General features: G+C 70.7%; 54 protein-coding genes and 1 pseudogene (2 of these 55 cut by a window edge). 27 read left to right on the top strand and 28 right to left on the bottom strand.

The window, feature by feature from the left end; all coding sequences use genetic code 11:
• A protein-coding gene (locus ACWD2L_RS07205; RefSeq protein WP_351331791.1) for an FAD-dependent monooxygenase crosses the window boundary here: on the top strand, positions 1–1,316 show its 3' portion. It extends 118 nt beyond the left edge of the window; only the last 1,316 of its 1,434 coding nucleotides appear in the window; its start codon lies beyond the left edge, outside the window; the stop codon is at positions 1,314–1,316.
• A 497-nt stretch (positions 1,317–1,813) separates the two neighbouring features.
• Here ACWD2L_RS07205 and ACWD2L_RS07200 read toward each other — a convergent pair whose 3' ends face one another.
• From ACWD2L_RS07200 to ACWD2L_RS07180, 5 genes are all read right to left on the bottom strand, one after another.
• Positions 1,814–2,026, bottom strand: a complete 213-nt coding sequence (locus ACWD2L_RS07200) for a hypothetical protein (RefSeq protein WP_351331793.1) — start codon at positions 2,024–2,026, stop codon at positions 1,814–1,816.
• 210 nt (positions 2,027–2,236) lie between these two features.
• Positions 2,237–4,558 carry a protein translocase subunit SecD gene (gene secD, locus ACWD2L_RS07195; protein ID WP_351331795.1) on the bottom strand — a complete coding sequence of 774 codons (2,322 nt, stop codon included), beginning with the start codon at positions 4,556–4,558 and terminating at the stop codon, positions 2,237–2,239.
• Positions 4,559–4,757: 199 nt separating this feature from the next.
• Positions 4,758–5,240 (bottom strand): hypothetical protein, encoded by a 483-nt coding sequence (locus ACWD2L_RS07190; protein WP_351331797.1) that lies wholly within the window; start codon positions 5,238–5,240, stop codon positions 4,758–4,760.
• 110 nt (positions 5,241–5,350) lie between these two features.
• Entirely contained in the window at positions 5,351–6,136 is a 786-nt protein-coding gene (locus ACWD2L_RS07185) for a response regulator (protein WP_451187750.1), read from the bottom strand.
• A 56-nt stretch (positions 6,137–6,192) separates the two neighbouring features.
• Positions 6,193–7,146 carry a HAMP domain-containing sensor histidine kinase gene (locus ACWD2L_RS07180; protein ID WP_351331801.1) on the bottom strand — a complete coding sequence of 318 codons (954 nt, stop codon included), beginning with the start codon at positions 7,144–7,146 and terminating at the stop codon, positions 6,193–6,195.
• Between the two features lie 481 nt (positions 7,147–7,627).
• Here ACWD2L_RS07180 and ACWD2L_RS07175 point away from each other — a divergent pair, with 481 nt between their 5' ends.
• The 4 genes from ACWD2L_RS07175 to ACWD2L_RS07160 all read left to right on the top strand — a co-directional run bounded on the left by ACWD2L_RS07175 (position 7,628) and on the right by ACWD2L_RS07160 (position 9,912).
• Positions 7,628–7,954 carry a TraR/DksA family transcriptional regulator gene (locus ACWD2L_RS07175; protein ID WP_351331803.1) on the top strand — a complete coding sequence of 109 codons (327 nt, stop codon included), beginning with the start codon at positions 7,628–7,630 and terminating at the stop codon, positions 7,952–7,954.
• Positions 7,955–8,042: 88 nt separating this feature from the next.
• On the top strand, positions 8,043–8,414 hold the full coding sequence (locus ACWD2L_RS07170) for a TraR/DksA family transcriptional regulator (RefSeq protein ID WP_351331805.1): 372 nt from the start codon (positions 8,043–8,045) through the stop codon (positions 8,412–8,414).
• A complete protein-coding gene (locus tag ACWD2L_RS07165; protein WP_351331807.1) occupies positions 8,411–9,196 on the top strand; it encodes a rod shape-determining protein in 786 nt (261 codons plus the stop codon). Before ACWD2L_RS07170 ends, ACWD2L_RS07165 begins: the two co-directional genes overlap by 4 nt.
• Before the next feature lie 83 nt (positions 9,197–9,279).
• Positions 9,280–9,912 (top strand): Rv1733c family protein, encoded by a 633-nt coding sequence (locus tag ACWD2L_RS07160; protein ID WP_351331809.1) that lies wholly within the window; start codon positions 9,280–9,282, stop codon positions 9,910–9,912.
• Between the two features lie 86 nt (positions 9,913–9,998).
• Here the strand turns inward: ACWD2L_RS07160 and ACWD2L_RS07155 are convergent, their stop codons facing one another.
• A complete protein-coding gene (locus ACWD2L_RS07155) occupies positions 9,999–10,892 on the bottom strand; it encodes an LmeA family phospholipid-binding protein (protein ID WP_351331811.1) in 894 nt (297 codons plus the stop codon).
• A 355-nt stretch (positions 10,893–11,247) separates the two neighbouring features.
• Between ACWD2L_RS07155 and ACWD2L_RS07150 the strand changes: the two genes are divergently transcribed.
• Positions 11,248–11,562 (top strand): hypothetical protein, encoded by a 315-nt coding sequence (locus tag ACWD2L_RS07150; RefSeq protein ID WP_351331813.1) that lies wholly within the window; start codon positions 11,248–11,250, stop codon positions 11,560–11,562.
• A 56-nt stretch (positions 11,563–11,618) separates the two neighbouring features.
• Here the strand turns inward: ACWD2L_RS07150 and ACWD2L_RS07145 are convergent, their stop codons facing one another.
• The 6 genes from ACWD2L_RS07145 to ACWD2L_RS07120 form a co-directional block, all read right to left on the bottom strand.
• Positions 11,619–12,122, bottom strand: a complete 504-nt coding sequence (locus ACWD2L_RS07145) for a hypothetical protein (protein WP_351331815.1) — start codon at positions 12,120–12,122, stop codon at positions 11,619–11,621.
• Between the two features lie 126 nt (positions 12,123–12,248).
• Positions 12,249–12,638 carry a hypothetical protein gene (locus ACWD2L_RS07140; RefSeq protein ID WP_351331816.1) on the bottom strand — a complete coding sequence of 130 codons (390 nt, stop codon included), beginning with the start codon at positions 12,636–12,638 and terminating at the stop codon, positions 12,249–12,251.
• Positions 12,639–12,939: 301 nt separating this feature from the next.
• Entirely contained in the window at positions 12,940–14,142 is a 1,203-nt protein-coding gene (locus ACWD2L_RS07135) for a Gfo/Idh/MocA family protein (protein ID WP_351331818.1), read from the bottom strand.
• Between the two features lie 67 nt (positions 14,143–14,209).
• A complete protein-coding gene (locus ACWD2L_RS07130; RefSeq protein ID WP_351331820.1) occupies positions 14,210–15,550 on the bottom strand; it encodes an ABC transporter substrate-binding protein in 1,341 nt (446 codons plus the stop codon).
• 10 nt (positions 15,551–15,560) lie between these two features.
• Positions 15,561–16,481, bottom strand: coding sequence for a carbohydrate ABC transporter permease (locus ACWD2L_RS07125; protein WP_351331822.1), 921 nt, complete (start codon positions 16,479–16,481; stop codon positions 15,561–15,563).
• Between the two features lie 24 nt (positions 16,482–16,505).
• A complete protein-coding gene (locus ACWD2L_RS07120; protein ID WP_351331824.1) occupies positions 16,506–17,450 on the bottom strand; it encodes a carbohydrate ABC transporter permease in 945 nt (314 codons plus the stop codon).
• A gap of 166 nt (positions 17,451–17,616) precedes the next feature.
• On the opposite strand from ACWD2L_RS07120, the gene ACWD2L_RS07115 reads away from it, so the two are divergent.
• The 3 genes and pseudogenes from ACWD2L_RS07115 to ACWD2L_RS07105 all read left to right on the top strand — a co-directional run bounded on the left by ACWD2L_RS07115 (position 17,617) and on the right by ACWD2L_RS07105 (position 21,213).
• Complete coding sequence (locus ACWD2L_RS07115; protein ID WP_351331996.1) at positions 17,617–18,825, top strand: ROK family transcriptional regulator; 1,209 nt, start codon at positions 17,617–17,619, stop codon at positions 18,823–18,825.
• A 29-nt stretch (positions 18,826–18,854) separates the two neighbouring features.
• Positions 18,855–20,397 (top strand): annotated as a pseudogene (locus ACWD2L_RS07110) (purine-cytosine permease family protein).
• A gap of 30 nt (positions 20,398–20,427) precedes the next feature.
• Positions 20,428–21,213 carry an SAM-dependent methyltransferase gene (locus tag ACWD2L_RS07105; protein ID WP_351331826.1) on the top strand — a complete coding sequence of 262 codons (786 nt, stop codon included), beginning with the start codon at positions 20,428–20,430 and terminating at the stop codon, positions 21,211–21,213.
• A 31-nt stretch (positions 21,214–21,244) separates the two neighbouring features.
• On the opposite strand, the gene ACWD2L_RS07100 is transcribed toward ACWD2L_RS07105, so the two are convergent.
• A complete protein-coding gene (locus tag ACWD2L_RS07100; RefSeq protein ID WP_451187674.1) occupies positions 21,245–22,291 on the bottom strand; it encodes an enoyl-CoA hydratase/isomerase family protein in 1,047 nt (348 codons plus the stop codon).
• Between the two features lie 203 nt (positions 22,292–22,494).
• Here ACWD2L_RS07100 and ACWD2L_RS07095 point away from each other — a divergent pair, with 203 nt between their 5' ends.
• The 5 genes from ACWD2L_RS07095 (at position 22,495) to ACWD2L_RS07075 (ending at position 28,460) form a co-directional block, all read left to right on the top strand.
• Positions 22,495–23,367, top strand: a complete 873-nt coding sequence (locus ACWD2L_RS07095) for a MurR/RpiR family transcriptional regulator (protein ID WP_351331829.1) — start codon at positions 22,495–22,497, stop codon at positions 23,365–23,367.
• A 74-nt stretch (positions 23,368–23,441) separates the two neighbouring features.
• Positions 23,442–24,311 carry an NAD(P)-dependent oxidoreductase gene (locus tag ACWD2L_RS07090; RefSeq protein WP_351331831.1) on the top strand — a complete coding sequence of 290 codons (870 nt, stop codon included), beginning with the start codon at positions 23,442–23,444 and terminating at the stop codon, positions 24,309–24,311.
• A 13-nt stretch (positions 24,312–24,324) separates the two neighbouring features.
• Complete coding sequence (locus ACWD2L_RS07085; RefSeq protein ID WP_351331833.1) at positions 24,325–25,881, top strand: aldehyde dehydrogenase family protein; 1,557 nt, start codon at positions 24,325–24,327, stop codon at positions 25,879–25,881.
• 10 nt (positions 25,882–25,891) lie between these two features.
• Positions 25,892–27,109 carry a M20 family metallopeptidase gene (locus tag ACWD2L_RS07080; RefSeq protein WP_351331834.1) on the top strand — a complete coding sequence of 406 codons (1,218 nt, stop codon included), beginning with the start codon at positions 25,892–25,894 and terminating at the stop codon, positions 27,107–27,109.
• Positions 27,110–27,113: 4 nt separating this feature from the next.
• The gene (locus ACWD2L_RS07075; RefSeq protein ID WP_351331836.1) at positions 27,114–28,460 is read left to right on the top strand and encodes a DUF3100 domain-containing protein; all 1,347 of its coding nucleotides are present in this window, start codon (positions 27,114–27,116) and stop codon (positions 28,458–28,460) included.
• A 40-nt stretch (positions 28,461–28,500) separates the two neighbouring features.
• Here the strand turns inward: ACWD2L_RS07075 and ACWD2L_RS07070 are convergent, their stop codons facing one another.
• The 3 genes from ACWD2L_RS07070 to ACWD2L_RS07060 all read right to left on the bottom strand — a co-directional run bounded on the left by ACWD2L_RS07070 (position 28,501) and on the right by ACWD2L_RS07060 (position 32,084).
• On the bottom strand, positions 28,501–28,812 hold the full coding sequence (locus tag ACWD2L_RS07070; protein ID WP_351331837.1) for a WhiB family transcriptional regulator: 312 nt from the start codon (positions 28,810–28,812) through the stop codon (positions 28,501–28,503).
• Between the two features lie 141 nt (positions 28,813–28,953).
• On the bottom strand, positions 28,954–30,672 hold the full coding sequence (locus ACWD2L_RS07065) for an adenine deaminase C-terminal domain-containing protein (protein WP_351331839.1): 1,719 nt from the start codon (positions 30,670–30,672) through the stop codon (positions 28,954–28,956).
• A 50-nt stretch (positions 30,673–30,722) separates the two neighbouring features.
• Entirely contained in the window at positions 30,723–32,084 is a 1,362-nt protein-coding gene (locus ACWD2L_RS07060) for an NCS2 family permease (RefSeq protein WP_351331841.1), read from the bottom strand.
• A 268-nt stretch (positions 32,085–32,352) separates the two neighbouring features.
• Between ACWD2L_RS07060 and ACWD2L_RS07055 the strand changes: the two genes are divergently transcribed.
• A complete protein-coding gene (locus ACWD2L_RS07055) occupies positions 32,353–33,330 on the top strand; it encodes a LacI family DNA-binding transcriptional regulator (RefSeq protein ID WP_351331843.1) in 978 nt (325 codons plus the stop codon).
• A gap of 24 nt (positions 33,331–33,354) precedes the next feature.
• On the opposite strand, the gene ACWD2L_RS07050 is transcribed toward ACWD2L_RS07055, so the two are convergent.
• From ACWD2L_RS07050 to ACWD2L_RS07030, 5 genes are read right to left on the bottom strand one after another with little or no spacing between them, the layout of a single operon-like run.
• Entirely contained in the window at positions 33,355–34,167 is an 813-nt protein-coding gene (locus tag ACWD2L_RS07050; protein ID WP_351331845.1) for an MOSC domain-containing protein, read from the bottom strand.
• A 16-nt stretch (positions 34,168–34,183) separates the two neighbouring features.
• Positions 34,184–35,170, bottom strand: coding sequence for an aliphatic sulfonate ABC transporter substrate-binding protein (locus tag ACWD2L_RS07045; protein ID WP_351331847.1), 987 nt, complete (start codon positions 35,168–35,170; stop codon positions 34,184–34,186).
• Positions 35,171–35,218: 48 nt separating this feature from the next.
• Positions 35,219–36,028: an ABC transporter ATP-binding protein gene (locus tag ACWD2L_RS07040; protein ID WP_351331849.1), complete on the bottom strand. Its 810-nt coding sequence runs from the start codon at positions 36,026–36,028 to the stop codon at positions 35,219–35,221.
• On the bottom strand, positions 36,025–36,837 hold the full coding sequence (locus tag ACWD2L_RS07035; protein WP_351331851.1) for an ABC transporter permease: 813 nt from the start codon (positions 36,835–36,837) through the stop codon (positions 36,025–36,027). The genes ACWD2L_RS07040 and ACWD2L_RS07035 overlap by 4 nt, the downstream gene beginning before the upstream one ends.
• A 19-nt stretch (positions 36,838–36,856) precedes the next feature.
• Positions 36,857–38,104, bottom strand: a complete 1,248-nt coding sequence (locus ACWD2L_RS07030) for an ROK family transcriptional regulator (protein ID WP_351331998.1) — start codon at positions 38,102–38,104, stop codon at positions 36,857–36,859.
• Between the two features lie 302 nt (positions 38,105–38,406).
• Here ACWD2L_RS07030 and ACWD2L_RS07025 point away from each other — a divergent pair, with 302 nt between their 5' ends.
• The 3 genes from ACWD2L_RS07025 to ACWD2L_RS07015 all read left to right on the top strand — a co-directional run bounded on the left by ACWD2L_RS07025 (position 38,407) and on the right by ACWD2L_RS07015 (position 40,493).
• Positions 38,407–39,729, top strand: coding sequence for a family 43 glycosylhydrolase (locus tag ACWD2L_RS07025; protein WP_351331853.1), 1,323 nt, complete (start codon positions 38,407–38,409; stop codon positions 39,727–39,729).
• Positions 39,730–39,837: 108 nt separating this feature from the next.
• Positions 39,838–40,044 carry a DUF2180 family protein gene (locus tag ACWD2L_RS07020; RefSeq protein ID WP_351331855.1) on the top strand — a complete coding sequence of 69 codons (207 nt, stop codon included), beginning with the start codon at positions 39,838–39,840 and terminating at the stop codon, positions 40,042–40,044.
• On the top strand, positions 40,044–40,493 hold the full coding sequence (locus ACWD2L_RS07015) for a Fur family transcriptional regulator (protein WP_351331856.1): 450 nt from the start codon (positions 40,044–40,046) through the stop codon (positions 40,491–40,493). The genes ACWD2L_RS07020 and ACWD2L_RS07015 overlap by 1 nt, the downstream gene beginning before the upstream one ends.
• Before the next feature lie 47 nt (positions 40,494–40,540).
• Here ACWD2L_RS07015 and ACWD2L_RS07010 read toward each other — a convergent pair whose 3' ends face one another.
• Both ACWD2L_RS07010 and ACWD2L_RS07005 read right to left on the bottom strand, forming a co-directional pair.
• Entirely contained in the window at positions 40,541–41,521 is a 981-nt protein-coding gene (locus ACWD2L_RS07010) for an MASE1 domain-containing protein (RefSeq protein WP_351331858.1), read from the bottom strand.
• Between the two features lie 112 nt (positions 41,522–41,633).
• A complete protein-coding gene (locus ACWD2L_RS07005) occupies positions 41,634–42,479 on the bottom strand; it encodes a PP2C family protein-serine/threonine phosphatase (protein ID WP_351331860.1) in 846 nt (281 codons plus the stop codon).
• A gap of 205 nt (positions 42,480–42,684) precedes the next feature.
• Between ACWD2L_RS07005 and ACWD2L_RS07000 the strand changes: the two genes are divergently transcribed.
• Entirely contained in the window at positions 42,685–42,762 is a 78-nt protein-coding gene (locus ACWD2L_RS07000; protein ID WP_370443954.1) for a 50S ribosomal protein bL37, read from the top strand.
• Between the two features lie 181 nt (positions 42,763–42,943).
• Positions 42,944–43,267: a hypothetical protein gene (locus ACWD2L_RS06995; protein WP_351331862.1), complete on the top strand. Its 324-nt coding sequence runs from the start codon at positions 42,944–42,946 to the stop codon at positions 43,265–43,267.
• A gap of 5 nt (positions 43,268–43,272) precedes the next feature.
• Here ACWD2L_RS06995 and ACWD2L_RS06990 read toward each other — a convergent pair whose 3' ends face one another.
• Positions 43,273–44,091, bottom strand: a complete 819-nt coding sequence (locus ACWD2L_RS06990; RefSeq protein ID WP_451187661.1) for a phytanoyl-CoA dioxygenase family protein — start codon at positions 44,089–44,091, stop codon at positions 43,273–43,275.
• Between the two features lie 157 nt (positions 44,092–44,248).
• On the opposite strand from ACWD2L_RS06990, the gene ACWD2L_RS06985 reads away from it, so the two are divergent.
• Positions 44,249–45,148, top strand: a complete 900-nt coding sequence (locus ACWD2L_RS06985) for a helix-turn-helix domain-containing protein (protein WP_351331864.1) — start codon at positions 44,249–44,251, stop codon at positions 45,146–45,148.
• On the opposite strand, the gene ACWD2L_RS06980 is transcribed toward ACWD2L_RS06985, so the two are convergent.
• A complete protein-coding gene (locus ACWD2L_RS06980) occupies positions 45,069–45,533 on the bottom strand; it encodes a TetR/AcrR family transcriptional regulator (RefSeq protein ID WP_351331866.1) in 465 nt (154 codons plus the stop codon). The two genes, ACWD2L_RS06985 and ACWD2L_RS06980, sit on opposite strands and share 80 nt — an antisense overlap.
• A gap of 72 nt (positions 45,534–45,605) precedes the next feature.
• Here ACWD2L_RS06980 and ACWD2L_RS06975 point away from each other — a divergent pair, with 72 nt between their 5' ends.
• From ACWD2L_RS06975 to ACWD2L_RS06950, 6 genes are all read left to right on the top strand, one after another.
• A complete protein-coding gene (locus ACWD2L_RS06975) occupies positions 45,606–47,141 on the top strand; it encodes a glycoside hydrolase family 18 protein (RefSeq protein ID WP_351331868.1) in 1,536 nt (511 codons plus the stop codon).
• 153 nt (positions 47,142–47,294) lie between these two features.
• Positions 47,295–48,023 (top strand): IclR family transcriptional regulator, encoded by a 729-nt coding sequence (locus ACWD2L_RS06970; protein WP_351331870.1) that lies wholly within the window; start codon positions 47,295–47,297, stop codon positions 48,021–48,023.
• Between the two features lie 83 nt (positions 48,024–48,106).
• Positions 48,107–49,801, top strand: coding sequence for a hypothetical protein (locus ACWD2L_RS06965; RefSeq protein ID WP_351331872.1), 1,695 nt, complete (start codon positions 48,107–48,109; stop codon positions 49,799–49,801).
• A gap of 2 nt (positions 49,802–49,803) precedes the next feature.
• Positions 49,804–50,541 carry a hypothetical protein gene (locus ACWD2L_RS06960; protein ID WP_351331874.1) on the top strand — a complete coding sequence of 246 codons (738 nt, stop codon included), beginning with the start codon at positions 49,804–49,806 and terminating at the stop codon, positions 50,539–50,541.
• A 4-nt stretch (positions 50,542–50,545) separates the two neighbouring features.
• The gene (locus tag ACWD2L_RS06955; protein WP_351331876.1) at positions 50,546–51,520 is read left to right on the top strand and encodes a dipeptidase; all 975 of its coding nucleotides are present in this window, start codon (positions 50,546–50,548) and stop codon (positions 51,518–51,520) included.
• A 152-nt stretch (positions 51,521–51,672) separates the two neighbouring features.
• The gene (locus ACWD2L_RS06950; protein WP_351331877.1) at positions 51,673–53,082 is read left to right on the top strand and encodes an MFS transporter; all 1,410 of its coding nucleotides are present in this window, start codon (positions 51,673–51,675) and stop codon (positions 53,080–53,082) included.
• Between the two features lie 8 nt (positions 53,083–53,090).
• On the opposite strand, the gene ACWD2L_RS06945 is transcribed toward ACWD2L_RS06950, so the two are convergent.
• The 3 genes in view from ACWD2L_RS06945 to ACWD2L_RS06935 are tightly spaced (at most 8 nt apart) and all read right to left on the bottom strand, a layout consistent with a single transcriptional unit that may run on beyond the window.
• The gene (locus ACWD2L_RS06945; RefSeq protein WP_351331879.1) at positions 53,091–54,470 is read right to left on the bottom strand and encodes a GH1 family beta-glucosidase; all 1,380 of its coding nucleotides are present in this window, start codon (positions 54,468–54,470) and stop codon (positions 53,091–53,093) included.
• An 8-nt stretch (positions 54,471–54,478) separates the two neighbouring features.
• A complete protein-coding gene (locus ACWD2L_RS06940; RefSeq protein WP_351331881.1) occupies positions 54,479–55,303 on the bottom strand; it encodes a carbohydrate ABC transporter permease in 825 nt (274 codons plus the stop codon).
• 5 nt (positions 55,304–55,308) lie between these two features.
• On the bottom strand, positions 55,309–56,048 hold the 3' portion of the coding sequence (locus ACWD2L_RS06935) for a carbohydrate ABC transporter permease (protein WP_351331883.1). Its footprint extends 211 nt past the window's final position; only the last 740 of its 951 coding nucleotides appear in the window; the start codon falls outside the window, past its right edge; it ends in the stop codon at positions 55,309–55,311.

Raw genomic sequence — 56,048 nt, 5'->3', positions numbered from 1 at the left:
CCAAGGGCGGCGTGATCCAGCCGCGCGTGCAGGAACTGCTCGCACTGCGCGGCCTGCTGGAACCGATGCAGGCCCAGGCGATGGCACGCGAGCCGGTGGGCGGTCACTTCGGCATGCTGCCCGTGCCGCTCGACTGCACGGCATGGGACACCGCGCACCCCTACCCGCTGTCCATCGCACAGTGGCAGATCGAGGAGGTCCTGGAGCAGCGCGCCGCGGCACTCGGGGTCGAGGTGCTGCGCGGCACCCCGCTGACAGCGGTGCAGCAGTCGGACGCCGGTGTGGTGGTGACGGCCGGCGGCCGGCGCATCGAAGCCCGTTACCTGGTGGCCTGCGACGGCGGGCACAGCACGGTCAGGAAGCTGCTCGACGTCCCGTTCCCCGGCAGGGCGGGCACGTTCACGGCCGTCCTGGCCGACATCCGGCTCTCGTCGGCATCCGCCCTGGTGCCCAAGACCATCGGGCACATCAGCACCCTCACCCGCGAGGCCGCCGACCGCTGGGTGATGCTCGTGCCCCTGGGCGACGACCGCTACCGCTACACCGGCGGAGCCGCCGGCGAGCAGGAGCCGGCCAGGGACAGGCCGGTGGCCTTCGAGGAGATCGCCGAAACGCTGCGCATCGTGTACGGCGAGGACACCGTGCTGGACAGCGTGGACCACGCGTCCCGGTTCGGCGACGCCACCCGCCAGATCGACAGCTACCGGATGGGCAACGTGTTCTTCGCCGGCGACGCCGCACACATCCATCCGCCGTTCGGCGGCCAGGGCCTCAACCTCGGCATCCAGGACGCCTTCAACCTGGGCTGGAAGCTGGCCGCGGCGCTGCACGGCCGGGCCCGCGCGGACCTGCTGGACAGCTACCACACCGAGCGGCACCCGGCCGGGGCCTGGGTCCTGCACATCACCCAGGCCCAGCGCGTGTTCGCCACCCCCCGGCCCGGCCCGGACACCATCGAACTGCGCGAGGTCTTCACCAACCTGATGCGCCTGCCCGACACCAACCGGCACCTGGCAGGCCTGATGTCGGGACTGGCCCACTCCTACGACGTGCCCGGCCCCCACCACCCCCTGGCCGGCCACCGCATCCCCGGCCTCGACCCGTCACTGTTCCTGACCGGCAAACCCGTCCTGCTCGACCTCGCCGGCATCCTCCCGCCCCACCTCGGCGCCACACCCGCCGCACCCGTACCCGGACTCCCCCAGGCGATCCTGGTCCGCCCCGACGGCTACGCAGCCTGGGCCTCGGACACGGAACCCGACCTGGACACCCTCACCACCACCACCTGCTGGCCCCTCCACCAGGACGGTCACTGAACACCAACCCGCCCCCGTCCAGAACGACTTCCAGAACGACTTCCAGAACGACGAGACCCACCGGCCGCTCACCCGCGAGGAGACTCCACCGCGGACCAGCGCCTCCAGAGCACTCCAGGACAACAGCCCCGGGAGACCGGATCACAACTCCGGACAGAACCCAGGGGACCCGGCCGAAGCCCACCACCGCGAAGACACCGCTCGGCCCGAACCGGACTGCCGAAGCCCGACGCCGGCACCGCCGTCCGGCAGTCCGACGGCCCGGCCACCGCACCTCCCGGCGCGTTCCAGGGCCGGGGCGTTCACCATGCGGCCCCCGGGCTGCGCCTCGTCCTCGGTGGCCCGGCCACCGAGGACGTCGGCCGGGGCGCGGCACTGCCGACTGCCCGGCCCCGGGACAAGGCCCCGTTGCGCCACCACCGCACGCGAGACAGGGCCGCTCGTTCGACCGTCCCGCGTGAGACCGCCGCATGCCAAAGACGGGCGACCGGCCCGTATCAGTTCAGCGGGATGTCAAAGTTCTTCGCCGAGACGGCCGTGCCGTCGGAGCCCTTGGCAGCAAGCCGCTTGTAGCGCAACACGAGCTTCTGCGTCTTATTGTCCGGCGTGAACACAACCCAACCGGTACTGCTCATCCCGGCCTTGGCGTCCTCCACCGGTTCGTACCCGACCGCCTCGACCTCCGACGACCGGGACGACGACCGGGTCATTGCCCACGAGAGACAGGCAAGAAGAGGGAGCAGGAGGGGCCGGGCGTGGCCGGCGTGGGCCGGACAGGACCTCCCTGCCGGCCCGGGAACGCTTCGGAGGGCTGACGCTGGGGACCGGCCTCAGGGCTGGGCGGGCCCGCCACGTGCCCCTGTTCCTCCGGGAGGGCACGTGGCCGGCCGCTGGACCAAGGTCCCCTGAGCCAGGGCGGGCTACGGCCGGGACCCCCGCCGCAGCGTGCTCTGCAGTGCCAGCTCACCCGCCTTCCCCGCCTTCTTTGTGGTCGGGGCGCCGCGGCGGCCGCGTGCCTGGAGAGCGATGGCCAGCGGGGAAGCCGTGAACACCGAGGAGTACGTGCCGACGCACACACCGATCAGCAGGGCCAGTGCGAAATCGGTCAGCGGGTCTGACGCCAGGACCGCCAGCGAGGCCAGGATGAACACCGCACCCATGCCCGTGTTCACCGTGCGCGGCAACGTCTGCAGGATCGCCTCGTTGGTGAGGCGGCCGAACGGGGCCGCGCGCGGGCCGCCGGACAGTTCGCGGATGCGGTCGAAGAGGACCACCGAGTCGTTGACCGAGTAGCCGATCACGGTCAGCAGTGCGGCCAGGAACACGCCGTCGAGCGGCTTGTCCAGCCAGGCGAACACGCCCACCAGGATGACCACATCATGGGCCAGGGCCGTGACCGCGGCCGTCGCCAGCAGCGGGCGGAACCGGGCGGCCAGGTAAAGGAGTTGGGCGCCCATGGCCAGACCGAGGGCGATCAACGCGCCCTGGCGCAGTTCCTTGCCGAGGCTGGGCCCGATCCGTTCATCGCGCACCGTGCGGGTCTCGCCGCCCAGGCCCGCGATGGTGTCGGTGACGGCGGCGGCCTCGGTGTCGGTCAGCTGCTGGGTGCGGACCGTCAGGTCGCCCCCGGAGGAGGACTGGACGATGGCGCGGGGAAAGCCCGACTCGGCCAGCGCCGTACGGGCCCGGTCCGGGTCGACCGGGGCGGTGGTGGCGTACTCGATGAGGCGGCCGCCGGTGAACTCGATGCCGAGATCCACCCCGCGTACCAGGATGCCGGAGCCCGCCGCCAGGACGGCCAGCAGTGACACCGCCAGCCAGCGGCGCGGGCGGCGCATCCAGAACGGGTTGCGGCGCAGCAGCGCGGAGCGGACCCGGCCGGCGCCCGCGATGCCGGTGAGGTGCGGGCGGAGGCGGATGGCCGGGCGGTTCGCGGCGAGTTCGGCCAGCGCGCGGGTGATGACCAGAGCGCTGAACATGGAGGCCAGAACGCCGATCCCCAGCGTGATACCGAAACCCTTGACGGGGCCGGAGGCCAGGAAGAACAGCAGGCCCGCGGCGATCAAGGTGGTGACGTTGGAGTCGGCGATCGCGCTGAAGGCGCCCCGGAAACCCGCCTTCAGCGCGGACCGGATACTCGTCCGGGGGCGGGCGGCCCGCTCCTCGCGGGCCCGCTCGAAGACGAGGACATTGGCATCGACGGCCATGCCGATCGCCAGGACGAACCCGGCCAGCCCCGGCAGCGTCAAAGTGGCGCCGAGCGCGGCCAGCGCGGCGTAGGAGACCAGGCCGTAACAGAGCAGGGCGACGGCCGCCAGAGCCCCCATCAGGCGGTAGACGACCATGATGAACAACGCCGTCAACGCCGTACCGATCACCGCGGCCTGCGCGGCCGAGGCGATGGCCTCGTCTCCCAGGGTGGCACCGATCGTGCGCTGTTCGATGGTCTCGACCGGCACGGGCAGAGCGCCGCCCGTGATCAGCAGGGCCAGTTCGCGGGCCTGCGTGTCGTCGAAGGAGCCGGTGATCTGCGTCGAGCCGCCGGTGATGCCCGTCTTGCAGGAGACGGAGGGGTCGACCTGCGGCGACGAAATGATCTTCTTGTCGAGGACGATGGCGACCCGGCGCTGGGCATCGCCGGGCGCGTGGCAGGCGGCCTCACCGGTCACCTGCTGCCAGCGGCTGCTGCCGGAGTCCTTGAAATCGACGGTCACATGCCAGCCGGCCCCGCCCTGCTGGTCGAAGCGGGCATCGGCCCCCTTGACGTCCTGGCCGGTCAGGGTGGCGGGCGCCAGACGCAGTTGCCGACCGGATTCGTCGGGCAGTACCGAGGCGCCCTCAGGGGCCGATTCCTCGGAGGGGCCGGTGTCGGGGGTGGTCCGGGGATTGTGGGGGGATGTATTGGGGGGCTTGGTCTCTGACAGGACCGGGTGGACGGTGAGCTGCGCGGTGCGGCCGAGCAGGGCCGCGGCCTTCTTCGGGTCCTGCACGCCCGGCAGTTCGACGACGATGCGCTTGTCACCGGAGCGGACGATGCTCGGCTCGGCGACGCCGAGGGCGTCGATGCGGCCGCGCAGCACCTCCAGGGTGCGGTCCGTCGCCTCCCGGTCGGCCCGGGTCGTGGCGGTGGACTGGGTCTCCAGCACGATCTGCGTGCCGCCGCGCAGATCGAGTCCGAGACGGATCGGCGTGGTCAGGGCGATGGCCAGCGACGCGGCCAGCACAGCAAGCGCGACGCACACGCGGACGGTCAGGGCACGCGAACGAGCACGCGGACGCGGGCGGTTACCGGTACGGGTACGGGGATGTGGCAGGGGTCGGGAGCGGGACAACACGGGCCTCCGGCAGGCACGCCGCAGCGGCGGCCGACCGCGGCCGCGGCGCAAGAAGATGGCAGAAGAGAAAGGAGGTGGTGCGGGTCGGGTGCGGATCGGGTGTGTCTCAGATGCCGCAGGAGGCGGGAGGCGCCCGGTTGTTGTCGTGGCCCGTGCGGCCCGGCGAGGCCGGCGCCGTGCCGGGGCCGGCCGTGTCCCGGGTGAAGGCACCCGTGGCGGTGCCCGGGCCGCACCCCGTGGGCGCCCCCTGGTGGTCCAGGGCGAAGGGGCGTCCGGCCGGGTGATCGGGCCGGGCCCGCTGTTGGGCCACACAGGGCGTAATGCCGTCGTCCGCGTGCGGGCCGAAGGCCGGATATCGCTCGACGGCCGACGGGCCGTCGACGGTCGGGGTGACATTGGCGGCCGGGGTGGCATCGGGGGCCGCGACCGCATCGACGGACAGGACGGCGGCCGCATCCGGACGCGGGTCGGCGGACGCGGGGGCCGCCAGGAACAGGGGCAGCAGGACCGCCGCCAGCACGGTGAGCAGCCTCGCGAACCGGCCGCGGTGGACGACGGCGGGGGCGGTGCCGGCAGATGCGGAGCGCATGCACCGTCCCCTTTCCGTTCCGTTGCGTGTCGCTCACTGCGTACGTCGTGCTGTGGGTGCCCGGTGGCAGTGGCTCAGGCAGAGCCCGTAGCCCGTTGTCCCGTTGTCCGTCAGGGTTCGATGAGTCCGGCGCGGATGGCGTACCGGGTCAGCTCCAGGCGGTCGTGCAGGCCGAGCTTTTGCAGGAGGTTGGCCCGGTGCCGGTGAACCGTTTTGATACTGATGAAGAGGATCTCGGCGATCGCCTTGGAGGAATGGCCCTCGGCCACCAGCTTGAGGACCTCCTCCTCACGCGGCGTCAGAAGGTCGCCCGCGGCCTCCTCGCCGTGCCGGACCCGGTCCAGGAAGTTGCGGATGAGCGCCGTCACCGCCCCCGGGTACAGGAACGGCTCGTCACGCATCGCGGCCCGGCAGGCCGCGACCAGGTCCCGGTCGGCCACCGACTTCAGGACATACCCGCAGGCCCCGGACTTCAACGCCTGGAACAGGTACTGCTCGTTGTCGTGCATCGTCAGCATCAGGATGCGCAATCCCGGCTTCAGCGCCGCCAGTTCACGCGCCGCCTGCAGACCCGTCAGCCGCGGCATCGTGATGTCCAGGACGGCCAGGTCCACCTCATGAGCGCGCGCCATCTCGATGGCCTCGGCCCCGTCCCCCGCCTCCGCGACCACCTCGAGGTCCGGCTCCTGGTCCAGGATCAGACGCACCCCGCGGCGTACCAGCGCATGGTCGTCGGCGAGCAGGATACGAATCACCGGCGCAGGAGCCGAACCCGCCCCATACGCAGGCGCAGGCGCAGGTGCGGCGGCAGAAGCCGTTGAGGACGCCGCCGACACACCGGACGCGGAAGATGCGGAAGATGCGGTCGACCCGCCGGACACGGACACGGCCGACATCGCCGACCGGGCCGCCGAATACCCGCGCGGAGCGGGCCAGGACAGGACAGACATGATCAGGACTGCTTCCCGGGAAAGGGTGCGGTGAGCCGGACACGGGTACCCGAACCGACAGCGGACGTGATGTCGAGGTCGGCCCCGATCAGCAGCGCCCGCTCACGCATGCCACGGATACCCGCCCCCTCGTGCACCTCCTCGATACCGCGGCCGTCGTCGGTGACGGTGAGCGTCACCGCGCCGTCCGCGCACTGCAGGGACACCTCCACACGCTCGGCATCGGCGTGGCGGGCGGCGTTGGTCAGACTCTCCTGCGCCACCCGGTACAGCGCCAGCTCCCCCTCATGATCCAGCGCGGGGAGGTCGGCGTCGAAACGACGTACCACCCGCAGACCCGTGTGCGTCGCGAAGTCCTGCGTGAGCGAGGACAGCGCGCTGACCAGACCGAGATCGTCCAGGACACCGGGCCGCAGCCGGCGCACCAGTCGGCCGACCTCGCCCAGACTCTCCCGGGTGATCTCCTGGGCCTGGTGAAGTTCCTCGCGCAGCGGCTCGTCGGCGTCGCCCGCGGCCCGGCCCAGCACCAGCAGCACCGCGGTCATGCTCTGCCCGACCTCATCATGCAACTCCTGAGCGATCCGGCGCCGCTCGGACTCCTGCGCCAGCAGCACACGCGCATTGCTTACAGCCCGCTCACTTTCCAGGCGCTCGAGCATGGCGTTGAACGTCCGGATCAGTTCGGGGACCTCACCGCCGCCCGACACCGGCAGCCGCTGGCCGGGGCGCAGCAGATCCACCGTGGTCATCAGCGCGGTGAGCCGGGCCAGCGGCGCCAGCCCCCAGCGCAGCAACGCCCCGTTGGCCACCAGCATCACCCCCATGCCGGCCAGCAGGACGACCGCCTCGGTCAGCAAGATCGGCACCGAAACCGTCACCGGAGCCCACAGCAGCAGAGCCGTGGCCAGCCCCAGCACCACCGCATTGAGCCCGAAGACCCGCCAGAACAGGGACACCGCGAGTACGCCTCCTTCAGCGACGAAACGACCATGAACGACCATGTACGGCTCTACTGTCGGTCATCGCGCGCCCTCGGTGGGAACCGAGGTCCAGGTGAGCGGCCGAGCATCCGGCCAGCCTGCCGCATGCGGGCCCGACCGGGCCATGGGGCCGCGCCCCCACATTGCGGGGTACGCACTACCCATACGCTCCCGCACAGCGCCCGGATCCCGGCGGCCCGCCGGACGACTGCCCGCACCTGTGCGGGCGGCCCGGCATGGAGCCCGTGTCCCCGGGAAATGGGGCCCGCGCCCGATGGGTTTGTTCCCGCCCCCCGACCAGAGTGGACGGTAACCGGGCCCCGACGGCCCGGCACTCGGCATATCCACGTACCCGCACATCCGCATGCCGCGCACCCACCCATCCGCCCACCGACGTATCCGCACACCGGCACACCCGCACACCCGCACACCTGCCAAGACAAAGGGGCCCTCCGCCGTGTCTCTCGACGCCTCCCGCACCGAATCCCGCCCCGAGCGGCCCGCCGCTCACGAAGCGCGCCGGCGCCTCGAGCACGCTCACCGGACCAACCTCGCCCAGCTCCAGGCCCTCACCCAGGACGGCCACACCGAGGACCAGTTGGCGCCCGCGCAGAAGACCGCGGTCGAGCAGACGCTCAAGGAGATCGACGCCGCCCTCGTCCGGCTCGAGGACGGCACGTATGGAGCCTGCGAGGGCTGCGGTACTCCCGTTCCCGAAGAGCGCCTGGAAATCCTCCCGTACACGCGGTACTGCGTCACCTGTCGCCGCCGCGCGACGACCTGACGGGTCGTCCCGCTCCCCGGCCCCGTCGGCCGCCCGGCGTGGCCGCCGGCCAGTCCCTTGTCCCTCCCGCCCTGCCCCAAGGGGTGAAGTGGTGAACCACCAGACCATCCTCGACCGCAACACACATCTGTCACCCAAGGATCTCGCGGCGCTGCGGGACAACCTTCACGAACAGCGGCGCTTCCGCGAGGACCAGCTGCGGCAGATCAACGCCGCCGCCTCCCGCGTCGGACGGCCGTCTCTGCGGCACTCCGCCGCGCGCGCGGAAGTCCAGGAGACACTCGCGGCCTGCGCACGCATGGTGCTCGCCGACGTGGAGGCGGCCCTCGACCGCCTCGCCGAGGGCCGTTACGGCCGCTGCCACCGCTGCCGGCACACCATCGACCGCGATCGCCTGCGGATCGTGCCGCAGGCCCGCTACTGCACCCTGTGCCAACTGGCCCCGGCGGCCGGCCGATGAGCCTGCTCCAGCCCCGGCCCCGCCCCTGGCCACTGCGCCGGACCAGCAGCGGCATCGCCCTCGACGTGGGCAGCGCCCGCACCCGCGCCTGGGTTCCCGGGCGCGGGCTCGTCCTGGACGTGCCGACGGTGACGTTCCCCGGTACGGGAGCCACCCACCCGGTCCAGCGCGGCACCATCGTCGACGGCCCCGGCACCGCACGGATGCTCGAGCGGCTGCTGAGCAACCGGCTGCCCCGCTTCGCCCGCCCGCTGATCGTGGTGACCACCCCCGTCCTCGACGGGTTCACCTATCGCGCCCAGGCCCGCGCCGCCGTGCAGGTCCTGCACCCGCGCAACGTGCTGACCGTCCCCACCGCGCGCGCCATCGCCCACGCGGCGGGCTCGGACCTGTCCCGGCCCCTGCTCGTCATCGACATCGGCGCGCACCTCACCGAGGTGGTTCTCCTGGCCGACGGCGCCGTCCACGACGCACGCCGCACCGCGCTGGGCACCGAGGACACCCGCAACCAGAGCGCCCACCCCGTACAGATCGGCGAGGCCCTCGCCGACATGACGGCCGCGATGCGGCGCCAGGACCGCACCTCGCTCACCCTCGACGCGCTGGCCCGGGGCCCGCTGCTGGCGGGCGGAGGCGCACTGCACCCCGAGATCACCTACGGCCTCGCCGACCGGCTGCACGTACCGCTCCGCCCCGTCCCGGCGCCGCACACCGCCGCTGTCCGCGGCGCCGCGCAACTCCTGACAGCCGCACACACCCACCCATCGAACACGCCGCACTAGCCGCGAGTCCCGGCCCGCACCACACCACCCCACACACCCCGGACGCCCGCCACCACCGCTACCGCCGCCCGGAAGGAGGCACCATGGCCGGCGAGATCCCCTCCGCCCAGCCACCACCCACCAACCCCGACCCGGCACACCACCTCCCCCTGTGGCGGTGGCGGCGCAACCCGCTGCGACGGCCCAGCGACCGGCTGCAGGCGTGGGTCACACTCACTCTCGCCCTCGCCGTACTGACCACCGCACCGGCCGCCATGTTCGCGGCCGGTGACAGCGCCCACCGCCATTACCGCACCACCGCCGAGCACGAAGCACACACCCGTACCCAGCACCCCGCCACCCTCACCCACGACACACCTCGCCACCCCGAACCCGGATCGGACGAAGCGAAGGAAGCCCGCTACACGGTCCCCGTCCGCTACGTCGATCCCTACGGCGACACACGGACCGGGAGAGCCGACGTGGCACCAGGACTGCCGGCCGGCCGCACCGTCCTGGTCTGGACGGACACCGACGGCAAAATCACCCGGCCCCCGTTGACCACCGACCAGGTCCGCAACCACGCCATGGGCTGGGCACTCCTCGCCTTCCTCGCCGTCCCCCTCACCGGCCTCGCGACCCACGCCACCATCAGCCGACTCATCAACCGCCACAACCTCACCCAATGGGACACCGCCTGGGCCCGCACCGCACCCCACTGGAACACACACCCCTGACGCCGATGCGCTGAGGCCTTTGTCCCAGGGGGCACTACTCTCCGCCGCCCGCGGACCGCTCGCGGACCGCTCAGTGCAGGCGTGTGTCAGGTGCCCAAGGGGACGTCCTTGCCGGACAATTGGGCGCGGATGCCGTCGTGCGTGACGGTGATGTCGCGCAGGCGCAGGTCGCCTGGCATGTTCTTGGGCAGCTGGGCCGAGAACTCCATCTTCTGGGCGACCTTGGGCTCTTGGAGCTTCTGAAGACCCTCGATGAGTGACGGGTCGATGCCCGCGGGCTTGAGCAGTGCGGGGTGATCGGCCAGCGCGTCCAGGGCGCCGCCCTTCAGCAGTTGGCCCGGCAAGAGCGGCTGCCCTGTGGCCTGTTCGGTCTCGCGGCGGTCCATCTTGTCGACGGTGGGTGCGGCCAGTTGCAGGCCGCCGCCCCGGCCCGGGGTGTAGGTGAGGAGGCCCGGCACCACGATCCGGGTGTCCTCCACGGACAGCGCCAGGCCCCGGTCCCCGGTGCGCTCCAGGTGTGCGCGGCCCCGGATCTGAGCCTGCTTGCCGGCCACCGGGAGAGCGCCCTTGGCCTGCACCGTGTTGCTCTGCTTGCCGGGGGCCAACGTCACCTGGGATGCGCCGACTTCGCGGTTGAGGTCGTCGAAGGCCAGGAACACGTCGCCGCGGACCTTGCTCAGGACGGCGCCCTTGACGGAGGACGGGAGGCTGCCCACGATGCGGATGTCGTCGACCGAGCCCTTCACCTGCGCGACCGAGACGGGGCCCGCGGGCACGTGGGGCACGTTGACCTCCACGTGGTCGATGGTGCCCGTGGCGACGTGGCCCAGGAAGGGGAAGCTGTCGATGTGCACCTCGGGTTCGGCGTGCAACTTCAGCGATTCCTGCACCTTCTTGGCCGCCATGTTCTCCGCGTAGAGCACCGCCCAGCGATCCCCCAGCGCGAGGAACGCGAGCACCACGACCAGTGTCGCCGTCACCTTCGCCGTCGTACGAGCGGGAGAGCGCAGCACCTTGCGCGCCGCACGTCGACGAGCCCTGCGGGCCTTGCGGTCCAAGGGGGTGCCGGAGTCGTCAGCCGTCGGGGCCTGGCCATCTGGGGGCGTGTCCGGGGTCTGTGTGGAGTCTTCGGGATGGGCGTTCTCAATCACCGCCTCATCCGAACACAGGGCCGCGTCCCCACCCAAGTCGCGGCGCCGGGACCCGTGCCGCACCCGTGAAGATTGCGTATCGACCCCGCGTTCGACAGGAAGGCCCGCAGTTCACGATGCTTACCTGCGGGGGTACGGCCCGCCGGCCGGCGGAAGTTCGACCGCAAGAACGGGGAGCAGAAACATGGCCAACCTTCACCTGAAGACGCTCAAGTGCGTCGAGACCGAGGACTGGCTCCACCACGACGACCCTCAACTCGCCGTGAACGGGGAGAACATCCTGCTCCCGAGCATGAATGGGGGCCAGAAGTACGCCATCGACGCGTACCACGCCTTCGACGGCGACGTCACCATCACGCTCCACGAAGCCGACGGACTGCCGGGCGACGGCAGCGACTTCCTGGGGTCGCACACCCTGTCGGAGGAAGGCAGCGGCATCCTGAACTTCACCAAGGACGGCGCCAACTACCAGCTCTCCTACACTCTCACCCGGTCCTGACACCTTCGCCGTGCGTGGTGGTCCGACCCGCCCCAGGACCCTCTCGTCGGTCGGCGTCAGCCCGCGTCCGTCAGCTCCAGGGCCAGGCGGGAGGCCACCGCGTCGGCGAGTGCTGTCGCCGCGTCCTCCCCGAGTCGCGCCGAGCGTACGTGGTCGCGTACCAGGTGCCGTACGGCGTCCAGTTGGGCCGCAGTGAGGGGATGGATCGCGGGAGGGGGCTGGGGCCGGCGGCGTAACAGGTGGTGCAGGAGCGGCGTGCGGCGTTTGTCGGTCCGGCAGGTGGTGCGACGGGCCGCCTCGTCCAGTGCGAGCCATACGATCGGGGTGACCGGCGCGGTGACATCGACGTGACCGCATTCGAGTGGGTCCGTGTGCCGATCCGCGTGCGGGCCCCGGTCCGGTTCCAGGTGCGGGTCCGTGTCCATGTCTTGAACTCTGCGCTCGAAGAGGCGGGTCACGCTCCCCTCGTCGAGGCGCGCGAGTCGGTCCAGCAGCAGGACCTCGTCCGGCGCCACCTCGGCGACCACGTCCCGCACCACGTCACGCACCCTCGCGCACACGACGGCCCTCCCGTCCGACCACCGGACCATGGTGCCCGGCGGGCCCCGGCTTCGTCAGGACCAGTTCACGCCGCTCCTGCACGGTTTCCGGTCCACTGCGTGCGCACGGGTGTCGGGGCGGCGTGCCTAGCGCAGTGCGGAGCCCGATCCGGCGTCCGCGTCCCGGTCACCCAGGGTGTCGGCGGAGCGGCCCGAGACTTCTTCGAGGGCTGATGCGACGTCGTCGTGCACGCCGAGGGGAAGCCGGTCCGCTCCCGCGGCGTGCAGGACGGCCTGCTCGGCGGCGTCTGCCACGACGGCCAGCGCGCCGCCGCCCGCCACCATGTCCAGGCCTGCCGCGACGAACTGCTGTGCCCCGTCGGCTCCGCAGTGTTCGGCGTCCTGGAAGTCCACCACGAGGCCGGACTGGCCCGTCGCGTCCAGGCGTCCCATCAGCGCGCCCAGCTCCGCCGCGGCGTCGGCGTCGAAGCGGCCCACGACCTGTACGACGAGGACACCTCCGTCCTCCCAGCGCACTGGGAACCGAACCCGAGCCTGCCCCATAACCGTCCCTTCAGCCGCCGAGGCGCCCCTCTTGCGCGCAGCGCCTCCGGCGGCGCGCCTACCCCCTCGCTGCCACTCCACGCATGCCGAAGGTCGGCCCTGCGCCCCTCCCCCGGCACACCAGCCCCATCATGCCCACGTCGAGGCGTTCGGCGCCTGCGGCACATCGTGCAAATTTTCCTGCATTGATCAACGTCACTACAGGCATCGCTGTCTCGGGCGTTCTTCCGCTGCTTTGCCGAGGCCGGGCTTCCGGGCCCCGCTCGCGGCTCCCTCAGGCCCCCGGAGCGTCCCCGAAGTCGGGGATCTGGAGGCGTGTTCCGCCCTGGCCTGCCGAGTCGTGGGCGACGATGCCCGGCAGCGTGTAGCGCGCTGCCACCCACGCGTTTACCGACGGCAGGGTGCGGGTGTTGACCGCGGTGACGAAGTCGTCCACCAGGAAGTGGTGGCTGCCCTCGTGACCGTTGGGCATGTCGTCGTAGACGCTGGGCAGGCGGGATCGGTCGTGGACGGGGGCCGAGCCCGAGGTGAACGCGGCGCGCAGGGCGGGCGCGATCTTCTCGAGCGACGGGTCGTCCGGGCTGAGCGACGGCTTCGGTTCGAGGAGTTCGGTGATGTCCTGCACGCCCTTCTTGTCCTGCCAGAAGCTGACCGTGGCGAGCTGCTCCATGCTGGCGTCCGTGCCGAAGAACCGGAAGCGTGACTCCCTGATGTGCGAGGGGTAGCCGACCCGCCGGAACTCGTTCGTACGGAACGAGCCGCCACCGGCGACCTCGAAGAGTGCGGTGGCATTCGAGATGTCGTTGTCGAACTGGCTGACCTCGGTGTCGAAGACGCCGTCGCCGCGCTCGTCCTTCACCCCGATCGCCGACACACTGACCGCGTGGGTCCGCCACGCGCCGAGCACTCCGCCGACCGCGTGTGTCGGGTAGAGCAGCGGCGGATAGCTGGCGGTCTCCTTCCAGCGTTCGCCGCCGCTGTACTGGTACGCCTCGTAGAAGCCGAGGTCCATGTCGTGGACGTAGTCGCCCTCCGCGTAGAAGAGCCGACCGAAGGCGCCGTCGGCGATCTGGTTGCGGGCGTGCACGGTGGCCGGGTTGTACTCGCTGGTCTCGCCCATCATGTACGTGAGTCCGGTGCGGCGGACCGCGTCGATGATCGCCGCGATCTCGTCCCGGGTGATGGCCATCGGGACGGCGGAGTAGACGTGTTTGCCGGCTTCGAGGCCTTGCAGGACGAGTGGGCCGTGCGTCCAGCGCTGCGTGAAGACGGCGACGGCGTCGATGTCGGGGGACTCCAGCATCGCCTCGTACGAGGGGAAGGTTCCGGCGAGGCCCTCTTTCGCGGCCAGTTGCTCCGCCCGCTCCGGCAGCAGGTCGGTGACGTGGACGGCGTCGACGCCGGGGTGGGCGAGGAACAGCTTGGCGAAGCCGCCGGCGAACTGTCCGGCGCCGACGATGCCGAGGGTGAACGTCATGTGCGCATGCCTTTCGGTACGTGCTGCGTGGTCACAGGTCTCACTGGTCCGACTGGTCTGTCTGGTCTCACTGGTCGAGCAGGAGGTTGATCTGGTCGTTGGTGTCGTCGAGGCGGCTCGCGGGCGCCCCGTTGCCGAAGACGTCCTGCATGGCGGGGTGCATGAGGGCGTACACGTCGGCGGCGTAGTTGGTGATCGGGAAGGGGAAGGTGCGGTAGTGCTCGCGGTCGTCGACCGGGGTGGTGAAGGCCGAGGTGTCGATGCCCTTCTTCTTGTAGGCCTCGACCGCTGCATCGGTCCCCGACGGTGTCGCGGGGAAGACGATCCCGTACCGGCCGACCGTCCGCTGGCAGGCGTCGGAGGCGAGGTACGCGACCCACTTCTTGGCGCCCGCCTTGTTGCGGGCGCCCTTGGTGACGGAGTCGGCGAGGCCGTTCATCATGGTGGCGCGCTTGCCGGTGGGTCCTGTGGGGTTGCGGACGGTGCCGAAGCCGATGCCCTTGAACCCGGCGTAGGTGGAGAGCATCCAGGCGCCGTCGAAGGCGGTGGCGGCGCGGCCCGCGGCGAACTGGGCGTTGGACTGGTTGAGTCCGGCGTTCCAGGCGGTGAAGGGCGCCATGTATCCCTTCTTCGCGAGGCCGAAGTACCAGTCGACGGTGGACTGGAAGGTCTTGTCGCCGTAGCGGTACTTCTCGCCCCAGCGTTTCTTGTCCGTGTAGGACCAGCCGGCCGAGCCGGTGAACGGGCTCCACTGGGTCTGGCCGTCGCCGTCCCCTCCCCCGTTGGTGGCGAGGCCATACGTCTTGACGTGGTGCTTGTCGAAGCCGGGTTCGTCGCCGCGTTTGCCGTTGGTGTCGACGGTGAGGTGGGCGATGGTCTTCTCGAAGGTGCCGCCGTCCTTGGGGTTCCAGTTCAGCGCGTCGAGGCCCTTCGCCGACAGGTCGGCGTCGTCGAGCATCTTCTTGTTGTAGAAGAGCGAGAAGGTGTCCCAGTCCTTCGGCGCGCCGTAGCGGTGGCCGTCCTCGGCTACCCAGTTCGCGGCGAGGCCCGGCTGGTAGTCCGTGTCCTTGATGCCGAGGTCGTCGAGGGGTTCGAGTACCTCCAGGTCGGCGAACTGGCCGAACTTCTGGATGTGGTTGGTGAAGACGTCCGGCTCGGTGCCGGCGATGAAGCTCGCTGTGAGTTTGGTCCAGTAGTCCCCCCAGCCGATCTGGGTGAACTTCACGTCCATGCCGCGGTGTTGCTTCTCGAAGTCCTTGGCGCAGGCCTCGTAGGCGGGCAACTGGTTGGCGTCCCACAGCCAGTACGTGACGGTTCTCGACGAGCGGGCTCCCGGGTCGCTTCCCGCACACCCGGTCAGCGACAGCGCCAGCGCTCCGGTCAGCGCGACGAGCGTACGAAATCGCATCCGGTGCCTCCTACTTGAGTCCGGTGAAGCTGATGGAGCTGACGATCCGGCGGGCGAACACTCCGAAGAGCAGCAGCATCGGGAGGGCAGCGATAAGGGTCGCTGCCATGAGCCCCGACCAGTCGAAGCCGGACTGCGGGGTCTGCGCGCGGAACATCGCGAGGGCGACGGTGAGGACGCGGGAGCTGTCGCTGTACGACACCATCAGCGGCCAGAAGTAGTCGTTCCAGGACGTGATGTACGTCAGGACGGCAAGGGTGATGACGGGCGTGGACGCCATGGGCAGCAGCACCCGGAAGAAGATCCGGATCCGGCCCGCGCCGTCCAGGAGCGCGGCCTCCTCGACCTCGCGCGGGATGTTCATGAAGAACTGACGGAGGAAGAAGACCGCGAACGGTGTCATGAACATCGTGGGCAGCGCGATCCCGAGGAGGGAGTCGATGAGTCCGAGTTCCTTCACGAGGACGAAGTTGGGCAGCAGCGTGAAGACGGTCGGCACCATGAGTCCGCCGAGGAACAGCGCGAACACGGTATTGCGGCCTCGCCAGTTGAGGCGTGCGAACGCGTAGGCGGCCATGGCGGAGAACAGGATCTGACAGACGGTGATCAGCGTCGAGACGCCGATCGAGTTGAGCAGGTAGCGCCAGAAGTCGAGCCCGCCGCCCGCGCCGCCCTGGGCGACGGCCTCCTTCGTCGACTGCAGGCCGAGCGCCCGCTCGAAGCCGCCGCCCGTCGGGTCCACGGGGAGGGCGGAGGTCGGGTCCGCGGCGACGCCCGGGTTTGAGGAGAGCGCGGTGCGCAGCACCCAGTAGAACGGCAGCAGGGTGATGAGTACGATCGCGCCCATCGCGGTCCAGGCGACGGCGCGCCCGAAGGAGGGGCGGCGCCGGGCGGGCCGTACGGTGCGCGCGGGTGCGGTTGCGGTGGCCATGTCGGTGCTCCTCTCTTCGGCTCTTCAGCCGAGGTCGGTCTGTCCGGCGCGGGTGATCCGGTACTGGACGATGGTGATCGCGCTGAGCACGACCAGGAGGGCCACGGACATCGCGGAGGCGTAGCCGAACTGGAAGCGGCCGAACGCCGATCCGTAGATGTAGAACTGCAGCACGTTGGTGGCGTTGGCGGGCCCGCCGGCCGTGGTCACGGCGACGGTGTCGAAGACCTGGAAGGAGCCGATCACCGTCATGATGAGGACGACCGCGAGGACGGGCCGCAGCAGCGGCATGGTGATGCGGGTGAACATCCGCCACTCGCTCGCACCGTCGACGCGCGCCGCTTCGTACATGTCGTGGGGTATCGCCTGGAGTCCCGCGAAGAGCAGGAGCGCGGTGTAGCCGACGTGCCGCCACACGTTGATGAGGGCGATGGTGGGGATGGCCCAGGTCTCGTCGGCGAGGAACGGGATGCGGTCGAGGCCGAGGGCGGCGATGATCTCGTTGCCGATGCCGAGTTGGGTGTCGAGCATCCACAGCCAGACGATGCCGGCGACGACGTTCGACATCAGGTACGGCGTGAGGACGATGCCGCGCAGGAGTGAGGACTGGGTGAGCCGGTGCAGCAGGACGGCGATGCCGAGCGCCGACACCGTCTGTACGCCGATGTTGATGACGACGTACTCGATGGTGACCTTCAATGAGTCCCAGAAGATGGGGTCGTTGACCATGCGCTCGTAGTTGGCCAGTCCCACCCACTGCGGTGGTGTGAGGAGGTTGAAGCGGGTGAAGCTCAGCCAGATGCCGCGCAGGGTGGGCCACAGCAGGAAGACGGCGAAGCCGAGCATGGCCGGGGCGATGAAGAGTGCGGCGATCGCGCCGTCCCGGAGGGGGCGTTTGCGCTTCTTCTCCCGCGGAGCGGTGTCGGCGAGCGGGAGGGGTCTCGGCGGGCTGCTGGAAGCGACGGTCATCGGTGGCTCCCTCGTCTGGGGTTCGGCCTCGTCCTCGGCGTTGTTACTTTCGTGGCAGAAGTTTTGAGCCGTCAAGATGCGTGCAGCGACTACCTGAAAGGGGTTGCTGCCACATATGGTGACGTCATTCCTTTTGCAGCAGAAGGAAAAGGGCAGGGAGTTGGCGATGAACGCGAAGGCGGACACCTGGGTGCCGCTCACGTCGGGCGAGCGTGCCGTGGCGTTGGAAGTGCTCACGCGTGGGCCACTGTCGCGCAGTGAGCTCGCACGGCGCCTCGCCCTGTCGGCGGGCAGTCTCACCCGGCTGACCAAACCGCTGATCGAGTCGGGGCTGCTGGTCGAGGCGCCGGAGGGACCGGAGCGCCCGGAGCCGCGGCAGGGCCGGCCGTCCCTGCCGCTGGACATCGTGGCCGAGTCCCGCGCCTTCGCCGGATTCAAGATCACCGAGGACACGGTCTACGGCGTCGTCACCACGCTCAGGAGCGACATCGTGGCGTGCCGGGACACGCCGCTCACGAGTCGGGATCCGGATCAAGTCGTCGCGGCCATCGGCGAGTTGACCGACGCGTTCGCCCGGGAGTTTCCTTCGCTGTGCGGGATCGGGATCGGGCTCGGCGGCCGGGCGCAGGATTGTTCGGTCGTCGACGAGTCGGCGTTCCTCGGCTGGCGGGACGTGCCGCTCGCGCGCCTCGTACGCGAGCGCACCGGGTTGCCGGCCGTCGTCGACAACGATGTGAGCGCACTCGTCGAGGCCGAGAGCTGGTTCGGGGCGGGACGGGGCCTGGACCGGTTCGCCGTGCTCACGATCGGGGCGGGGCTCGGGTACGGGCTGGTCAGTGGGGGTCGGCGGGTGGAGACCGCCGAGGACGGGCTCGGGGTTGGCCGCTTCTGGATCGTCGATCCGTCCGGTCCGCTGTCCGCCGACGGCACGCGCGGCAGCGCCGTCTCCCTCCTCACCATCCCCGGCATCCGCCGCCAGGTGCGGGCCGCCACCGGCGAGGACGCCACGTACGAGGAGATTCTCGCGCGCGCCGTCGAGGGCGAGCCGCTCCCGGCCCGGGTGGTCGACGAGGCGGCCCGCGCGCTCGGCACGCTCGTCGCGCAGATCGCGAACTTCGCGATGCCGCAGAAGATCCTGCTCGCCGGGGAAGGGGTCGGTCTCGTCGATGTGGCGGCGCCCGTGATCGAGGAGGCGATTCGTGCGAACCGTCATCCGCGGGCCGATCCGGTCAATCTGGAGACCAAGGTCTCCGATTTCCACGACTGGGCGCGCGGTGGGGCCGTACTGGCGATTCAGGTGCTGGTCCTGGGGGCCGCCGAGTCGGGACCCGGGCCCCGGGCCGCCGCGCAGTCACGGATACCGTCTCCCCGATGAAGTCCGGCAAGACGCTAAAGGCGGTACGCATGGTCGACGCGACACCCGGGGCTCCAACGTCCCCCGGCCTCACCGAAGTTGAGACCCACGGTGTCGAGCGGATTCCCGACGCGGACCGCACAGCAGGCCCCCTCGACCTGTTCCGTCTCGCCTTCGGTGGCGCCAACACCTTCGCCACGTGTGTGCTCGGCGCGTTCCCCATCCTGTTCGGCCTGTCCTTCTGGCAAGGGCTCGCCGCGACGGTCCTGGGTCTGGTGGCGGGCGCGCTGCTGCTGGCGCCGATGTCCTTGTTCGGCCCGGCCAACGGCACGAACAACGCGGTGTCCTCGTCGGCACACCTCGGCGTGCACGGCCGCGTCGTCGGCTCGTTCCTGTCACTCCTCACGGCGATCGCGTTCTTCTCGATCTCCGTGTGGTCGTCCGGCGACGCGCTGATCGGCGCGGCGCACCGGCTGGCGGGGCTGCCCGAGTCGGACATCTCGTACGGGGTCGCGTACGCGGTGTTCGCGGGGCTCGTCCTGACGGTGTGCGTGTACGGGTTCCGGTTCATGCTGTTCGTGAACAAGATCGCCGTGCTTGCCGCGTCGGCGCTGTTCGTGCTCGGTGTGTTCGCCTTCGCGGGGGACTTCGACCCCGGGTACACGGGTGCGTTCGCGTCCACGTCGACGCCGATGTTCTGGCCGTCGTTCATCGGTTCGGCGCTGATCGTGCTGTCCAACCCGGTGTCCTTCGGCGCGTTCCTCGGTGACTGGTCGCGGTACATTCCGGCGGCCACGCCGCGCGGGCGCGTCATGGGCGCGGCGTTCCTGTCGCAGCTCGCGACGCTGCTGCCGTTCCTGTTCGGCCTCGCCACGGCTTCGGTGATCGCCGCGAAGGCGGGGAAGTACCTGGATCCTGCGGCCCCCAACTACGTGGGCGGGCTGCTGGCCATCTCCCCCGGCTGGTACTTCCTCCCGCTGTGCCTCATCGCGCTGATCGGCGGCATGGCGACGGGCACGACCGCGCTGTACGGCACGGGCCTCGACTTCTCCTCGGTGTTCCCCCGCTTCGGCCGGGTGCAGGCGACGGTCTTCATCGGTGCGCTGTCGATCGCGTTCATCTTCGTCGGCCGCTTCGCCCTGAACCTCGCCCAGTCGATCTCGACGTTCGCCACGCTCATCATCACGTGCACCGCGCCATGGATGGTCGTCATGGCCCTCGGCTACGTGACCCGGCGCGGCTGGTACGACGCGGAGGCCCTCCAGGTCTTCAACCGGCGTCAGCGGGGCGGGCGTTACTGGTTCACGCACGGCTGGAACTGGCGTGGTCTGACGGCTTGGCTGGTCTCGGCGTGCCTGGCACTGCTGTTCACGAATCTCCCCGGGTCAGTTCGTCGGGCCGCTCGGCGCGCTCGCGGGTGGCACGGACATCTCCCTCCCGGTCGGCCTCGCCCTCGCCGCCGTCGTCTACCTGGCCCTGCTGTTCGCCTTCCCGGAACCGCGCGCGGTGTACGGGCCGGACGGGCCGCGGCTGGTGCGGGCCTCGGAGGCGGAGGTGCCGCCGATCACGGGGGAGGTTCCGGCGGTGACATAATCCGCGAACCCCTACCCGCGGGAGTCACGTATGTCGGTACCGTCCTCCGATCACCGCATCGACACGAGCCGGCCGCACCCGGCGCGCGTCTACGACTGGCTGCTGGGCGGCAAGGACCACTACCCCGTCGACCAGGCGGTGGCGGAGAAGCTGCCGCCGGAGGCGCGGCAGAACGCCCTGCGCAACCGCGCGTTCATGCACCGCGCCGCCGCATGGCTGGCCGGCAACGGCATCGACCAATACCTCGACATCGGCACGGGCATCCCGACCGAGCCGAACCTCCACCAGATCGTGCAGGGCATCGTGCCGTCGGCGCGGGTCGCGTACGCGGACAATGATCCGATCGTGCTGCGGCACGCGGAGGCCCTGCTGGTGAGCCACTCGGCGGGGGCCACGGACTACATCCAGGCGGATGTCCGCAGGCCCGAGCGGATCCTCGACCACGCGCGTACGTTCCTGGACTTCTCCCGTCCCGTCGCCCTGTCGATGGTCGCGCTGATGCACTTCATCGGCGACGACGAGGACCCCTACGGCCTCACCAGGACGCTCGTCGACGCGCTGCCGTCCGGCAGCTACCTGGTGCTGTCGCACGGCACCGCCGACGAGCATCCGCATCTGGTGAAGTCGGTGACCACGACGTACCGCAAGGGCGAGATTCCGCTGCGGATGCGCACCCGGTCCGAGGTCGAGCCGTTCTTCGAGGGGCTGGAACTGGTGGAGCCGGGACTGGTGACGGCGACCCGGTGGTACAGGTCAGGGCCCGCACCCGCCGAGGAGTTGAGCGGCTTCTACGTCGGTGTCGCCCGCGTTCCGTAACGCACACGGGCGTGGCCTACCCTCCAGGCGGTCAGCCGAGGCCCAGCTCCCGCTCCCCCAGCGGCGCGAAGTAGCGTTCCACGTCGGCGTCCCCGACCCCTGCCAGTGTCGCCGGGGACCACTTCGGGTCGCGGTCCTTGTCGATGATCTGGGCGCGGATCCCCTCGGGCAGATCGTGGGTGTCGAGGGCCGCGCAGATCACCCGGTACTCCTGGTCGAGGGCCTGCTCCAGTGAGTCGAGGCGGGCCGCACGGCGCAGGGACTCATGTGTCGCCTTCACGGCCATGGGCGACCGGGAGAGGATCAGGTCCGCCGCTTCCTTGGCGGCGACATCGCCGGTGGCGAAGAGCCGCTCGACGATCTCCTCGACCGTGTCCGCGGCGTAGCACGTGTCGATCCATGTGCGCTGCTCGGCGAGGATTCCGGGCGGCGCCTGCCGCGTGTGGCGGGCGACGGCCTCGTCCGGTTCCGCCTCGGCCAGCTCGCGCAGCAGCTGGGGCAGCGCCTCGGACGGTACGTAGTGGTCGGCGAGACCGCACAGCATCGCGTCGGCCGCGCCGACTGCGATGCCGGTGAGCGCGAGGTGGGTGCCGAGGTGTCCGGGCGCGCGCGTGAACAGGTACGTGCCGCCGACGTCGGGGACCAGGCCGATGCCGACCTCAGGCATCGCGACCTTCGAGCGCTCGGTGACGATCCGGATGCCGCCGTGCGCGGACAGTCCGACGCCGCCGCCCATGACGATGCCGTCCATGACGGCGACGTAGGGCTTCGGGTAGTGCGCGATACGGGAGTTGAGCCGGTATTCGTCGCGCAGGAAGGCCTGCGCCGCACGGTGGTCCCCGCTGCGCGCGTCGTCGTGGAAGAGCCGGATGTCGGCCCCCGCGCACAGGCCCCGCTCCCCCGCCCCCTGGAGCACGACGGTCCCGACGGCGGGGTCACCCTCCCAGGTGTCGAGTGCCTCTGCGGTCGCTCGCAGCATGGCGTGGGTGAGGGAGTTCAGGGCGGGGGGCCGGTTCAGGGTGAGGTACGCGGCGCGTCCCTCGACGGCCCGCAGCACGGGGGCGGCGTCGGAGCTCAACGGTGGTTCCTTCCGGTGAAGATCACGGCAGGACCATCTCTATCACCTGTGCCGAAGTCACTGGCGCCGAAGTCACCTGTGCTGAAGCCACCTGCGACGGAGCCGGCGGCAGGCCGAACACAGGGGTTCCCGCAATTGAAATTGCGAGGTACTTTTATGCAATCGCACTTGCAGATTGCTCGTTCTCTCAGAAAGCAACGCCCGTGCCTTCATCCCGCACCCCCAAGAACCCCGGCCAGGCCGACTGGCTGGGCGATGCCCTGCCCGATGTACCCCTGTCCAAGGCGCAGACCCGCGTCGTCGATGTCATCGTGCGCAACCCGCAGCTCGCCTCGTACGCCGAGATCGCGCAGATCGCCGAGCGCGCGGACGTGAACAGCTCCACGGTCGTCCGGGCCGCGCAGACCCTGGGCTACCAGGGCTGGCCCGACCTGCAGCGGGAGCTGCGGGCGCGCTACCTGGTGCAGATCTCGACCGAGGACACGCTCACCGAGCACGGCGAGCACCGCAGCCCGCTGCACGACGCACTGACGCACGACCTGGAGAATCTGCGCCAGACCCTCGAGAGCAATTCCGCCGCGGAGGCCGAGGCCGCCATCGCGGCGCTGGCCGAGGCCCGGTCGATCCTCGTCGTCGGGGTCGGATCCTTCTCGGGTCCCGCCACGGTGATGGCACACCTCGGCTCCACCATGGGCTACCCGATCACGCTGGAGAACCGGGCCGGTGTGCACCTGGCGTCGGCCGTGAACAGTGTCGGCCCCGGCGATGTGCTCCTGGTCGTCAACATGTGGCGCTCCACGAAGCAGGTCATCGCCGCCGCGGAGGCCGCTCACGAGGCCGGGGCCACCGTCGTCGCCATCACCGACATGCGCCGGGGGCGGCTCGCCACCTCCATCGCCGACCACCTGCTGATCGTGCCCTCCGAAGGCATCTCGTTCTTCCAGTCCGTCACCGCCGCCACGTCGGTCGTCTACGGGCTGCTCGCCGGCATGCAGGAGGCTCGGCCCGAGCGCAGCCGTGCCGCGATCCGCCGCACCCAGCAGCTGTGGCGGGACCTGGACATCTATCTCGACTGAGAACCCGGCATCCCGACATCTCGACCGTCACATCGGGCGACGGGCTCCGCGCCTTTTGCCCGCAAGGAGCACAGATGAGTAAGCACATCGCCGTCGTCGGCCTCGGGTCGATGGGCGGTGCCATGGCCACCGCTCTGGTCGCCGCCGGCTGGCAGGTGCGTGGGTACGATCCCTCCGCCGCGGCGCGGGCCACCGCGCAGGATGCCGGTGTCGACGCCGTCGACACGCTCGAGCAGCTCGCCGGCACGCCGTACGTGGTGCTGTCGCTGCCGTCGGCCCAGGTCGTCGAGGCGAGCCTGCCCGTCCTGCTGTCGCAGCCGGGCACGGTGGCCGTCGTCGACACCACGACGTCGCAGCCCGACATCTCGGCCGCGTGTGCGGTGCTCGCCTCCCAGAAGGGTGTGTCCTTCGTCGACGCGCCCGTGTCCGGTGGCCGCACCGGCGCCGTGGCCGGTCGGCTGACCGCGTTCGTGGGCGCCGAGGCGGACGCCCTCGATGCCGCGCGGCCCGTCCTGGACGCGCTCACCGGCGGCCAGTTCCGGCACCTCGGCGGCCCCGGCTCGGGCAACGTGGTCAAGCTGCTCAACAACATGCTTGCCGCGGTCAACCTGGTGGCGGTCGGCGAGGCACTGGCCGTCGCGAAGTCCTACGGCGTCGACCCGGCCGCCTCCGCTGCGGGCATCAGTGGCGCGTCCGGTGCCAGCAAGGCGTCGGCCGCGATGTATCCGGACTGGGTGCTCAGTGGCACGTACGACTCCGGGTTCTCGCTCGGGCTGATGGCGCGCGACGCCGCCCTGGCCGTCGAGACCGCCAAGCAGCGCGGTGAGACACCCCAGTTGCTGGCTGCCGCGAGCGAGCGGTGGCAGGAGGCCCTGGCCGAACTGGGCCCGGCCGCCGACTTCTCCGAGATAGCCCGCACCGTCGCACCGACCCTCACGCGTTAAGGACCGACGCACCATGAACAGCACCGCTTTCTCCATCGCCTCGGCCACCTCCGGCGCCGCCACCGCCCGCGCCGCCCTGGACGCCCACTTCCCGCAGGGACTCGGCTCGTTCGTCGACGGCCATGTCGTCCCCGGCCGCGGCGAAGCCGTCCGCCTCACATCCGCCGCCACCTCCGAGTGGGTGGCCGATTACGCCGACGCCGGTACGGAGGGCGCCGACGCCGTCCTGACGAGCGCGGCCCGCGGGGCCGAGGTGTGGGCCGCCACCGACCCCTTCGAGCGGGCGGCGATCCTGCGTGAGGTCTCCCGCAGTGTCGCCGAGCACGTCGAGGAACTCGCCGCGCTGGAGTCCGCGACCACCGGCAAGCCGATCCGCGACACCCGCGGCGAGGCCGCCAAGGTCGCCGAGATGTTCGGCTACTACGCGGGCTGGGCGGACAAGCTGCTCGGACACACCATCCCGGTCCCCGGCAACTGGCACACGTACACCGAGCGGGTCCCGTGGGGTGTCGTCGTGGCGATCACTCCGTGGAACGCGCCGCTGTTCACCGGGGGTTGGAACTCGGCGGCGCCGCTCGCCGCGGGCAACGCCGTCGTCGTCAAGCCCAGCGAGTTCACCCCCGCCTCCACGGTGCGCCTGGCGCAGCTGGCACACCAGGCCGGTCTGCCGGACGGTGTGTTCAACGTCGCCACCGGCCTGGGTTCCACGGTCGGCGCCACCCTCACCAGCGACGCGCGTGTGGGGAAGGTGTCCTTCATCGGCTCGGTGGGCACGGGGCGGCGGGTGGCCGTCGCGGCGGCGTCCGCGGGCATCCCGACGGTCCTGGAGCTCGGCGGCAAGAGCGCCAACATCGTGTTCGCCGACGCCGATCTGGACCGGGCGGCGGACGGGGCCGTGTCCGCGATCTTCTCCGGGGCCGGGCAGTCGTGTGTGGCCGGTTCGCGGCTGCTGGTGGAGCGGTCGGTGCACGCCGAGTTCGTGGCACGTGTCGCGGAGCGAGCGGCCCGGCTGCGGGTCGGCGATCCCCTCGACCCGCGGACCGAGGTCGGCCCGATCATCACGGAGTCGCAGTTCGCCACGGTCACCTCGCTCGTCGAGGCGGGCATCGCGGGCGGCGCCCACCGGGCCACGGCGGCGAGCCTTCCCACCCACGTCACCAACTCGCCACTGACGGAGGGGCGTTGGGTGCTTCCCACTGTGCTGGACGGGGTCAGCCCCGCCAATGTGCTGGAGACCACCGAGGTGTTCGGTCCGGTCGTCGGCGTCGACTCCTTCTTCACCGAGGCCGAGGCCATCGAGCGCGCCAACGCCACCACCTTCGGCCTTGCCGGAGCGGTGTGGACCCAGGACGTCGCGCGGGCCCACCATGTGGCTCGCGCGGTGAAGGCAGGTACCTTCTGGATCAACTCGTACAAGACGATCCACGTGGCCGTGCCCTTCGGTGGCTTCGGTGACTCCGGGCACGGCCGGTCCTCCGGCCCCGGCGTACTGGACGAGTACACCCAGACCAAAGCCGTGTGGACCCCCACGCGTGCCGCCGGTTCCCCGTTCCCGTCGCTGAGCTACTGAGGAGTCCTCGATGAGCCAGACACACACCGTCGCCGAAGGCGACCGACTCAAAAAGGACACCTCGGCCGGTGTCACCAACTGGCAGAGCCGGGTGCTGTCGCTCGCCCGCGGCCTGCACGCCCGGCCCGAGCTCTCCTTCGAGGAGACCGAGTCCGCCGCGGCGATCACCGCTCTGCTCGCGGAGGGCGGGCTCACGGTCGAGCACGGGACCGGTGGCCTGCCCACCGCGTTCACGGCGACGGCGGGCAGCGGCGACCTGACCGTGGCGCTGTGTGTCGAGTACGACGCGCTGCCCGAGGTCGGCCACGCCTGCGGGCACAATCTCATCGCCGGGGCGTCGGTCGCCGCGGCCCTCGCCCTGGCACCGTACGCCGACGAGTTGGGCATCACGCTCAAGGCCATCGGCACCCCGGCCGAGGAGCACGGCGGCGGCAAGTCGCTGCTCCTGGAGTCGGGCGCGTTCGACGGTGTGGGCCTGGCCCTGATGGTGCACCCGGTGCAGGACGGTGTCTCGTACAACCCGGCGGGGACCACCGCGCAGGCGGTCGGCCGCTACCGTGCCGTGTTCTCCGGACGTGCCGCGCACGCCGCGGCCGCGCCCCACCAGGGTGTGAACGCGGCCGACGGTGCCACCCTCGCCCAGGTCGCCATCGGGCTGCTGCGCCAGCAGATCCCAGGCGACCATCGGGTGGCCCTGTTCGTGTCGGAGGCGGGCGTGGCCACCAACATCATCCCCGAGCGGGCCGTCGTCGACTTCGAGTGCCGCGCGTTCACGCTGCCCGAGTACGAGGCGCTCCTCGCCCGCGTACGGCGCTGCTTCGAAGGGGCGGCGCTCGCGAGCGGCACCGAGCTGGCGATCGAGGCGACCGAGCCACTGTACGAACCGCTCGTGCAGGACGAGGCGTTGGCCGGGTACTGGACGGCCGCGATGGAGTCGTTCGGGCGTGACACCACGTCCGGCGGCCGGCTCGGCGGCGGGTCGACCGACATGGGCAATGTCAGCCAGGTCATCCCGAGTCTGCACCCCTGGCTGAGCATCCCGGGGGCCGAAGTGCCCATCCACTCCCACGGATTCACCGCGGTCGCCGACACCGACGCGGCGTACGGGCTGATGCTCGAAGCGGCCCGCGCGCTCGCCTGGACCGTCGTCGACGCGGCGAGCGATCCGGAGCAGCGCGCCCGGTTCGTCGAGGCCGCCTTCCACCGTGACATCAGAAGGGCCGGGTGACGACATGTCCACCCTCGTCAAGCCGAACGACCGCGGCACGCGGACCCGTCAGACGCTGCCCATCGCCGGGCTGGCCCTGGTGATCGCGCTGGTCGTGCAGTTCATCGGTGAACTCGACATCGACCTGGGCATCGGCTCCATCATCATCTTCCCCATGGTGTGGGGCCTGTTGCTGGGTCTGCTGGTGTCGATCCAGAAGTTCCGGCCGCTCGGCATCGACCTGCAGAAGGTGGCGGCGGCGCTCGTCGGTGTCGCCGTGATGATCCTGGTGGCGCGGCTGGCGTTCAACATCGGTCCGAGTCTGCCGACGCTCGCCGACGCCGGTCCCGCGCTGCTGCTCCAGGAGATCGGGCATCTGCTCGGCACGGTCGCCATCGCGCTGCCGCTCGCCGTGCTGCTGCGCATGGGCAAGGCGACGGTGGGTGCCACGTTCTCGCTGGACCGCGAGCCGTCGTTCGCGATGGTCTCGGAGAAGTACGGTCCCGACTCCGATCAGTACCGCGGTGTCCTCGCCATGTACGTGTTCGGCACGATGTTCGGAGCGGTCTTCATCACGCTCCTGACCTCGCTGGTGTCGAACTGGAACATCTTCGACCCGCTGGCCCTGGCGATGGGTGCCGGTGTCGGTTCCGGGTCGATGATGGCGGCGTCCTCGGCCAGTATCGTGGCCGCCTATCCCGGCGACGAGCAGGCCATCCTGGGGATGGCCGCGGTCTCCAACCTGATCACGACGATCCTCGGTGTCTACGTCGGCATCTATCTGGCGCTGCCGCTGGCCGACCGCTTCTACCGCTTTCTGACGCGTGGCGGGCGTACGGAGGCGGCAGTGACCGCACGGACCGAACCGGTCGAGACGGAGCAGAGCGCGGCGGAGAACCGCGCCTTCCGCGAGCAGGTGGCCTCTGCGGCGGGTGAGATCAAGCTCCCGCTGTGGCTGTCGCTCGGTGTGCTGACGGTGCTGGGCATCGGCACCGCCTCCGTCGCGGCGGGGCACCTCGGCCTCGACATCATCGGCGGTTACGCCGTGCTGCTGGCCCTGGTGCTGGTCGGGATCGTGCTGGCCAAGGTCAGCCGGAAGGTCTCGGCGATCGTGTGGATCACCACCGTCGGCGCGTACGTGTCGAGTCCGTGGTTCTTCGCCTCGGACACACTGAACCGCCTGGTGTCGTCGGTGGACTTCCTGTCCATCGCGACGATCATGCTGACGCTGGCGGGGCTCTCCCTCGGAAAGGATCTGCCGCTGCTGCGCCGCATCGGGTGGAAGATCGTCCCGGTCGGGCTCGTGGCCATCACCGCGTCGTTCCTGCTCTCGGTCGTCATCGCCGAGTTCACGCTCGGAGCGTGGGGTTAGGGCCTGTCGCTCTGGGTCGGGCCCTGGCGGGCAACGCCCCTCACGACACCCCCGCATGCACCGCTCGGACAGGCCGCTCGTGCTCGGCGCGGGCGGCCTCGAGCAGCTGTCGCCACGAGGTGACGGTCGGCCGCCGACGCAGCAGCGCGCGACGCTCGCGCTCGGTCATCCCGCCCCAGACCCCGTGCTGGATACGCTGATCCAGCGCGTGGGCCAGGCATTCGGTCTTGATCACGCATCCGCCGCAGATGCGCTTGGCGCTGCTCTGCGCGGCTCCCTCGACGAACAACTCGTCCGGGTCCGTTGTCCGGCAGGCCGCCTGATCCCACCTGGAAAGCTGCTCTTCGCGCACTGCTGCCGCCCCCTTCTCCGTGTCGCCTCTCAGCGTAGCCGAGTCGTCACTTTAGGCCATACGTGCAGGCCGCGCACCCCACCCCCTCTGAACACATGGTCAATTGACGATTCGAAACGGACAAATGGTGCGTCGTTGCGGTCAGTTACCCGTCGTCGCCCCTACGGCCTCACGGCGCACGACGTCGACCAGCGAGCGGTCGGTGATCTTGAGGGCGGGTGACACGGCGAGGGTCAGGGTCGACACACTCATGAACGGGTTGAGGTGGCGCCAGCCCCAGCTCTCCAACGCGCCCCGCACCGCGGCCGCCTGGTCGGCGACGTCCCCGGCCGGGCGGGCCGACAGCACACCACCCACGGGCAGCGGCATGCGTGCCGCGATCGACTCGCCCTCGGCCCCGGCGACCACGGCGACGCCTCCCCCGTCCGCGACGACGGTCGCCGCGGCGGCGGCCATGGCGGCGCGGGAGGTGCCGATGGTCAGCAGGTTGTGGCTGTCGTGGGCGTACGTCGAGGCCACTGCGCCGGAGGTCAGCTCGCGGCCGAGGAGGGGCGCGAAGACCGCACCCTGACGCCCGTAGCGGTTGCGGACGCGCACGAGGGTGGCGCGGCCCTCCCACTGCACCTCGCCCCCGTGGACCGGGAGTTGGACCTCGGCTTCCTCGGTGTAGGTGTCCCGTTCGTTGACCCGCATGGCACGGAAGGTGTGCACCCCGTCGGGCAGTTCGACGGTCCAGCGGAACGTGTCGGCGTCCTGCGGTTCGACGTCGATGCGACTGCCGAGCGGTGTGACGGCCGGGGCGTCACCGACCTCCTCCGAGCGGGCGGGCACGCCGCCCCGGCCCACCACGTGGCCACCGGACAGCACCAACTCCGGCTCGAACGCGGCGAGTTCGCCGCGCAGCAGCACCAGGTCGGCGCGCTTGCCCGGCGAGACGACGCCGCGGTCGTGGAGGCGAAGGCGCTGAGCGGGCGTCCACGTCAGCGCCTTCAGGACGACGTGTGCGGGGAATCCGGCGGCCACGGCCACCCGTGCGATGTGGTCGAGGTGGCCCTTGTCGACGATGTGGTCGGCGGCGAGGTCGTCGGTGACCAGGCACAGCGGCGGGAGCTGCGGCAGGGCGAGGAGGGCATCGGCGGCCTCTTCGGTGAGGCACTTCTCCTGAAGCATCATCGTCATGCCGAGGCGGGCCTTCTCCAGGACCACCTCGGTGCGGTTCTTGGTGTGGTCCGAGTCGACGCCGGTGGCGAGGTAGGCGCTGAGTTCGGCTCCGGTCAGGTTCGGGCAGTGGCCGTCCAAAATGACGTCCTGCGCGCGGGCGGCGGCGGTGATCTCGTGCATGCGGCGGTCGCCCGCGACCACGGCCCGGTAGTCCATGACCTCGCCGAGCGCGATCACCCCGGGCCAGCGGAGCATCTCCGCGATGTCGTCGGCGGACAACGCGGCCCCGGCGTGCTCCAGGCCCTCCAGGGCGGGCACGCACGACGGGACGCCCCACAGTTGGGTCTGGGCGGTCTCCCGGCCGGCGTCGATCATCCAGCGCATGGCGTCGCGCCCGGCGACGTTGACGATCTCGTGCGGGTCGGCGAGCACGGTCGTCGTGCCGCGTGCGAGTGTCACCGCGGCGAATTCCTGCGGCGTCAGGAACGCGCTCTCGATGTGCATGTGCGCGTCGACGAAGCCGGGGACGACGAGCATGCCGCTCGCGTCGATCTCCTCGCGGGCGTCGGCCGGGGTGCCGGGGGGCAGCACCGCGCTGATCGTCTCGCCTCGTACGAGGACGTCCGCGGCGAACTCCTCGCCGGTGAAGGTGGACACCACGCGCCCACCGCTGATCCGGAGGTCGTGCTGCTCACTCATGGGGTCGTGCTCCTTCGGAAGGGGTGCGTCACTCGGTGTGGGGCAGGCCGTCACGGGACGAGTGTGTAGAAGTAGTAGCCCAACGGGACCATGACGATCCACAGCGGCCAGGGCACCTCGCGGACCCGGCCGCTGACGGTCTTGACCAGGACGTGGGCCGCGAGCCCGACCGCGATGCCGGTACCGAAGTTGCCGAAGAACAGCGTGGTCGCGACGGTGAGGGCCGCCGGGATCGCGTTGGTCGGGTCCTTGAAGTCGACGTTCTTGAGGGCCCCGAGCATGTTCAGGCCGATGTACATCAGCACGGGCGCCGTGGCCGCCGAGGGGATCAGCGTCGCGAACGGTGTGACGAGGAGCAGCAGGCCGAAGCCGCAGGCCGCCCACACGGAGGCGAGGCCGGTCTTGCCGCCCGCGTCGGCCGCGGCCGACGACTCCAGGTAGGCCGTCATCGACGGGGCGCCGACGGCCGAACCACCCATCACGGAGACCGAGTCGACGAGGAAGGGGCGCCGGGAGCCGGGGATGTTGCCGTCCTTGTCGAGCAGCCCGGCGCGGCCCGAGACGGCGAGGAGCGTGCCGGTCATGGAGAAGAACTCGGACACGAAGAAGGCGAAGATGTACGGGAAGTACTCCGGCTTGAGCGCGCCGAGGATGTCGATGTGGAAGAGCAGCGGTCCCGGCGAGGCGGGCGCGGCGAAGAGGCTGGAGGGGACGTCCGTGACACCGAGCGGGATGCCGACGATCGTGACGGCCGCGATGGTGATGAGGAAGGCGCCGGGCACCTTGCGCGAGGCGAGCGCGGTGAGCAGCAGCAGGCCGCCCAGGGCGAGCAGTCCGGCGGGCTTCGACAGGTCGCCGACGGCGAGTGCGGCCTTGTCGGCGTTGCCGACGACGAGGTCGGCGTCGCGGAAGCCGATGAGGGCGATGTAGAGGCCGAGGCCGCCGCTGATGGCGTACTTGAGGTTCATCGGCATCAGGCGCGTGACGAGGTCACGGATGCCCAACAGGGTCAGTACCAGGAAGGCCACGCCGGACCAGAACACCATGCCGAGCGCCGTGTCCCAGGGGACGTGGTCCTGGCCGACGATGGTGAAGGCGATCAGCGCCACCCCGCCGAGGCCGGGCGCGACGACGAACGGGAGGTTGGCGACGAGGCCCATGGCCAGGGTCGCGAGCGCGATGGCGATGATGACGGCGGTGGTCGCGGCGCCGTGCGGCACGCCGGCGCCCGCCAGCTGGCCGGGGACCACGACGACGGCGTAGGCGGCGGCCATGAACATCGAGGCGCCGGCGACGAGTTCCGTACGGGGGCTGCTGCCGCGGCCACGGACGCGGAAGAGCCGCTCGACGAGCGACGCGGACTCGGGTGCGGCGTCGGCCTGCTCGCCGGAGGGCGGAGCGGTGGTGGACATGGGGACCTCGGCGGGATGAGGGGTGGGCAGGGGCGGTCCGCGGCGACGTCGGCGCGAGGCATACGCGGGGCGTGCGGGCACCCGGCTGGGTACGGTCTCTGCAACCGGTCTCTGCAACCGGTTGCAGAGACCGGTTGCAGGTATCATGACACGGCATAAAGGGAAAGTGAACAGCGGCCCGGGTGAAACCTCGGGACACCGGTCCTGGCACCTCGGTCGGGACCAACCGGCCGGGACCACCGGTTGGGACGGCGAGCAGGGGGCAGTAGTGGCGACGCTCTTGGATGTGGCGCACGCGGCGGGGGTGTCGAAGGCCACCGCCTCGCGGGCGTTGCACCGCCCCGACATGGTCGCGGAAGGCACCCGGCTGCGGGTGCGGGAGGCCGCGGACCGGCTCGGTTTCCAGCTCAACGCCGCGGCCCGCGCCCTGACCACGGGCCGCACGGGGCTCATCGGCCTGATCGTGCCGACGCTCTCCAACCCCTTCTTCGCTCCCCTGGTCATCGGGGCGCAGCAGGCGGCGGAGGACACCGAGAGCCATCTGCTGATCGCCGTGTCCGAGTACGACGCGGAGCGCGAGGCCGCCCTCGCCGACCGGCTGTCCGAGCAGGCCGACGGGCTGATCATGGTGACTCCGGTCGGCACGGACGCGGCGCTGCGCGAGCGCTTCCGGCGCCGCCCGCTGGTGCTCGTCGACCGACAGGTGGGGCGGCTGCCCGCCGTCGTGGCGGACACCGCGGCGGGCCTGGCCGAACTCCTCGGCCACCTGCTTGACCTCGGCCACCGCGAGATCGCCTACGTGTCCGGGCCCGCGGGCTCCTGGGCGGACGAGCAGCGGCGCTCGGCCCTCACCGCGCAGGCCTCGAATGCGGGCGCCCGCGTGCATGTGCTGGGCCCGCTGCCGCCCACGTTCGACGCGGGCATCGAGGCCTCGCGCTCCCTGCCGGGCGCTGCCACGGCCGTCCTCGCGTACAACAGCTATCTCGCGTTGGGGTTGCTGCACGGGCTCGGTTCGACCGGGCGGCGTGTTCCCGAGGACATCAGCCTGGCGGCGGCGGACGACCTGAGCACGCTCGGGGCGACGACGCCGCCGGTGACCGCGTTGGACGTGCCGTTGCGGGAGGTCGGCACGCTCGCCGTGACCCGTCTGCACGAATTGGTCGGCGGGCAGCGGCGCACGGTGACGTCCCGGGTGCCCGCGGCGCCGGTGCTCCGCGCGTCGACGGCGCCGCCGCGGGTGTCCTGACGGGTATGCGTGGCGGGCGGCCCCTCAGCGGCTCAACGCCGCCTGCGCCGCGTCGAGTTCCAGGGTGTCGCCGAGTGCGATCCGGCCCGGTGTCACCACGTCCGCGTACACGCCGAACAGGACGCCGCGGCCCAGCGTGCTCTGGCCCAGGCCCCGGTAGCCCTTGATCAGGGACAGGGCCCGCACTCCCCCGGAGCCGTCGACCGGGTCGCGGTTCACCGCGCCGCACCGTTTCACCGGGCCCTCGACGCGCAGCACCGCCCCGCCGACGCGCACCGTGCGGCCCTGCCAGGTGTCCTCGGCGTGGGGCGCGCCGCCTGAGAAGCCGAGCGTCATGCGGAAGCGACGCCTGTCGACCGCGTCGAGGTCGGACCTGCGGGCCAGTTCGTCCACGGAGGCGTCGCCGAGCAGGGTGACGGGCCGCAGGTCCACGCCGCCGTGGTCGGTGTCGGGGCGTACCAGGCGGACCGGTTGTCCCACGCGGTCCGCCAGGAGTTCGGACCACGGGCCCTCGACCACGCGTCCGGGGACCGTGTGGTGCCGGAAGAAGTCGACCTCCAGCGCGCCGCCGAGACGCACTTCGCCGGTGACCGCGGTGCCGTCCGGGCAGGTCACGGTCAGCGTCCCGGACTCCGCCGCGTAGTGGGCGGTGTGTCCGGCCCAGGCTCCCGTGCGGGTCATGGACAGCAGGTTGCCCTCCGCGTCCACCATGAGGAAGGCCCGGTCGCCCGCGACTCCCGTTCTCGTCAGCCCGATCTCGTCGCGCGGCACGACCCCGAGTCCCTTGATGGCGGTGGTCGTCAGCGAGGTGACCTGGAGGGCTGGAACGGGTGTCATGTGTCGGTGCTCCCTTTTACTTGGCGTACGCCTCCGAGTACAGGTCGGCCACGTAATACTTCCCGGGGTCGGTGTTGTCGTCCAGTTGCTTGTTGCGTACGAAGAAGTCACCGAGCTTCTTGAACCACGTGTCCACTTCCCCGTTCTTGGTCTTGGCAACGAGGTCCTTGGTGGAGAGTGTCTCGACGTGTGAGGCGTCGGCCTTGGCCTGGGCCTCGGTGACCTGGAGCATCTTCGCGGTGAGGGCGATGGTCTCCTCGGGGTGTTCCTGGCGCCAGTCGTTGGCCTGCTGGAGCACCTTGATGACCTTCTTGTTCTTCGCCTCGGGCACCTTGTTCCCGGCGACGAACGCGGTGGGGAAGGAGTCCTTGGTGTCCTTGGTGCTCGCTATCTCGTGCAGGCCAGGGACCTTCTTCTTGATGGTGTCGATGGCGGGGTAGAAGAAGCCGGCGCCGTCGATCTTTCCGGAGGAGAAGGCGGAGACGATGGTGGACGGGTCCATGTTGACCTTGGTGATGTCCTTCGTCGTCATCCCCGCCTTCGCCAGGGCGATGTTGAGGATCATGTCGCCGGAGGTGCCCTCGGGCACACCGACCCGCTTGCCCTTGAGGTCCTTCATGGACTTCATGCCGGGCTGCCCGATGACACGGTCGGCATACGTGAGGGTGTCCACGGCGATGACCTTGGACTTGCCGGAGGCGGGCAGCCACATGGCGCCGGGGCCGATGTATCCGTAGTCGAGGCTGTCGGCGCTGAGGGCCTGGATCTGCACGGGGCCGTTGTTGAAGGCCCTCACCTTCGCGGTCAGGTCCGCCTTCTTCCACAGGTTCTGCTTCTCGGCGATGGCTAGGAGGCTGGCGCCGTTGTAGTCGGCGATGTAGCCGAAGCGGACCGTGTTGTCGTCCCCCGAACCGCTGCCGGAGCAGGCGGTGACGGAGAGCGAGAGCATCAGGGCGGCGGGCAGCGCCGTGAGTGTGGTGCGCCTGAACCTGTTTCTGGGCATGCTGGATGTCCTCTCGGGGTGGTACGTGCGAGCGGGGGTGATGGTGTGTCAGGCGGCGTTGGTCGGTGCGTCCTGGTGGTAGACCGAGGTCCACACCTCGTTGCGGATGCGCCGGAACTCGGTGGACAGGCGGATCTGTTCGGTGCGCGGGTAGGGCAGGTCGACCTCGACGACGCGGTGGATGCGGCCGGGCCGCGCGGCCATCACCACGACGCGGCTGGCGAGGTAGACCGCCTCGTCCACGTCGTGGGTGATGAACAGGACGGTGCGCTTCTCCTGGCTCCAGGTCGCGAGGAGCTGGTCCTGCAGCTGCACGCGCGTCAGGGCGTCGAGCGCGCCGAACGGCTCGTCCATCAGCAGGACTTGGGGGTCGACCGCGTAGGCGCGGGCGATGGCGCAGCGTTGCTTCATGCCGCCGGACAGCGTCTTCGGCAGGGCGTCGGCGAACTCGTCGAGTCCTACGAGGGTGATGGCCGCTTCGGCGCGGCGGCGACGCTCCGCGGTGGGTACGGAGGCCAACTTGAGCCCGAACTCCACGTTCTGGCGGACCGTCAGCCACGGGAACAGCGCGTACTGCTGGAAGATCACGCCGCGGTCGGGTCCGGGCCCCGACACGGGGGTGCCGTCGACGAGGACGGCGCCGGAGTCGGGGTCCTGGAGGCCTGCGGCCATGCTCATCAGGGTGGACTTGCCGCAGCCCGAGGGGCCGACGACCGTGACGAACTCCTGGTCGGCGATGTCCAGGCTGATCCCGTTCAGCGCGGTGAAGGTGGTCCCCTTGAGCGGGAAGGTCTTCACCACGTCCCGGAAACTGATCTTGCTGTCGGTCGTCCCGTGGTGTGCTGTCTTGCCGTTCATCGACGCTCCTGCCAGCCGGTGAGCCGCCGTTCGGCCAGCAGTAGCAGCCGGTCCATGACGAGTCCGAGCACACCGATGGAGATCAGGGACACGAAGATCGTGTCCATTTCGAACCAGGTGGACGCCTTCTGCATCCGGTAGCCCAACCCCTCCTGCGCGCCAATGAGTTCGGCGGCGACCACGGTCGCCCAGGACGCGCCGAGACCGATGCGCATGCCGACGAGGATGAACGGGGTGGAGGCGGGGACGACCACCTTGGCGAAGATGGTCCGGTCGGATGCGCCGAGCACCCGGGCCGCGTTGATCAGCGTCTTGTCGACGTCGACGACTCCCTGGAAGGAGGAGACGACGCAGGACATGAACGAGGCCAGGAAGATCACGGCGATCTTCGGCACCTCGCCGATGCCGAGCAGCACCACGGCCAGCGGGATCAGCGCGAGCGGTGGGATGGTGCGGAAGAACTGGATGTACGGCTCGACCAGGGCGCGCACCGTCGGGTACCAGCCCATGAGGAAGCCGACCGGCACCGCCGCGAGCACGCCGAGGGCGTAGCCGGACAGGACGCGGCGCAGGCTGGCGAGGGTGTCGTCGGCCAGGGTGCCGTCGGAGATCATGGTGCCGGCCTTCTCGGCCACGGCCGCCGGGGTGGGCAGGTTCTCGACCCAGCCCAGGGCGGCGACGACGGCCCAGACGGCGATTCCCGCCGCCACGGCCACGACGTTCAGGATCAGGGGTCTGCCGCGGCCGCGGCGCGGTTGCTGCCGCGGGGTGTCGGCGGTGGTCTTCTGCGCGGGGGTGATCACAGCCATGTTTTCCTCGCTGATGGCTTCACGCGTGCTCCTCGGAGACGGGCTGCGGATACTGGGTGAGCAGGGGGGATTCGTGGAGGACGAGGGCGATGCCGCCGAGTGCGCTGCCGGCCTCGCCGAGCGTCGCGCGGCGCAGGTCCACGTGAGGGTGGGCCATCGGCATCAGGTGCCTGCGCAGGGTGCGTTCGACCGGGTCGAGGAGGGCGCCTCCCGCCTCGGCGAGTTCGCCGCCGACGACGATGACGCCCGCGCCGACGACGTGGCAGACGGCGGCCAGCACCCCGCCGACGTCGCTGCCGACGCGCTCGAGGATGGCCAGGGCCGTCGGTTCGGCAGCATCGACCGCTGCGAGGAATCCGGCGAGGTCCTCGGCCCGGCCGCCGGATTCCCGGTAGCGGCACAGCACCGCGTCGAGCGAGGCGCGGGTCTCCAGGCAGCCGGTGCCGCCGCATTCGCAGGTGCGGCCCACCGGGTCCACGGTGATGTGTCCGAACTCGCCGGACAGGCCGTACCGGCCGCGGTGCAGTGCGCCGCCGACGACCAGGCCGCCGCCGACGCCGTGCGACAGGCGCAGGTAGAGCACGTCGCTGCTGTCGGCGGCCGCGCCCCAGACCGCTTCGGCGAGGGCGGCGAGCCGGGTGTTGTTGTCCAGCAGGACCGGCACACCGAACCGTTTGCGCAGCAGGTCGGGCAGGCCGTCGATGCCCTGGGCGTGGGCGTGTTCGCTGCCGGGGTCGGCGATCGGTCCGACGACGCCGACTCCGATGGCGGTGAGCGCGTCGAGGTGTACGCCCGAGGATCGGCCCCGGCCATCTGCCTCGCCCGTATCGGCGTCGGGCGGGCCGGTGGCCAGGGCGTCGAGGAGCCGTTCCGCGTGCTCGACGCGTTCGGGCCAGGAGAGGTCCGGGGCGTGCGGCTCGCTCGCCGAACCGACCACTTCATGGGCGAAGTTGACGGCTGCGACGTGCACGGCGCGGCGTGCGAAGTCGATGCCGACCGCCTCGCCCGCGGCCGGGTTGAGGCTGAGTTTCTCCACCGGTCGGCCACGCTTGCGGGTCTCGACCTGCGGAGTGCTCGCGACGACGGCGCCGCTGCCCACCAGGGCGGCGACGATGTCGTGGAGCGTGGTGCGGGAGAGTCCGCTGCGGATGCCCAACTCGGCGCGGCTCAGCGGGCCCTGCTTGCGCAGCAGCTCGAGAACGGACTGCTCGTGGCCGCGCCGGAGCCGCGTCAGCGGGCCGTCGTGTTCGTGCATGCCGCACAGCATGTGAGGGCCGACGATTTTCGTCAATGAGTCGGAACGAAATACTCGCGCCGAACCTCGCCCGGAACACCACTCCCCCGCACCGGACTTGACCTGCGACGACACAGGAGTCCGCACGTAGCGACCGGGCCGCGCGAGGTCCGGGGAACGCCACACGACTGCAACATTCGCCGCTGACCAGCGGCCTTGCCACTGCCGGTCCGCACCTCCCGCACCCATTTATGTAGGTGCTCTTGACTTAAATCGTGAGCACGCTGAAACATGCTGCGCACACCCCAGACCGACCAGCCGAGGAGCCACACCTGATGACCCGGGAAGAGACCAACGCAGCACACATCGCCCGCCGCGGCGTACTGGCCGGCATCGCCGGGACCATGGGGGCGGTGGCACTGCCCGCGGGCTCCGCGCTCGCACAGCCCGACCGGCCCGCACCGGGGCGGCCGTATCCGCCCAACTGGCCGACCCTCGAACCGTATGGGCTCGCGGACACCCGCAAGGACCTCTGGCCGCGCGAGGACAACTCCTTCGTTCTGCCGCTCGAACTTCGGCCGCGCGACCGGGAGTTGGGCCGTGTGTGGATGCGCGACACCTACGTCAACTGCTTCGTCGTGGACGGCCGTCCGCTGTACGTGGCCACCGGCACCACCCGCGTGCCCGGCCTCTCGGCGGCAGGTCCCTGGAACGACGGCATCTTCGTGTGGACCGCCCCGTCGCTGCACGGCCCGTGGCGCCTCGCCGACACCACCGGCATCCGGCCCGGCGCCGAGCGCGGCAAGGTCTGGTCGCCGGAGTTCGTGGACGAGAACCGGCCGGGACGCACGGTGGTCGCGCCGTGGCAGGAGTACTGGCACGACGAGCAGTTCGGCAAGCGGGCCAACGCCTGGGCGCCCGAGCTGCACCGCTTCCGCGGCAAGTGGTACATCGTCGCGTGCATGGGCGACCACTCCCAACTGGTCGGCTCCTTCATGCTGGTGAGCGACGGCGGAGTCGAGGGTCCCTACCGGCTCGTCGAGGGCAATCTCGACAAGCCGTTCGGCGACTCGTTCATCGGCGGCCCCTCGTTCATCGAGCCGGGCGCGTACCACCACATCGACGGCGGCCTCTACACGGAGGGCGACGACGCGTGGCTGGTCCTGCACAACAACCTGTACGCCAAGTTCCGTCCCGACATGGAGGACATCGTCCCGACGACGAACCTTCCGGCGTTCCAGCAGACGCCGTACTCGCCCGAGCCGTACCTGGAGGGCGCGTACGTCTTCAAGTACGGCGGCAAGTACTTCCTGGTGCACGCGGCGTGGGACCGCACCTCGACGGGGACCGACGGCAGCGCGCGGCACGCCTACGATCCGCCGGGCACCGGCCGCACGCAGTACCAGTACGACGCGGTCGTCGCCGTGGCCGACCACCTCGAGGGCCCGTACTCCAAGCGCTGGACCGCGGGTGTCGGCGCCGGGCACAACAACTTCTTCGAGGACCACCGCGGCGGACTGTGGGCGACGTTCTTCCGCAATCCCGCCTTCGGCTACTGGGCGGATCCGTCGCGTTCCGACGACGCCGCGGTGGCCGGTGTCGCACGCCTGGAGTGGACCGGGCCGCAGGGCAACCGCCTGTACGTAAAGCGGACCTAGATTGGACTCGATCCAGACTGGGATCTACTATCAAAGAGACCGAGGTACATATCAGCGCAGCCAGTGACGCCTGCCACCTCCGGTAACAAATCACCACGGAGGCCGCACATGGCTTGTTACGACTGCATCCAGGAAAACCGCTCCGACTCGACCGGCATCGGCATCTGCACCCGCTGCGGCCTGGCCACCTGCCACGACCACGCGCGCGTGCTCGCCACGCACGTACAGCGGGCCAACGGCATGAGCCGCTCGACCAGCCGTCTCGCCGGGCGGCGCGTCGTCTGCCGCACCTGCCTGGCCGCCGAGGCCGCGTAATGACAGGCCAGGACGCGGGCGATCTCCTCAAGCGCAAGGGCCTGCGCAGCACGGCGCAGCGGCGCGCGGTGCTGGCCGCGCTCCAGAGCCGGTCGCACGCGTCCGCGGCCGATCTGGAGGAGTGGATCGGTCGGTCCAGGCCCGAGGGTTCCTCCGCGGGTCTCTCGCGCCAGGGTCTCTACAACGTCCTGGAGGACCTCACCCGTGTCCACCTCGTGCGCTGCATCGAGCCGGCGGGCTCCCCCGCCCGGTTCGAACTGCGCGTGGGGGACAACCACCATCATCTGGTCTGCCGCTCCTGCGGCCGGATCGAGGACGTGGACTGCGCCGTCGGCGCGGCGCCCTGCCTCGACCCGGTCCAGGACAGCGGCTTCACCGTGGACGAGGCCGAGGTCACCTGGTGGGGCCGGTGCGCGGACTGCAGCCGGGCGCCGGAGCGGCCTGTCTGACACCCGGGCCCCGGCCGCGCGGGCCCGGCATCCCTGAGCACGGGGAGTCACCCGTCGGGGGCCTCGGGAGTGCGCCTGCCGGAGGACTCCGTCGGGTCCTCGCCCGCGGCGAGGTGTTCGAGCAGTTCGGCGAGTTCGTTGCAGGCGTGCTGTACGGAGTGACGCATGGCGCGCTGTTCCGTGACGAGCGCGGACAGCAGGAGAGCCGTCAGCGCGACGGCTCCATTGAAGGCCTGGAGCTTGGTCATGACCTCGATGTCGGACAGGTCGAGGAAGGAGCCCCGCAGCTCGTTCGCCGCGTAGGTGCTGAGCACGGACGCGAACAGCGCGCAGAGCATGCTTCCGGCGAGCTCGAAGCGGAGCGCCGCCCAGATCAGCAGCGGGAAGACGAGGAAGAGCATGCCGGGCGAGCTCAGTACGGCGAACGGCACGAGCAGCAGGGTCGCGATCCCCAGGCACCCGGCCTCCACCCAACGCCGAACGGGTATCCGCTGCGTCTCACGCCGGCGGGGCAGGAACGTGCCCCGGAACAGCACGAGCAGCAGCGGAGTCACGAGCAGGACGCCCATGGCGTCGCCCACCCACCAGGCCAGCCACACGGACAGGAAGTCCCCGACGTCCAGGGACCCCGTCCACACCTGGGGCGCGACGCCGGCCGTCGCGCTGATCAGCATGGCGCCGAGCCCGCCGAGGAAGACGAGGCTGGTTCCGTCGCGCAGCCGTGACACGTCGAGCCGGAATCCGACCGCTCGAAGCAGCAGGCAGGCGCAGAGCGGTCCCGCGGTGTTGCCCGCGACGGTGACGATCGTCGTGAGGTCGGGGGTGGTGAGAGAGGTGATCACGAGGAAGGAACCGAAGGCGATACCGGGCCAGACGGCCAGGCCGAACACCAGCAGGCAGGCCACGGCCACGCCGGTCGGCGGCCAGATCGGGGTGACCACCACGCCCTCGACACCTACCTGGCCGAGCAGGCCGAGTCGCCCTGCCACGTAATAGCAGACGGCCACGGCGAGTGCCTTGAGGGCCATCTCCATGACCGGCCTTAACCGCCGAGAAACCACCACTCAGCCATCAGACACCGGGCGGGGCTCCTCGGCCAGGCGAGGCGCTCCGCGCGTGTTCCGCGTGTGTACGGACTCCTCAGCCGGCCGGCGGGCGGCGCCCCGCGGCGTTGACGTCGTGGCCGACGACGAGGACGGCGGCGTCGTCCTCGTGACCCACCGAATCCGCCAGCTTCATCACACCCCCGACGAGTGTGTCGACCCCGAGACCGGCCGCGGCGGTCACCTCGGCGAGCCTTTGCACCTTGCGGAGACCGTCGTCGAGGTCGAGGTCCGGCCCCTCGACGACGCCGTCGGTGGGCAGGACGACCACGCCACCGGTGGTGAGCCGGTGGCAGGCGACGGGGAAGGTGGCGCCCGCCAGGACGCCGAGCGGCGGCCCGCCCTCCTCCTCGTCGATGCCGGACCGGCCGTCGGCGGTGGCCCAGATGTGCGGGATGTGACCGGCACGCGCGCTCTCCAGGGTGCCGGTGGCAGGGTCGAGCCGCAGGAAGGTGCACGTGACGAACAGGTCCCGGTCCAGAGACACCAGGAGGTCGTTGGTGCGGGCCAGCAGTTCCCCCGGATCTCCGGTGACGGAGGCCAGCGCGCGCAGCACGACGCGGACCTGTCCCATGTACGCGGCCGCCTGGATGTTGTGCCCCTGGACGTCGCCGATGGACAGGCCGATGCTCCCGTCGGCCATGGTGAAGGCGTCGTACCAGTCGCCGCCGACGTTGAGTCCGCGGTTGGCGGGCATGTAGCCCACGGCGAGGCGGACGCCCTCGGGGTGGGGCAGATCCAGAGGCAGCATGCCCCGTTGCAGCGCCACCGCCAGTTCGACCCGGGAGCGCTGCAGCTGCGCGAGCTCTTGCGCCCGAGCGGTGAGCGCGCCGAGCTTGGTCAGCAGCTGCTGACCGTCCTCGAGGGACTCGCTGCGGAACATCGTTCCCCCCGTTCCAGGAGATCCTTCCCCACTTTGCCCGCGGACCGCCCCGGTCGCACGTCCGCGTCCGCATCAGAATCACGTGACCCTAGATGATGTGACCCAGAACACACATTGGGCACGCATGATCACGGGTATGCGCACGCACGCTGCCTGGACAGATCCAGGGAGAACGACAGGAAACACCACACCCTGGGAGGTATCGATGTCCTCGAAGCGACGCCGTAAGAAGAAGGCCCGCCGCAAGAACGGCGCCAACCACGGCAGCCGTCCCCAGTCCTGACGACTGACGGCAGCAAGAGAGCGGGGTGGCAGAGCGATCTGCCGCCCCGCTCTCGCGTGTGCCGGTCCGCGTGATCGGCCACGCGCCCGGTCGGATACTGAACGCGCCCGCAGGGGCGTGCGTATCTCTGTGTGACGCACTGCTCGCTACGCGCTGTGAGGCGTGGAGGAGGACCGTAGAGATGTCGGAATCCGGCCAACCACCGCTGCACGCCCTGCCGGACGGTGAGGCGGAACTCGCCGTGGTGTTGCGGTTGACGTGGGAGGACGTCGCCGCGATCGGGCAGGAGGCGAGCAGGCTCGCCGAACGGGCGCAGCGGGCCGTGACGCTGGACGAGGCGGTGAGCCACCGGCTGCGTTCCCGTCCACCCGCCTCCCACGCGAAGCCGCCCCAGCCCAGTGCCGCGGCGCTGACGGTGTCCGTTCCGAACGGCCGCGCCCCGGGCGAGCAGGCCCGGCAGGCCATCGACAAGATCAATGGACGGGCGGGTCCCGAGACGGTGTGAGGTCGTCAGTGCGGGGCCGGTGCGAACTCGGTTCCGCACGGGCCGCCGCCGGTACTCTCCTCCGCGTCCACCGCCTGCCCGTCCATCGTGCGCAGGCCGTAGTAGCCGGCGATGCGCTCGGTGGACCGGCCGACGTAGTGGCAGATGAACGAGCGGCGGAAGCGGTCCGGGGTTCGGTTGGGTCCGGAGCCGTGGACCAGTGTGCCGTTGAAGAAGAGGACGTCGCCGGGCTCCATGTCGACGGGCTCGGGTACGAGGCCGGGGGGCGGCGGCACGTATTCGCGCGCGAAGGACACGCTCGCGTCCGCCTCCTCGGGGCAGAACAGGTCCATGAGGTGGGTGCCGGGGACCACTTCGAGCCCGCCGTTGTCCCGGTCGATGTGGTCGAGGGCGACCCAGGCGGCGATGCAGGTTCCGGGTTCGACCCGGAGATAGAAGTTGTCCTGGTGCAGGGCCTGACCGCGGGCGCCGGGCGGCTTGAAGTAGAACATGCTCTGCGCGGCCAACGGTTCCTCGCCGAAGAGGCCCGCGAGGATCCCCGCGAGGCGCGGGTCGAGCAGTCGGCGCCGCGCCAGGTCGTTGAAGCGGTGCGGCTGCATCACGCGAGGGTGGGAGAGGAGGGGATCGAGAACGGCGCCGGCCGGCTGCGGCTCGGGTTCGAAGTGGCCGGGCACGGGGCCTGCGGCCTGGACGCGCATGAACTCGTCGGTGAGTTCGCGTGTTTCGGCGGCGTCGAAGAGGGCGGGGGCGATCGCGTAGCCACGGGTGCGGAACTCTTCCTGGAAGGCCACTGAGTCGGGGGCGGTGAACTCGCGTCTCTGCACTGGGTGTTCCTCTCGGACGTCGGCTCTCTTGAGATCTCTTGAGCACGCGCGGACCGTGTGCTGGACTGCTGCGCACTCGTGGTCCGCGCGCCAAGCGGTCTGATCCGAAACTACGGCCGGGGGCGGTGGACACCGAATGACGGGCACCAGCGCGCACATGCCTGAAACTGCTGCGGACACACCTTCCCCGCCGGCGCAGTTGCTCGTCGCCTCGCGGTTCTCGCAGCCTGCCGACTACCGGGTGGCGCGCGCCGCGGGCGCCGCCAACTGGCTACTCATGTGGACCGCCGAGGGTCGCGGCCAGGTGCGGGGCAGCGGTCCCTGGATCGCGCAGCGGCCCGGGGACCTCGCCGTGCTCCCCGCCCGCCGCCGGCATGCCTACCGCACCGATCCCTCCGTACGTTCCTGGGGCGGCTGGTGGGTGCACTTCCAGCCGCGCGCGGCCTGGCCGGCCTGGCTGCGCGGGCACGGCCGGGACGGTGGGGTGTACTGCGTCGCGGGCGTGCCCGCAGCGGCGCGTGGCCGGGTCGACGCGGCCTTCCGGCGGCTGCACGCCGACGCCCGCTGGGCGGACGGGGAGGCGCCGCCGGGCCAGGATCCGGCGGGCATCGCGATCGCCTCCGCCGGGCCCGGCAGGGAACTGGCGCTCGGCGCGATCGAGGAGGTGCTGCTCCTGGCCACCGGATCCACCGCCGCCGCGGGCCGGGCGGCCGCGGCTCCGCACGATCCGCGCATGGGGCAGGCCGACGCGATCATCGCCGCGGACCCGGGCGGCGCGCACACGGTCCGCTCCCTCGCCCGCCAAGTCGGCCTGTCCCCCTCACGGTTCGCGCACCTGTACGCCGAGCAGAGCGGCCGTACGCCGATGCAGTCGGTGCGCGCCGCGCGCCTCGGCCACGCCCAGCAACTCCTGGACGCCACCGACCTGGACATCGGGCAGGTCGCACGGGCCTCGGGGTTCGCCAGCCCGTTCCACTTCAGCCGCGCCTTCCGGGAACACTTCGGGGTGCCGCCGAGTGTGTACCGGTCGGGCGTTTCGGAGGCACTGTCCGAGTGACAGCCTCTCCGTTCCGGCGCGCCACGGCGCCGGGCAACTTCCTTACGGTTCCGGCCTGTTCGCGTCTCACTGTGCGCGCACGCCGAACATCGCGCGTGCGGTGCCGAGCAGCACATCCGCGTGTCGCGCAGCGGCGCTCCAACTCCGGGTCCTGGGTGAGGGCTTGGACGAGCAGCTCGAAGCGGTGCCACGGGTCCGGTTCGTCGGCCGCCGAGGCCCGCCAGCGGGCGATCAACTTCTCGATGGACCACTCGAAGGCCGCACGAAAGAGGTCGTCGCGTGTGTCGAAGTGGTGCTGCAACGCACCGATGGACACCCCGGCGGCGCGGGCGACTGCAACCTCAACGTCACGTTTCGGCTGGGGCGAGTTGTGCCCGGTGGGCACCGGGCGGACACAGGTCGGGCACAGCGCCTACGATGTGCCGCCGTGCCCCGCACCCGATCGTGAAGGACCCGCATGGCGCCCCCGCCCCGAGGCTCCGCCGGCAAACGGCGCAAGCCGCGCACCTCGCCCGCCGCATGGCTGTCAGCGCGTGCGTCCGCCGGCTCGGAACGCACACGGGTCGCCCTGGCCGGCCGCCGCACCGGCGTGCTCGTCGCCGGTGGCGCGCTACTGGTGGCGGGCACGGTCGGCGGCGCCCTGCTGGCCACGGGCGGCGCCGAACCGGCCGCTCTGACCGCGCGCTATCAGGGCACGGCGACTACGCACGGCGCCTTCTCCGGCCGGTACGTGATCCACAACGCCGGCGGCTCCGCGACCTCCGACTGGAAGCTGTCCTTCAGACTGCCGAAGGGCTCGACCCTGTCGTCCCTGTCGGGCGCGCGCTACGTCGCGAAGGGCCGGCACGTGACCGCCGAGGCCCGCCTGGGTGCCGCCCCGCTCGCCGCCGGGAAGTCGCTCACCCTCGCCCTCAGGGTCCGCTCGACAGCCGGCGCGCGGCCCACGGACTGTTCCGTCGACGGCACCCCGTGCACCATCGGCGCGATACCCGCCCCGAACCCCGGCGACAGCACCTCGCCGTCACCGAAGCCCTCCCGCTCCGCGCCGAAGAAGCACACACCAAAGCCGAAGCCCACCGCCCCATCCGGGCCGGTCTCGTTCGCCCCGTACGTCGACACCTCCCTCTCCCCCGCCTTCGATCTACCCCGGGCCGCCCGCCGCACGGGCGTGAAGACCTACACCCTCGCCTTCGTGAAGCCCAAGGGTGACTGCACCCCGCAGTGGGGCAGGTCGACGCTCGACGGTGACCCGGTCGCCGCGAAGATCGGGGCACTGCGCTCGGCAGGCGGCGACGTACGTGTCTCCTTCGGCGGGCAGAGCGGCAACGAACTCGCCCGCGGCTGTACGTCGATGTCACGGCTCACCTCCGCGTACGAGCAGGTCATCGACCACTACAAGCTCACCAAGGTCGACTTCGACATCGAGGGCGACGCGCTGACCGACCGCACGAGCGTGGACCGGCGGAGCCGGGTCGTCGCGGCGCTGCAGCGCCAACACCCGGGCCTGGACGTGTCGTTCACACTCCCGGCGCTTCCCCGTGGCATCACCGCGGACGGCCTCTCCCTGCTGCGCAACGCCAAGAAGCACGGCGTCGACATCGGTTCCGTCAACGCCATGGCCATGAACTTCGGCTCCTCCCCCGCGCCGCACCCGCGCGGCCGGATGGGCCGGTACGCCATCGACACCGCCCGGTCCACGCACTCCCAGCTCAAGGGCATCATCGGCGGCTCGGACAGCTCGGTGTGGAAGCACGTCGCCGTCACCCCGATGATCGGTGTCAACGACATCGACGAAGAGGTCTTCACGCTCTCCGACGCCGCCGAGCTCGGTGCGTTCGCCCAGTCCAAGGGCATGGCCTGGGTCTCCCTGTGGTCGGCAGCCCGCGACCGCGCGTGCCCCGATGGGCCGGGCGGCCCCGCGGCGGCGACGTGCAGCGGTGTGCGCCAGTCGACCGACGCGTTCACGAAGGCCTTCTTGTCACACATGCGTTGACGTGGGACGACGCGCCAACCAACCCCGCACATTTGGTCGTTGCCGACCTCTTGACTCATCTCCGGGATTGGTCTTCATAATTGGCGTCACGAAATACGGGATGGTGTCCTACATTTTATGACGACCAATGAAGCGAACAACACGACAAAGCCCATGAGTTCCGCCCTCAAGCTGTTGCGTCTGCTCGACGTGGTGGGCGAGACCACCGACCCCGTGCGAGTGGCGGAGCTGGCCCGAGCCGTCGGTGCCACACGCTCCGAGGTGCACCGCCAGCTGGTCACGCTCGTGGCCGCGGGCTGGATGGAGCAGCTCCCCGACGGCGGCTACCAACTCACCGTGAAGGCCGCCCACTTGGGGAACGCGGCGTTGCAGCACGCCGGGTTCGGGGAGCGCGTCTCCCGGGTCCTCTCCGACCTCGCCGAGCGCCTCGGCCAGTCGGTGTGTCTCGCGGTCCTCGACGACGACGCGACCCGCGTGGTCAAGCGCGCGGAACCCGGCACCGCCGCCCATGTGACCCTCGCGCTGGGCCGCCGGATGTCGCTGCGGGGCGGCGCGACGGGGCGGGTGCTGATCGCGCACGCCGACGACGCGACACTGGCGGCGCTGCGCGAACGCGGAGTCCCGCTCCCGGACGACGAGGAACTCGTCGAGATCCGGGAGTCGGGCTACGCGCTCATCCCCGAGTACGCCGACGAGGGCCTCGCCGCCATCGCCTTCCCGCTCCTCGGCCGCACCGGCCGCCCGACCGTGACGCTCTGTGCGGTCGGCCCCGCGACCAGCTTCGACCCGCTGTCCGCCAAGGACGTGCTCGCGAACGGCGCCGCCGACCTGGCCCGGCTCACCGCGGGCCTCGGCGACGACCACACGTCCTGGTCCGCCTGACCCGCCCACCGCGCAGCCCCTTGCGTACCTCACAGGCAGGGCATCTCCTGCGTACCTCGCAGCCCCCCTCTGAAGGGAGTCACATGACCACCCGGAGCGAACTCCGGCCCCCCGAGGACCACCCCGAACCCGCCACGGCGTTCATGCGCCCCGAACGGCTCGCCACCCTCGCGCCGAGCAGGCTCAGCGCAAGCCGCTCGCTCATGCACCTGATGACACGGGAGCGGTGGACGGTCGACCTCGTCCGCTTCGACATCGACGAGCGCGCACGGGGCGAGGCGGTGTACCGCGTGCGCACGCCCACGGCCGTCTTCGACTTCATGGTGTTCTCCTTCGAGCCGAAGCTCGAGGGGCGCACCGGGCGCATCATCGGCACCGACTGGGACATGATGGGCGCGCTCGTCGAGGGCGAGACCGACGACGAGGACCTGCGGGCGACCCGCGAGGAGATGCCGAAGCTGTACGCGGGCCGTGCCACGCCCGGCAGTCTCGTGTGGTGCCGCTCGAATCGCAGCCTGCGCCTGTTCGACCACGTCATCGAGCACCTCGCGGCCGGCCGGCAGCCGCGCGTCGCGGAGCTGTGGCCCGTCGGCTATCTGATGCGCAACACGGGCCTGGACGGCAACGGAACCTTCGGCACCCGCTCCTACGGGGCCCTGGAGGACGACCATCCGCTGCGCCTGCCGTACCACGCGCAGATGCTCGCCGCGTATCTGATGCGGGAGTTCTCCGTGGACCTGGTCGAGCACCTCGCCCGCTGCCGCGACCCGCACGCCGCGCGACTCGACCCGGAGCTGCGGCGCTTCCTGGGGCTCGGCAACGGCTCCGCGCTGGGCCTCGTGTTCTTCGCGAACAACCATCCGGTGCTGCTCGACCGCTGGCTCACCCTGCGCCGCACGGCGGTGGCCGAGGCCCGCCGCATCCCGGTGGTGCCGGGGTCGGCGGAGGCGGACCGGGCCGCCGAACTCCTGGCGCGGGCGGTCGACTTCCACGACCAGGACCCGCTCACGTACCACGACTTCACGGCCTCTTCCGTGGTTGCGGACGGGCTGCGCGTCCTCGTCGAGCGCCTCGCGGGCGCCGGGCCCGACGCCGTCTTCGGTGATGTACTCGCCGGGCTTCCGGACGACCGGGTGTGCCAGGAGGCCGTCGAGGTGTTCGACGCCGTCCTGCTGGAACTGCGCCCGGAGCACACCGACGCGCTGCTGAGCCACCAGCCCGCGGACGAGACACTGCGCAGGCGTCCGCAGGAAACCGTCACGGAACTGCGGGACCTGCTCACCCGCGAGTACGCCTGGGCCCTCGCCCACGACCTCGACGACCCGGACCAACGGCACTTCCGCTGGTACAAGTCACGGGACGCCGAGGAGCCGCGCCGCGGCCCCGTCGAGGAGGTGCCCGGGGGCTTCGAGTGGGCCCTGGACCTGCCCGGTGACATTCAGCGGCTCGCCGCCGCCCTCGACGAGGTGCCCGGTGACACCCTCGTCGGCGAATTCCTCGCCGACCGTCCCGAGGAGCGCTGGACGGTGACCCGTGCGCAGGGCCTGGCGGGGCGCCACCACCACTCGCCGCACATGAACATGCTGGCGAAGAACTTCGTCCCGGTGCACATCGTGCGGCTGATGAACGCCGCGTTCCACGGCCTGGACAAGACCGTGGACGCGTTCGGCCGCAGCGTGCTCGGCCTCCTCTTCCACGGCGCGCCAACCCGCACGGACCTGGCCGAGGGGCGCGCCTTCGACTGGATCTACCCCCGCCGCCCCGAGGAGCGTGACTGATCGTGACCTCAACTCCCCCCTCCAGTAAGGGCACTTGTCAGGGCTCTTCAGCCGTCAATGTCTCGCTGCGCGAGTGCCTGCTGGTGACCGGTCGCGTGCTGCGCGCACTCGGTGTGCCGCGCGGCGCGGCCCCCGCGGCCCGCGACACGGCCGTCGTCGCGCAGGCCCTCGGCCTCGACGCGCTGCGCCGACTCCACGCGGACGCGGACACCGTCCGTGCGACGGCGGCACTGCGGAGCCACCGCCGCACGGACGGCCCCGACACCGTTGTCGACGCCCGCGGCCGCCACGCGCTGGCCGCCGCGCCCGACCTCCTCGACCTGGCGGTGGCACTGACCCACCGTCACGTGAAGGCCCGCATTACCGTGACCGACGCCGTACGCCCCGAACTGCTCGACGTACTGCCCGTGCAGGCGGCCGAGTTCGGCGTAGCGCTCACCGTCGGCGACGGCGCGGCGCCCGGCGAGCGGATCCTGGACTGCGCTCCGCTTCAACAAGCAACCCTGGCGCCCCCGTTGGACGGCGTACTGCGGCACGGTCTGGATGTACCTGCCGACTTGTGGTGGAGCCTTTTCCACCTCGGCAACGAGGCCCTGACCCCGGACTCGGACGTGTCACGGCAGCACACCGGACGCTCGGTGTTCGACGAGAGCGGCCGGATCGTCGGCGAGGTCGGCGAGGACTGGGCCGCCAAGCCGGCGGGCAGCGCCCCGGCCCCCATACTCAGCGACGGAAGGTGACGGCGTGCTCTACATCGACGGCCTCGAATGCAGCCTCTACGACCGCGAGGTCTTCCAGGAACTCCGCGCGGGCCAACTGGCCTGCGTTACACCGACGTTGGCGTTCTGGGAGAACGCCACGGAGACGATGGACGAGATCGGCCGCTGGCGCGACCTGGAGCGCGAGAACGCCGACCTGATCCGCATCGCGCGCACCGCCGACGACATCGAGCAGGCCCACCGCGACGGCCGCACCGCCATCCTCCTCGGCACCCAGAACTCCTCGCCGATCGAGGACCGCATCCGCTACCTCGAGCTGTTCCACGACATGGGCCTGCGGGTCATACAGCTCACGTACAACAACCAGAACGCCATCGGTGGTTCCTGCTACGAGCCCGAGGACAGCGGCCTGTCCCGGTTCGGCCGCGAGGTCGTCCAGGAGATGAACCGGCTGGGCATGGTCGTGGACCTGTCCCACGTCGGCGAGCGCACCGGCCTCGACGCCATCCGTGTCTCCGAGCGGCCCGTCGCCGTGACCCACGCCAACCCTCGCTCCCTGTACGACCATCCGCGCAACAAGGGAGACGAACTGCTCAAGGCGCTCGCGGCGGGCGGCGGCATGCTCGGCCTCGCCACGTACCGCAACATCAGCGGGCCGTGGGCAGGCAGCCGCGAGGAGTGGTGCGACATGGTCCGCCGCACCGTCGACCTGATCGGCATCGACCACGTCGGCATCGGCACCGACCTGAGCCGCAAGAGCGGCGAGCCGGAACTCCAGTGGATGCGCAAGGGCCGCTGGACGCGCACCGAGCAGCGCGGCGCCTCCCTCTCCGGCACCCAGACCAAGGCCCCGCCGATCACCTGGATGGAATCCACCGCCGACTTCCCGGCCCTGGCCCAGTGCCTGTCCGAGCACGCCGGGTTCGACGAGGACGAGGTCGCCAAGATCATGGGCGGGAACTGGCTGCGCTTCTACCGCCAGGTCCTCAAGCCGGCCTGACCCCCACCGTGCGATCCCCCGCGCCGGGGCGTGGCCCCGCCCTGCCCCGGCGCCCGCACCACCCATGCCAACGCACCAACGCACCACATGCACCACCCGCACCACCGCAAGGAGACAGCCCCCACTCCTCCCGGTCCCGAAGGGCGGTCACCGTGACCCCACAGACCTCCACCCCATCCCTCCAACTCACCGGCGCCACACGCGAAGTGGCGGCCCGGCTCGACCGGCTACCGGTCACCCGCGTCCAACGCGGCATCCTCCTCAAGGGCGGACTGAGCACCACCTTCGACGGCATGGACAACGGGATCGTCTCGTTCCTGCTGCCCATCGTGGGCGGAGTGTTCGCGCTCTCCGGCCTGGAACAGGGCCTGCTCGGCAGCTCGTCCCTCATCGGCGCCGTGATCGGCGCGCTGCTCGTCGGCGTCATCGGCGACCGCACCGGCCGGCGCAATCTCCTCGTCTGGTCGATGACCTGCTACAGCGCGGCGATGATCCTCGGCGCGTTCTCCCCCGACGCCTTCGTGCTCGTCGCCACCCGCATCGTCGGCGGCATCGCCATCGGCATCAACGCCAATATCGTGATGCCGTACCTCGCGGAGTTCTCGCCGCCGTCCCGGCGCGGTCACTTCGTCGGCTCGCTCGCCGGGTTCTTCGCGTTCGGCTATGTGCTGGCCGCGCTGATCGGCTTCTTCATCATCCAGGCCTTCGACGGCGGCTGGCGCGTCGCGCAGATCGTCGTCGGCCTTCCGATCATCCTCGCCGTGTTCTGGCGGCGCAGTCTGCCCGAGTCACCGCGCTATCTCGTCTCGCGCGGGCGGGTCGACGAGGCGATGGCCGAGGTGGAGCGCCTGGAGGACAAGGTCCGCAAGGCCACCGGCGCGCCGTTGCCCGAGCCCGCGCCCGTGCCCACAGGCCCGGCCGCCACGGCTCCGGCCGTGGACCAACCGCGCGGACTGCGAAGGTTCCTGGCGCTGTGGCGTCCGCCGCTGCTGCGACAGACCGGACTCCTCTGGGTGCTCTGGTTCTGCTTCAGCTTCGTCTACTACGGCTTCCTCGTCTTTCTGCCGACGCTCCTCGTCGACCGGGGCTTCTCCATCAGCGAGAGCTTCGGCTACTCCATCCTCATCGAGGTCGCCCAGGTCGTCGGCTATTACCCGGCAGCCGTGCTGTCCGAGCGCCTCGACCGCAAGTGGAGCATCGTCATCTTCCTGCTGGCGGGCGCGCTGGCCGCGCTCGGTGCCGCGACGACCCACAGCGACGCGGTGGTGATCGTCTGCAGCGTGGCGCTCGCGTTCTTCCTCAACGGCGCGTACGCGCCCCTGTACACGTACACGCCCGAGGTCTACCCCACGTGGATCCGCGGCACGGGCGTCGGCGCGTCCGCCGTCTTCAGCCGGGTGGGCGCGGCCCTGGCCCCGATCATCCTCGGCGCCGCCTACGCCTCGCTCACATTCGTCGGCGTGTTCCTGCTGCTGTGCGCCGTGATCGTGGTCGCGGTGGTGGCGGTCGCCGTGTTCGGTACGTCGACGCGGGACCGGAGCCTGGAAGACATCACCGCCTGACGGGGCGTTCAGGCCCGGTGCGCCGCGATCAGCTTTCGGTACCAGTGGTAGCTGTCCTTGGGCGTGCGCTCCTGGGTGTCGTAGTCGACGCGGACGACACCGAACCGCTTCGCGTACCCGAGGGCCCACTCGAAGTTGTCGAGCAGCGACCATACGTAGTAGCCGCGTACGTCGACGCCCGCGTCCATCGCCGCGCGCAGCGCCGTGAGGTGGCTGTGCAGGTAGGCGACGCGGTCGGTGTCGTGCACGGCGCCGTCGGCGGCCGGTTCGTCGTGTTCGGCGGTGCCGTTCTCGGTGATGTGGATCGGCGGGAGGGCGTCGCCGTACCGGTCCTTGAGTGTGGTGAGCAGGTCGGTGAAGGTCTCGGGGACGACGGGCCAGCCCATCGCCGTGCGCCGTACGTCGGGGTAGGGGCGCTCCTCGTACCGGTTGTCGGTGGCGACACGGTGCGCCGGGTCCGGCTCGCGGTGTGCGGCGTCGGCGACCACGATCGGCCGGTAGTAGTTGACACCGAGGAAGTCGATTGGCTGGCCGATGAGTTGGAGGTCGCCTTCGCGGCGGAAGTCCTGCGCCGCGATCAGTTCGCCCCAGGTGTCGGCCTCGGTCGTCGGGTAGCGGCCGGCGAGGATCGGTTCCGTCCAGACGAGGTTGTGCTGGGTGTCGGCGCGGACGACGGCCGCGCGGTCCGCGGGGGTGTCCATGGCCGGGACGTTTCGGTCGAGGTTGAGGGTGATGCCCGCCTCGCGTACGCCTGCTGCCCGTAGCGCCTTCATCGCCAGGCCGTGGCCGACGAGCAGGTGGTGTGCTGCCGCAAGCGCGCCGGTTCCCTCCTGCGCTCCGGGCGCGTGGCGGCCCACCGAGTAGCCGAGGAAGGCGCTGCACCAGGGCTCGTTGAGGGTGATCCAGCGCGGGACACGGTCGGCGAGGTGCTCGGCGACGATCGCCGCGTACTCGCCGAACCGTTCGGCGGTTTCGCGCACCCGCCAGCCACCGCGCTCCTCCAGGGCCTGCGGGAGGTCCCAGTGGTAGAGCGTGGCGGCCGGCTCGATGCCCGCCTCCAGCAGCTCGTCGACGAGCCGCGAGTAGAAGTCGAGGCCCTTCTGGTTCACCGGGCCCTCCCCCGTCGGCTGGATGCGCGGCCAGGCGAGGGAGAAGCGGTACGAGTCGACTCCGAGGTCGCGTAGCAGTGCCACGTCCTCGGGGTAGCGGTGGTAGTGGTCGCAGGCCACGTCTCCGGTGTCGCCCTCGTGGGTGCGGCCGGGAGTGTGGCTGTAGGTGTCCCAGATGGAGGGGCCGCGGCCGTCCTCCTTGGCGGCGCCCTCGATCTGGTACGAGGCGGTGGCCGCGCCGAAGACGAAGCCGTCGGGGAATACGGGCAAGTGGTTCATGTGCAGCCTTACTTGATGGATCCGCCGGTGATTCCGGCCGCGATGTACTTCTGGGCGAGGACGAGCAGGACGGCGGCCGGGATCGCCGACAGGACGGACGCGGCCATGACCGAGCCCCAGTCGCCGACGTGTGCGCCGATGTACTGGTAGATGCCCAGGGTCACCGGCTTGACGTCGTCCGTCGTGTTCAGGGTGAGCGCGAACATGAAGTCGCTCCACGCGTACAGGAAGGAGAAGAGGCCCGCCGTGATCAGGGAGTTGCGGCTCATCGGCAGGACGACCTGGAGGAAGGTGCGCAACTTGCCGGCACCGTCGGCCTCCGCCGCCTCGATGACCTCCTTCGGGATCGCCACCATGAAGGAGCGCATGAGGACGATGGCGAAGGGGATGCCGAGCGAGGCGTCGGCGAGCATCAGGCCGAAGTAGGAGTTGACCAGGCCCAGATCGACGTACGCGCTGTAGAGGGCGTTGGCGATGACGATGCCCGGCACCATCTGCGTGATGAGGGTGCCGAAGACGATGGTGCGGCTGCCGCGGAGGCGGAACTGGGCGAGCCCGTACGCGGCGGGCGCGGCGATCGCCAGGCAGATGACGACGGCGCCGAGCGCGACGGCGAGCGAGGTGAGCAGGTGGCCGCCCTGCTCGGTGATCGCGGAGGTGAAGCCGGAGAGGTCCAATTCGCCGGGGATGGGCGAGACTTCGAGGAGCCCCGACTCCGGCTGCAGCGCCGTGTTCATCATCCAGTACAGCGGGAACAGCATCACGCCGAGGATGACGATCCCTGCGACGGTGGCGCCCCAGCGGCGCCCGGTCGTGGTGGTGGCGTTCGCCATGCCGGTCACTTCCCCTCGGAGCGGTTGGCCCGCAGGTAGAACACCGCGAAGACGGCGGAGATCAGGATGAGGACGTTGCCGACCACGGCGCCCGCGCCGAAGTCGAGCTGGACGAAGGAGTTCTGGTACGTGAGGGTGCCGAGCGTCTGGGTGGCGTCGGCAGGGCCGCCGTCGGTGAGCGCGAGGATCAGGTCGAGGATCTTGACCGTCGACATGAAGCCCAGGACGAGCACGACCGTGATGACGGGCTTGAGCAGCGGCAGCGTGATCGAGCGGAAGGTGCGCCAGGCGGACGCGCCGTCCAGGGACGAGGCCTCGTACAACTCCTTCGGGATCTCCTGGAGTCCGCCGTAGAGGATCACCATGTTGAACGGGATGCCGATCCAGATGTTCACCATGATGACGGAGAACAGGGCCATGCCGGGGCTGGTCAGCCACGGGGTGTGCCCGCCCAACCCCAGTACGTCGGCGAAGGAGTTGAGGACACCCGTGTCCTGGTCGAGAATCCGGCGCCACACGATGCCCGAGACGACCATGGGGACGAGCCACGGCAGCAGGATCAGCGAGCGCAGGAACCCGTTCAGCGGGAACCGCTTGGTGAAGAAGACGGCGAGCGCGAGCCCGATGCCGAACTGGCCGATCAGCGAGCCGATCGTGAAGACGATGGTGTGCCACAACGCCTTGCCGAAGAGGTCGTCGTGGAAGACCTTGGTCCAGTTGTCGGCGCCGCTGAAGGGGGACTTGC

The organism is Streptomyces sp. NPDC002754, assembly GCF_053592315.1.
The sequence above is the reverse complement of the archived record's forward strand: the minus strand, read 5'-3'. Positions and strand labels throughout refer to the sequence as shown.

Coding starts and splice junctions, on each gene's coding strand:
- ACWD2L_RS06945 (WP_351331879.1), bottom strand. CDS start 54,470: ATGAACCACTTGCCCGTATTCCCCGACGGCTTCGTCTTCGGCGCGGCC.
- ACWD2L_RS07075 (WP_351331836.1), top strand. CDS start 27,114: ATGTCCACCCTCGTCAAGCCGAACGACCGCGGCACGCGGACCCGTCAG.
- ACWD2L_RS07135 (WP_351331818.1), bottom strand. CDS start 14,142: ATGACGTTCACCCTCGGCATCGTCGGCGCCGGACAGTTCGCCGGCGGC.
- ACWD2L_RS07030 (WP_351331998.1), bottom strand. CDS start 38,104: ATGCTGTGCGGCATGCACGAACACGACGGCCCGCTGACGCGGCTCCGG.
- ACWD2L_RS07040 (WP_351331849.1), bottom strand. CDS start 36,028: ATGAACGGCAAGACAGCACACCACGGGACGACCGACAGCAAGATCAGT.
- ACWD2L_RS06995 (WP_351331862.1), top strand. CDS start 42,944: ATGTCGGAATCCGGCCAACCACCGCTGCACGCCCTGCCGGACGGTGAG.
- ACWD2L_RS06965 (WP_351331872.1), top strand. CDS start 48,107: ATGACCACCCGGAGCGAACTCCGGCCCCCCGAGGACCACCCCGAACCC.
- ACWD2L_RS07045 (WP_351331847.1), bottom strand. CDS start 35,170: ATGCCCAGAAACAGGTTCAGGCGCACCACACTCACGGCGCTGCCCGCC.
- ACWD2L_RS07185 (WP_451187750.1), bottom strand. CDS start 6,136: ATGTCGGCCGTGTCCGTGTCCGGCGGGTCGACCGCATCTTCCGCATCT.
- ACWD2L_RS07165 (WP_351331807.1), top strand. CDS start 8,411: ATGAGCCTGCTCCAGCCCCGGCCCCGCCCCTGGCCACTGCGCCGGACC.
- ACWD2L_RS07125 (WP_351331822.1), bottom strand. CDS start 16,481: ATGGCCACCGCAACCGCACCCGCGCGCACCGTACGGCCCGCCCGGCGC.
- ACWD2L_RS07085 (WP_351331833.1), top strand. CDS start 24,325: ATGAACAGCACCGCTTTCTCCATCGCCTCGGCCACCTCCGGCGCCGCC.
- ACWD2L_RS07005 (WP_351331860.1), bottom strand. CDS start 42,479: ATGTTCCGCAGCGAGTCCCTCGAGGACGGTCAGCAGCTGCTGACCAAG.
- ACWD2L_RS07020 (WP_351331855.1), top strand. CDS start 39,838: ATGGCTTGTTACGACTGCATCCAGGAAAACCGCTCCGACTCGACCGGC.
- ACWD2L_RS07010 (WP_351331858.1), bottom strand. CDS start 41,521: ATGGCCCTCAAGGCACTCGCCGTGGCCGTCTGCTATTACGTGGCAGGG.
- ACWD2L_RS07025 (WP_351331853.1), top strand. CDS start 38,407: ATGACCCGGGAAGAGACCAACGCAGCACACATCGCCCGCCGCGGCGTA.
- ACWD2L_RS06975 (WP_351331868.1), top strand. CDS start 45,606: ATGGCGCCCCCGCCCCGAGGCTCCGCCGGCAAACGGCGCAAGCCGCGC.
- ACWD2L_RS06985 (WP_351331864.1), top strand. CDS start 44,249: ATGCCTGAAACTGCTGCGGACACACCTTCCCCGCCGGCGCAGTTGCTC.
- ACWD2L_RS07050 (WP_351331845.1), bottom strand. CDS start 34,167: ATGACACCCGTTCCAGCCCTCCAGGTCACCTCGCTGACGACCACCGCC.
- ACWD2L_RS06940 (WP_351331881.1), bottom strand. CDS start 55,303: ATGGCGAACGCCACCACCACGACCGGGCGCCGCTGGGGCGCCACCGTC.
- ACWD2L_RS07080 (WP_351331834.1), top strand. CDS start 25,892: ATGAGCCAGACACACACCGTCGCCGAAGGCGACCGACTCAAAAAGGAC.
- ACWD2L_RS06970 (WP_351331870.1), top strand. CDS start 47,295: ATGAGTTCCGCCCTCAAGCTGTTGCGTCTGCTCGACGTGGTGGGCGAG.
- ACWD2L_RS07160 (WP_351331809.1), top strand. CDS start 9,280: ATGGCCGGCGAGATCCCCTCCGCCCAGCCACCACCCACCAACCCCGAC.
- ACWD2L_RS07150 (WP_351331813.1), top strand. CDS start 11,248: ATGGCCAACCTTCACCTGAAGACGCTCAAGTGCGTCGAGACCGAGGAC.
- ACWD2L_RS07035 (WP_351331851.1), bottom strand. CDS start 36,837: ATGGCTGTGATCACCCCCGCGCAGAAGACCACCGCCGACACCCCGCGG.
- ACWD2L_RS07190 (WP_351331797.1), bottom strand. CDS start 5,240: ATGCGCTCCGCATCTGCCGGCACCGCCCCCGCCGTCGTCCACCGCGGC.
- ACWD2L_RS07090 (WP_351331831.1), top strand. CDS start 23,442: ATGAGTAAGCACATCGCCGTCGTCGGCCTCGGGTCGATGGGCGGTGCC.
- ACWD2L_RS07120 (WP_351331824.1), bottom strand. CDS start 17,450: ATGACCGTCGCTTCCAGCAGCCCGCCGAGACCCCTCCCGCTCGCCGAC.
- ACWD2L_RS07000 (WP_370443954.1), top strand. CDS start 42,685: ATGTCCTCGAAGCGACGCCGTAAGAAGAAGGCCCGCCGCAAGAACGGC.
- ACWD2L_RS07115 (WP_351331996.1), top strand. CDS start 17,617: ATGAACGCGAAGGCGGACACCTGGGTGCCGCTCACGTCGGGCGAGCGT.
- ACWD2L_RS07060 (WP_351331841.1), bottom strand. CDS start 32,084: ATGTCCACCACCGCTCCGCCCTCCGGCGAGCAGGCCGACGCCGCACCC.
- ACWD2L_RS07130 (WP_351331820.1), bottom strand. CDS start 15,550: ATGCGATTTCGTACGCTCGTCGCGCTGACCGGAGCGCTGGCGCTGTCG.
- ACWD2L_RS07065 (WP_351331839.1), bottom strand. CDS start 30,672: ATGAGTGAGCAGCACGACCTCCGGATCAGCGGTGGGCGCGTGGTGTCC.
- ACWD2L_RS07015 (WP_351331856.1), top strand. CDS start 40,044: ATGACAGGCCAGGACGCGGGCGATCTCCTCAAGCGCAAGGGCCTGCGC.
- ACWD2L_RS07105 (WP_351331826.1), top strand. CDS start 20,428: ATGTCGGTACCGTCCTCCGATCACCGCATCGACACGAGCCGGCCGCAC.
- ACWD2L_RS07200 (WP_351331793.1), bottom strand. CDS start 2,026: ATGACCCGGTCGTCGTCCCGGTCGTCGGAGGTCGAGGCGGTCGGGTAC.